This window comes from Janthinobacterium sp. ROICE36 (assembly GCF_002869965.1).
Taxonomy (GTDB): Bacteria; Pseudomonadota; Gammaproteobacteria; order Burkholderiales; family Burkholderiaceae_D; genus Janthinobacterium.
Genome location: NZ_PEBS01000013.1, coordinates 57,672 through 100,248 on the forward strand (window position 1 = coordinate 57,672; position 42,577 = coordinate 100,248).

Sequence of the window (42,577 nt, forward strand, 5' to 3'; positions counted from 1 at the left end):
TGACGCCATCCTTGAAGCCTTTGACGGCTTTGCCGATATCACCGCCGATATTGCCCAGTTTCTTGGTGCCGAAGACCAGCATTACAATGACCAGAACGATCAGCCAGTGCCAAATACTCAATGAACCCATCACATTCTCCTTGCGGGACGGTGCCCGAATAGCGTCAACCAATGCCGATAGTATACACGCGAACCCGGCGCACGGCGAAATCAGTGCTGGCCACGCCAGGGGCGGGGGCCGCCGTACACATGCATGTGCAAGTGATACACCTCTTGCCCACCGTTCGGGCCGCTGTTGATCATGGTCTTGAAGCCGCCGGCAGGCGTGCCATCGGCCTCATACGTGACGGCGCACCCGAACTCGGCAGCGAGTTTCGGCGCCAGGCGCAGCAGCTTGCCCAGCATGTCCGTATGGCTATCGTCGCAGTCGGACAGGCTGGCCACGTGGCGCTTCGGAATCAGCAGCAAATGCACGGGGGCGGCCGGGTTGATGTCCTTGAAGGCCAGCAAGTCGTCGTCTTCATACACGATGGAAGAAGGAATTTGTTTTGCAGCAATCTTGCAAAAAATACAGTTATCCACGCACGCTCCAATAAAGTCAGTGTTTGTCTGTTTCGCCGGCGTCGCGCAGCGCATCCTTGCGCGCGGCCTTTTCTTCGAGGCCGGACAAGCCTTCACGGCGCGCCAGCTCGTCGAGCACCTGCTGCGGCGTCAGGTCGAACTGCGCCAGCATCACCAGCGAGTGAAACCACAGGTCGGCGCATTCGTACAGGACCTTCGAAGCATCGTTGTCGCGCCGCGCATCCTTGGCAGCCATCACCGTTTCCGTCGCTTCTTCGCCGATTTTTTTCAAGATGGCGTCATCGCCCTTGGCAAACAGGCGCGCAACATAGGAGGTGGCGGGGTCGCCGCCGTTGGCCGGCTTGCGCGATTCGATCACGGCGGCCAGGCGCTTCAAGGTTTCACTCATTTGCTCTTGCTTTCCGCGTAAATCGTGTCAGGGTCTTTCAGGACGGGGTCGGTGATCTGCCATTCGCCCGTTTTTTCGTCGCCGTCGAATTTCTGGAAGAAACACGAATGGCGGCCCGTATGGCAGGCGATGCCGCCGGCTTGCTCGATTTTCAGCAAGACCACGTCTTCATCGCAATCGAGGCGGATTTCCAGCACCTTTTGCGTGTGGCCCGATTCTTCGCCCTTGTGCCAGAGTTTCTTGCGCGAACGGCTCCAGTACACGGCTTCACCCAGCTCCACCGTGCGCGCCAGCGCGTCGCGGTTCATCCAGGCAAACATCAGCACGTCATTGCTGCCCGCTTCCTGCGCGATCACGGGCACCAGGCCGTGCTCGTCCCATTTGACCTTTTTCAGCCACTTGGCATTGCTTGCTACGATGGTTCCGTTTTGCATGTTGTATATCCTGGGTACTATTTTGTTTACGCCAGACGCATGGGAACGCCCTGCTGCGCCATGAAGCGCTTGGCTTCCTGTACCGTGTGCTGGCCATAGTGGAAGATGCTGGCGGCCAGTACGGCATCCGCGCGACCGACCTTGATGCCGTCGACCAAATCTTGCAAGCCGCCCACGCCGCCCGAGGCGATCACGGGGATGCTGACGGCGTCCGACACGCCGCGCGTCAGGCCCAGGTCGAAGCCGACCTTGGTGCCGTCGCGGTCCATGCTGGTGAGCAAGATTTCGCCGGCGCCCAGGCTTTCCATCTTTTTGGCCCATGCGAACGCATCCAGACCCGTGGCAGTGCGTCCGCCATGGGTAAACACTTCCCACTTGCCGGGCGACACCTGCTTGGCGTCGATGGCCACGACGATGCATTGCGAGCCGTGCTTTTGCGATGCCTCAAACACCAGTTGCGGGTTCGTCACAGCCGAGGTGTTGATGCTGACCTTGTCGGCGCCCGCGTTGAGCAGCCGGCGCACGTCTTCCACCACGCGCACGCCGCCGCCCACGGTCAGCGGAATGAACACTTGCGACGCCACCGCTTCGATGATCTCGAAGATCAGGCCGCGGTTGTCGCTGGACGCGGTAATGTCGAGGAAAGTGATTTCATCGGCGCCCTGCTCGTCATAACGGCGGGCAATTTCCACCGGATCGCCCGCGTCGCGCAATTGCGTGAAGTTGACGCCTTTGACGACGCGGCCATTGGTCACGTCGAGGCAGGGGATGATACGTTTTGCAAGCATGATGTTATCCAGATTGTCGCCAGGCCCGGGCATGCACGCGCACGCCCCGGGCCTGGCTGGCTTAAACGGCGGCGTCGGTCAGCGCATCGGCGCGTTCTTGCGCCTGCGCCAGATCGATCGTGCCTTCATAGATGGAACGACCGCAGATCACGCCTTCGATGCCTTCGGCCTGCACCGCGCACAACGCTTCCACGTCGCCGATATTGTGCAGTCCGCCCGAGGCGATCACGGGAATCTTGACCGCTTGCGCCAGCTTGACGGTGGCGTCGATATTGATGCCGCCCATCATGCCGTCGCGGCCGATGTCCGTGTAGATAATCGATTCGACGCCGTAGGCTTCGAATTTTTTCGCCAGGTCGATTACTTCGTGGCCCGACATCTTGCTCCAGCCATCCGTTGCCACTTTACCATCTTTGGCATCGAGGCCGACGATGATGTGGCCAGGGAAGGCGCCGCAGGCGTCGTGCAGGAAGCCGGGGCTTTTCACGGCCGCCGTGCCGATGATGACGTAGGTGATGCCAGCGTCGAGGTAGCGCTCGATGGTGTCGAGGTCACGGATGCCGCCGCCCAGCTGCACGGGGATTTCCTCGATGTCGTTTTCCAAGGCGAAATCCTGCACCGCCTTCAGGATGGCTTTCACGGCGCCTTCGTTCTTCGGCTTGCCGGCAAAGGCGCCGTTCAGGTCGACCAGGTGCAGCCGGCGCGCGCCTTGCATCAGCCAATGGCGGGCCATGTCCGCCGGGTCTTCGGAAAATACGGTGGCAAGTTCCATATCGCCTTGTTTCAGGCGTACGCAGTGACCGTCTTTCAGGTCGATGGCGGGAATAAGCAGCATGGTCAGTGTGGTTTAAAAGTGAGTGGGAGGCGGAAAAAGCCGGAGAGCTAACGTTAAGGTTGCCAGTGAACAAAGTTCTTGTACAGCTGCAAGCCAGCTGCAGCACTTTTTTCAGGGTGAAACTGTGTCGCGAAAATATTATCACGCGCGACGGCGCAAGCGAACGGCGCGCCATAGACAGTCTCGCCCACCGTGTGCGCCGCCTCTTGAGGTTGAGCAAAATAGCTGTGCACAAAGTAAAAATACGCGTTGTCGTCTATGCCATCCCACATCGCATGGGACGCCGTTTGTCGCACTTGGTTCCAGCCCATTTGCGGCACCTTGAAGCGCGAGCCGTCTTCCTGCACCTGGCCGTCGAGCTGGAAGCGCACGACCTTGCCTGGCAGCAAGCCCAGGCCGGCCGCATCGCCCTCTTCGCTGCCGTCGAACAGCATTTGCTCGCCGATGCACACGCCCAGCACGGGCTTGCTATCGGCGGCGCGCAGCAGCGCTTCGAGCACGCCCGATATACGCAGGCTGCGCATGCAGTCGGGCATGGCGCCCTGGCCCGGCAAGACGATGCGGTCGGCGCTGTCGATGTCTTGCACCGTGCCGGAAATGCGCACGTCGGCTTCCGGCGCCACGGCACGCAGCGCTTGCGCCACCGAGCGCAGGTTGCCCATGCCGTAATCCACCACCACAATTTTATTCATGTTTGATCTCGGAATCTACAGTGGTTCGCGGGCGCTTACAGGCTGCCCTTGGTTGATGGAATGATGCCGGCCGCACGCTCGTCGAGCTCGGCAGCCATGCGCAGCGCGCGGCCAAAGGCCTTGAACACGGTTTCGCACTGGTGGTGGGCATTCGTGCCGCGTAGGTTGTCGATATGCAATGTCACGCCCGCATGGTTGACGAAGCCGCGGAAAAATTCCAGCGTCAGGTCGACGTCGAAGCCGGCGATCATGGCACGCGTAAACGGGATGTGGTATTCGATGCCAGGGCGGCCCGAGAAATCGAGCACCACGCGCGACAGCGCCTCGTCCAGCGGCACATACGCGTGGCCATAACGGCGGATGCCCTTCTTGTCGCCGATGGCCTTGGCCACGGCCATGCCCAGCGTGATGCCCACGTCTTCCACCGTATGGTGGTTGTCGATATGCACGTCGCCCGTCGCTTCGATATCCAGGTCGATCAAGCCGTGGCGGGCGATCTGGTCCAGCATATGGTCGAGGAAGGGCACGCCGGTGTTCAGCTTTTGCTGGCCGGTGCCATCCAGGTTGAGGGCGACGCGAACTTGCGTCTCATTGGTGTTGCGCGTGATTTCTGCGGTGCGGTTCATGGGAGGCTCTGGCGAAAGGCTAAACGAGGGATGCCTTGAAGGCATCGTAAAAAAGGGAATTTTCTTCCGGGGTGCTGACGCTGATGCGCAGGCAATTGACCAGCGCAGCATGCATTTTACTCATATTTTTAATTAAAACCCTGCGGGCAAGCAGTTTTGCGCAAACATCGTCGGAATCAGCCACACGAATCAGAAGAAAATTTGCCTTCGAAGGAAACACGGTCACGCCGGGCAGCGCCGCCAGGCGCAAGGCCAGCTCGTCGCGTGCGCTGTTGAGCAGATCCGCCTGCGCATTGAGCACGTCGAGGTGCGCGAGCGCGAATTCGGCTGCCGCCTGCGTCAGCACATTCACATTGTAGGGCGGGCGCACTTTCTCGAACTGCGCCAGCAGGGCCGGCGCGGCCGACATATAACCGAGGCGGATGCCGGCCAGGCCCAGTTTCGACACGGTGCGCATCACCACCAGGTTCTCGAACTCGGGCAGGCGGCCCATGAAACTGTGCTGCGCGAACGGCTCGTAGGCTTCGTCGACGACGGCGATGCCCGTGTCGCCGAGGGCGGCAAGGATGCGCTCGATGTCGGCGCTGGCAAACAGGTTGCCCGTCGGGTTGTTCGGATACGCGAGAAACACCAGCGTCGGGCGGTGCTCTTCGATGGCCGCCAGCATGGCGTCCATGTCCAGACTGAAGTCCGGATTCAAGGGCACGCCGACGAAATCCATGCCGGCAAACTGCGCCGAACGCGCATACATGACGAAGGCGGGCACGGGCGCCAGCAGCACGGCGCGCTTGCCCGCTTCCTGGTGGGCGCAAGCCATGGCCAGGATGGAAATCAGTTCATCGGAACCGTTGCCCAGCATGACGTCGTAACCGGCGGGCACGCCCAGCCTGGCGCAGATGGCTGCCTGCAGGCTGGCGTAGGGCGGCGGATAGCGGTTCAGCGCCACGCCGGCCAGGCGCGCGCCCAGCTCCTCGCGCAGATGCTGCGGCAGCGGATACGGGTTTTCCATCGCATCGAGTTTGATGTATCCGCTGGCATCGGCTACCTGGTAGCCTTTGACGGCCCGCACATCGGAGCGCACGGTGTTGCTGATTAACTGATCGAGGAAAGACATGCTGCAAACACTCCTTTTATTCTTCAAACCCCAATTTCTTCTCGACTGGTGGAAGTAATTTTGGCATTAATACTTTTAGAATTTTTAACATTAGATTTGACTACTCTTTTTAGCGATATATTTTTATTATTTCCCTCTATACTTCTTGAATCAATTTCAGAAGAAAGTCTGCCTCTAATAACTTCGCAATAATCAGGATTGAGTTCAAATCCAACATAATCTCTACCACAACGTTTAGCCGCAACTGCAGTGGTGCCACTTCCCATGAACAAATCCATTACAATACCCCCGGGAGGACAAGAGGCCTTTACCATACGTTCAATTATCTCAAGTGGTTTTTGAGTAGGATGATCCGCTCGTTCAGGATGCTCTCGATGCAACCTAGATACACTCCACAAATCTTTCGGGTTGTAACCAAGTTCAAGCCACTTGGCACCAACAAAGATTGATCGCGTTCTTAATTTTTTTGTTTCAGCATCATAAGGAATTCGAATCGAATCCAGATCAAAATAGTAATCTTTTCTTTTTACAAAAAAACCAACCGTATCGTGAACCGAAGTATAACTCCGCACACTTCCTCCCATCGAAGGAACCCGCCTATCCCAAATGATCTCATTCATCATAATCATTCTCTTTTTCAACATGACAAAAATTTCCGGAGAAAATTTCCACGTTAAAAAAATATACAAACTACCATTTGGCTTTAACTTAGGCAATGCAGCGTCAATCCACCGCTCAGTCCATATTAAATAGTCTTCAACGGTTTGCTGATCAGAATTATTTCCATAATCCTTTCCCAAATTATAAGGAGGATCACTTAGAATAAGATCAATAGACCCATCAGGAATTCGACATAAACCTTCCAATGCATCTTCATTGAAAATTTTATTTTTGTATTCCATAATACCTATCCTTTAAGTGCAATACTTGTCGATCCACGCACAAGCAGATCTAAAAAATTTCTACGCGTTCTGTACTCTGGATCATGGTGATAAAGTGCTTGCAACTTATCATTTCTTGGATTTATATAAATCGGCATAAACTGAGGGGAGAATAATTTCAAATATTCTGGATCAAATCTAATCGAATTTCCCTCAAAATGTATTCCGAAACATGCATATATTATGTTGTAATCTGGAATTTCCTTATAATTCTTGAATAATTTCTCAACTGCAGCAATATCACTTTCACTATGGCGTTTCGCCATGTCATGTATTTTTATATTAATGTAATATTTTTTATTATCAACATGAATTATGCAATTATGCAACGACGTGTCTGGCATGTGAAACTCAACGCCAGTAAGTCCTAGTTCTAGGCCATTTTTTTTCGTTTGTTGTGTAATAACCTGCTCAACAATCCAACTTACAGAGCGCGTATGAGGTCTCAAACCAAAAGGCAGTATGTCCGAATTGGCAATTTCGAAAGATGGCAATATATTCAAAAATTCAAAAAAAACATTTTTTACAAAATCGACATCATCAACAATTGCTGCAATTTTTGCTTTAGACACACTTTTCTCCTTAAAGTAATCTTAGTTCGGCGCTGCGCGCGTGGGCTTGCAAGCCTTCTCCATACGCCAGGGTGGCGGCGACACGGCCCAGGGTTTGCGCGCCCGCTTCGCTGACGTGAATGATGGACGAGCGCTTCTGGAAGTCGTACACGCCCAGCGGCGACGAAAAGCGCGCCGTGCGCGAGGTCGGCAGCACGTGATTGGGGCCGCAGCAATAGTCGCCCAGCGATTCGGACGAAAAGCGGCCCAGGAACATGGCGCCCGCGTGGCGTATCTGCTCGGCCCACTGCTGCGGGTTTTCCGCCGAGATTTCCAGGTGTTCGGCCGCGATGGCATTGGCGATTTCACACGCTTCCTGCATGCTGCGCACCTTGATCAGCGCGCCCCTGTCCTGCAGTGAGGTGCTGATGGTGGCCTGGCGCGGCATCGTTGGCAGCAGCCTGGCGATGCTCGCTTCGACTTTGGCGATGTACTCCGCATCGGGGCACAGCAGAATCGCCTGCGCCAGCTCGTCGTGCTCGGCCTGCGAAAACAGGTCCATGGCGACCCAGTCCGGGTCCGTCGTGCCATCGCACAGCACCAGGATTTCGGACGGTCCGGCGATCATGTCGATGCCGACGATGCCGAACACGCGGCGCTTGGCGGCGGCCACATAGGCGTTGCCGGGGCCGACGATTTTATCGACGGCGGCGATCGTCTGCGTGCCGTAGGCCAGCGCGCCAACCGCTTGCGCACCGCCGATGGTGATCACGCGCGTCACGCCGGCAATTGCGGCGGCGGCCAGCACCATCTGGTTTTTCACGCCATCGGGCGTCGGCACCACCATGATGATTTCGCCCACGCCCGCCACGTGCGCGGGAATGGCGTTCATCAGCACGGAAGACGGGTAAGCAGCCTTGCCGCCCGGGACGTAGATGCCGACGCGGTCCAGCGGCGTGATCTTCTGACCCAGCACCGTGCCATCGGGCTCGGTGTAGCTAAAACCGCGCAATTCTTCGCGCTGGCGTTCGTGGAAGGCGCGGATGCGCTGCGCGGCGATCTGCAGCGCTTCGCGCTGCGCCGACGGCAAGCCGTTCAGGGCTGCCTGCAGTTCGGCTTGCGAAATATCAAAGGCCGCCATTTCCGCCGCGCCGCCATGCGGGATGCGGTCGAAACGGTTGGTGTATTCCAGTACGGCGGCGTCGCCGCGCATTTTCACGTCGGCCAGGATTTTCGCCACCGACGCTTCAATCGCTGCATCGGTGCCCGCCTCGAACGCCAGCAGCGTATCGAGCGATTGTTGGAAACCATCCTGGCTTGAATCGAGCTTGCGTATCTGTATCGGCATAATCGGCTTTCTGCTACTGAGAGTGTCTAGGCTTGCGAGGCGCGTTCAAAGGCCTCGATAATCGGCTGCAAACGCTCGCGCTTGAGCTTGAGCGCAGCCTGGTTGACCACCAGGCGCGACGAGATTTCCATGATGTGCTCGACCTCGACGAGGTTGTTCGCGCGCAAAGTGCTACCCGTGCTGACCAGGTCGACGATGGCGTCGGACAGGCCCACCAACGGCGCCAGCTCCATCGAACCATACAGCTTGATCAGGTCGACGTGCACGCCCTTGGCGGCGAAATGCTCGCGCGCCGTGTGCACGAACTTGGTGGCCACGCGCAGACGCGCGCCCTGGTGCACGGCCTTTTCGTAATCAAAACCGGCTTGCACCGCCACCGACATGCGGCAAGACGCGATATTCAGGTCGATCGGCTGGTACAGGCCTTCGCCGCCGTGTTCGAGCAAGACATCCTTGCCCGCCACGCCGAAATCGGCCGCGCCGTACTGCACATAGGTCGGCACGTCGCTGGCGCGCACGATGATGACGCGCACGTTCGGATCGTTGGTGGCCAAAATCAGCTTGCGCGAGGTTTCGGGGTTTTCCAGCACCTTGATGCCGGCCGCTTCCAGCAGCGGCATGGTGTCCTCAAAAATGCGGCCTTTCGAGAGCGCCAGGATCAGCTGGGAGCTGTCACCATTGTTCGATCCGTTCATGCTCATTCCTTTTCTTGTTGTTACTTGATGCGCACGATGTTCGCGCCGACTGCCGACAATTTAACTTCCATGCGGTCGTAGCCACGGTCAAGGTGATAGATGCGGTCGATCAGGGTTTCGCCATCGGCCGCCAGGGCCGCGATCACCAGCGAGGCCGAGGCGCGCAGGTCGGTCGCCATCACGGGCGCGCCACGCAGCTGCTTGACGCCGGCGATGATGGCCGTGTTGCCCTCGATGGTGATATCGGCGCCCAGGCGGTTCATTTCCTGCACGTGCATAAAGCGGTTCTCGAAGATCGTCTCGGTGACGCGGCTGGCGCCATTGGCAAGCGTGTTCACGGCCATGAACTGCGCCTGCATGTCGGTCGGGAAGCCCGGGTATTCCGTGGTGCGGAAGCTGACGGGGTTCGGACGGGCCGACATCTCGGCGCGGATCCAGTCGGCGCCAAAAGTCATCGTCAGGCCCATGGCGCGCAGCTTGTCGAGCGCCGAATCGAGGATGTCGGTGCGCACATTGCGCAGGGTGATATCGCCGCCGGTGGCCGCCACGGCGCACAGGAAGGTGCCCGTTTCGATACGGTCGGCGATGACGGCGTGCGAAGCGCCGTGCAGCGCGTCCACGCCCTGGATGACCAGGCGGCTGGTGCCGATACCGTCGATCTTCGCGCCCATGGCCACCAGCAGGTGGGCCAAATCGGTCACTTCCGGTTCGCAGGCGGCGTTTTCCAGGATGGTCTCGCCTTCGGCCAGGGTCGCCGCCATCAAGAGATTCTCGGTGCCGGTGACGGTGATCATATCGGTGACGATGCGCGCGCCTTTCAGCTTGGCGCACTTGGCGTAGATGTAACCGGCCTCGATGCGGATCTCGGCGCCCAGCGCTTCCAGGCCCTTGATGTGCTGGTCGACAGGGCGCGATCCGATGGCGCAGCCACCCGGCAGCGAGACCTTGGCTTCGCCAAAGCGTGCCAGCAGCGGGCCCAGCACGAGGATCGAGGCACGCATGGTTTTCACCAGGTCATACGGCGCTTCGAGCGAGGTGATATCGCTGCCGTTGAGCACCACGCGGTCGCCGTCCTGCTGTACTTTCAGGCCGGTCTGGCCCAGCAGTTTCAACATGGTGGCGACATCGTGCAGGTGCGGCACGTTCGACAGTTCCAGGTCGCCCGCGGTCAGGAGACCCGCGCACAGGATGGGCAGCGCGGCGTTCTTGGCGCCGGAAATGGCGATATCGCCGTTCAGGCGGTTGCCGCCGTTGATGAGGAGCTTGTCCATGTGCTTATCCTTGGAATTCTTCAGGTGTCAGGGTTTTCATCGACAGCGCATGGATTTCCTCGCGCATGCGGTCGCCCAGCGCCGCATAGACGATCTGGTGGCGGGCGATCAAACGCTTGCCGGCAAACGCGGGCGAAACGATCACGGCCTGGAAATGCTGGCCATCGCCCTCCACTTCGAGGTGCGTGCATTCGAGGCCGGCCGACAGGTAGCCGTGGATCAGTTCTGGAGTGGTGGTCACGATAAGTCCTTGATATTGAATAATGTAGTGATGTGATGTGCCGCAATGAGTGTCGCAACTACTGACGCAAACGATAGCCGCTTTTCAGCAGGCGGATCGACGCCAGTGCCAGGATCACGAGGAAGCCGGCGACGATGGAAAGACTGAGCCAGGGGCTGACGTCGGATACGCCGAAGAAGCCGTAGCGGAAGCCGTCGATCATGTAAAAGAAGGGATTCAGGTGCGACACCGTCTGCCAGAACGGCGGCAGCGAATGGATCGAATAGAACACGCCCGACAAAAAGGTGGCCGGCATGATCAGGAAGTTCTGGAAGGCGGCCAACTGGTCGAATTTCTCGGCCCAGATGCCCGCGATCAGGCCCATGGTGCCCAGCATGGCGGCACCCAGGAAGGCGAAGATGACGATCCACAGGGGCGCGACAAACGACAGGTCGGCAAACCAGCAGGTAATGGCAAACACGCCAAAGCCCACGGCCAGGCCGCGTGCGACGGAAGCGAGTACATACGCCGAGAAGATTTCCCAGTGCGACAGGGGCGTCAAGAGCACGAACACCAGGTTGCCCGTGATCTTGGACTGGATCAGCGAGGACGAGGAATTGGCAAACGCGTTTTGCAGCACGCTCATCATCACCAGGCCGGGAATCAAAAAGGCCGTATAGCTGACGCCGGGGCTCGGCTCCACGCGGCCGTCGAGCACATGGCCGAACACCAGCAGGTACAGCATCGACGTGAGCACAGGCGCGGCCACGGTTTGCGTCGCCACTTTCCAGAAGCGCAGCGTCTCTTTGTAGACGAGGGTGCGAAATCCTGTCGAAATCATACGGTACCTTTATCCATGATCTGCAAGAAGATATCTTCCAGGTCGGCTTGTTGCAATTGCATTTCGTCGATCTCGACGCCCGCCTCACGCAGGCGCGCGAGGATTTTCTCGACTTCGCTGTATTCGTTGACGCGCAGGCTGAACTTGTTCGGCGCCTGCTGTTCTTCCGGGTGCAGCACCAGGTGCTGCAGGTCGGCAGGCAGGCTGCCATGTTTGAGGTGCACCTGCAGCTGCGAGCCGGCGATGCGGCGGATCAGGGCCGACATGGTGTCGAGCGCCACCACCTTGCCCGTCTTGAGCATGGCCACGCGCTGGCACATGGCTTGCGCTTCTTCCAGGTAGTGGGTGGTCAGGACGACCGTGTGACCACCTTCGCGGTTCAGGCGCGAGATGAACTTCCACAGGGTCTGGCGCAGTTCCACGTCGACGCCGGCCGTCGGCTCATCGAGCACAATGACGGGCGGCTTGTGCACCAGCGCCTGGGCGACGAGCACGCGGCGCTTCATGCCGCCGGACAGGGCGCGCATATTCGTGTCGGCCTTGCCGGTCAGGTCGAGGTTTTCCATGACCTCGTCGATCCACTTGTCGTTGTTCGGCAGGCCGAAATAGCCGGACTGCAGGCGCAGGGTTTCGCGCACGGTGAAAAACGGATCGAACACCAGCTCCTGCGGCACCACGCCGAGGTTGCGGCGCGCGTTGCGGAAGTCCTTGACCACATCGTGGCCGTGGATGTTGACAGAGCCCGCGTCGGGGCGTATCAGGCCGGCGATGATGGAAATGAGGGTCGTCTTGCCGGCGCCATTCGGGCCGAGCAAGCCGAAAAACTCGCCTTCCTCGATGGCCAGCGACACGCCGCCCAGCGCCTTGAGCGATTTATAGCTCTTTTCTACATTCGTGATTTGAATTGCGGTCATGTGCTTGTTTCAAGTGTAATGCGTCTGGTGTGATGCGCCAGTTGCCGGGGATATCCAGGCCGGTGCAGGGCGCCCCCGTCAGACGAGGATGGCGCAACAGTCAATTATAGTTGGAAAATTCGTGGAACACTTGGAGATCAATCCGGCGGCGCTGCTGGCCTGCCGGCTTGAAAGCTACTGCTGATGCGGGGAGTGGGACAGGATCAATGATGATGCAGGTCGGACGGGCTGCGTTCGGCGAGGCCGCCGGCGCTGCCGCAGTCGTCGGCGCTCAACGTGCTCGAGACGAGCGAGCAGACGCCATACAGCTTGGTGAGGTTTTTCAGGTTGTTCGGCAGGTTTTTCAGCTCCAGCACGGCGCCCGCATCCTGCGCGGCGCGCTGCCACGTCAGCATGACGGAAACGGCGGCCGAATCGACAGCCTTGACGTTGCGCAAGTCGAACTTGGTCTGACCCGAGCGGATGGCCTCCAGACCCTGCTCCAATGCCACAGTGGCATTGTGCACGGTCAGGGAAGTCAGGGACTGCAAAGTGTCGAGAGAGTCGGGCATGGCGTCGGGCTGCGCTGGTCTGGAGCTGGTTCAGGAGCTATATGATAGCCGATTATTTGGCTTTGACAGTGGGACGGCTGGCCAGGGCCTTGTTTTTCGCGGCCAGGGTCTTGATCAGGCCATCGATGCCGCCCTTGCTGATCTCGCTGGCAAAGCTGCTTTTATACGTTTCCACCAGCCACGCGCCCAGCACGTTGATGTCATAGATCTTCCAGCCGGACGGGGTTTTCGCCACGCGGTAGTTCAGGGGCACGGGTTCACCGCGCGCCATATTGACTTGCGAGCGCACTTCCACTTCCGTATCGCCAGGGTCGGCGCGCAGTGGCTTGAATTCCACAGTTTCATTCTTGATCTGCGACAGGGCGCCCGAATACGTGTAGATCAGCAAGGTGCGAAATTCCGCAGCCAGCTGCTTTTGCTGGTCCGGCGTGGCATCGCGCCAGAAGCGGCCGGCGGCCAGGGCCGTCATGCGCTGGAAATCCACATACGGCAAGATCTTGCTTTCCACCAATTCGGTGACGCGCTTGATATCGCCAGCCTGGATCGCCTTGTCGGCCTTGGCCGTGTCGATCACGTCCTGGCTGATGCGCTTGACCAATACATCCGGCGCTTCCGTAGCGGGGGCGGCCTGGGCGGCGGCGGCAAAGGCGATGGTCGCCATCGCCAGCAGTTGTTTCATCAATTTCATGGTTCTACCTTTCATGGTCTTGCTATGCACCGGCTGGCGCTGATCGCAGCCGTGGTGTTTCTGTACCGGAGTTTACTCCTGCGGCCTGGCCTCGGCGGCAACGGTATTGCTACCAGATGTTACGAGGTCCGCCGGCGCAACGTCGGCCGCAGCGGTGGCTGGTGGGGCTTCCACAGGGGGCGCATGGGGTTTCGCATCGTACTCCGGCGCATAATCGCTGCTGTCGTTTTTTGGCACTTTGCGGTCGCGGCGGTCCGTATCGCCATCGAAAACCTTGCTTTCGCGCGCCTGCAGGAAGCCGTCGCGGATGAATTCATAGCGGTCCAGCGCGGCCGCTTCCATCAGGTTGGTCGCGTCGAGCAACGCGGCGCGCTTGTCGACGACGCGCGTCACCGTGCCGATATTGCGCACCGAGACAGGGTCCTTGTAGCGCCATGGGTCGCCCGTGATATCGAGCGGCAGGGCCACCGTGTCGCGCACGGTCGATGGGCCCAGCAGCGGCAGCATCACGTACGGACCTGGCTGGACGCCATACCAGCCCAGGGTCTGGCCAAAGTCTTCGTTATGCTTCGGAATGCCCGCCTGCGAGGCGATGTCGATCAGGCCGAAGATGCCGAAGGTCGAGTTCATGCTGACGCGCACGACGTCTTGCAAGCCCGCCTCACCCTTGCCTTGCAGCAAGTTATTCACGGCGCTCCACACATCGGACAAGTTGCCGAAGAAGTTGCCCACGCCCGTTTGCACGAACGACGGCGTGACTTTCTTGTAGGCCGTGGCGACCGGTTTCAGGGCCGCCTGGTCGACGGTGTCGTTGAACTTGAACATGGCGCGGTTATACCCTTCGAGCGGGTCGCGCGGATTGGTGCCGGTGGCGCAAGCGCTCACGCTGGCGGCGATGGCCAGGGCCAGGCCGATACGCGCCAGGCTGCCTTGGGATTGTTTGGTCGACTCGCTCATTTGCTGTCCTTTCCTTCCGCTGCCTTGCTGTAGATGAACTGATTGATCAGGTCTTCCAGCACTGTGGCCGATTGAGTACGGGCGATCTTGTCACCCTCTGCCAGGTTCGCCAGATCCCCGCCTGCTTCCAGGCCGATATATTGCTCACCCAGCAAACCGGCCGTCAAAATCTTGGCCGAGCTGTCTTTCGGAAATTTGTAATCATCTTCGATGTCGAGTTTCACCAGCGCCTGGTAGGTCTTGTCGTCAAAGACGATTTCCGAGACCCGGCCCACCACCACGCCAGCGCCCTTGACGGGCGCCTGCGGCTTGAGACCGCCAATATTGTCGAACTTGGCGCTAATGGTATACGTCTTGCTGAAAGACAGCGAGCTCATATTGCCAGCCTTGAGCGCCAGAAACATCAATGCCGCCACACCCAGCAAGACGAACAAGCCGACCCAGACATCCATAGATTTACGTTGCATAAACAATCCTAAATTATTTTTACTTGCTGCCGCCTGCGCAACATCCTGCCCAGGCCCGCTGTTGTTCGCTGATCGGCAATTACTTGCTAAACATCAACGCCGTCATCATGAAATCGAGCCACCACACCATCAACGACGAAATCACCACCGTGCGCGTGGTCGCGCCGGAGACGTCTTCCGGCGTCGGCTCTGCCTGGTAACCCTGGAACAGCGCAATGAAGGTCACCGCAATACCGAACACCAGGCTCTTGATGGTGCCATTGCCCACTTCTTTCCAGACATCCACGCCGCCTTGCATCTGCGACCAGAACGAGCCTTCATCGACGCCGATCAGCACCACGCCGACCAGGTAGCTGCCGACGATGCCGACAGCCGTGAAGATGGCGCCCAGGATAGGCATGGCGATCACGCCGGCCCAGAAACGGGGCGCCAGCACGCGCTGGATCGGGTTCACGGCCATCATTTCCATGGCCGACAATTGCTCGCCCGCCTTCATCAGGCCGATTTCCGCCGTCAGCGAAGTGCCGGCACGGCCAGCGAACAGCAGCGCCGTGACGACCGGGCCCAGCTCGCGCGTCAGGGACAACGCTACCAGCAAGCCCAGCGACTGCTCGGCGCCATACGTGGTCAAGGTGTAATAACCTTGCAAACCCAGCACCATGCCGACAAACAGGCCCGAGACGGCGGTAATCACCAGCGAGCGGTTACCGATAAAAAACAGTTGCTCAATCACCAGACGCGGACGGCGCCACAGCCCGCCCGACGAGGCGATGATGATAAAAAACGAACGCACGGCAAAGCCCAGATCTTGTACCGACTTCCGCAACCATGCACCGATCGCCGCCAGGAAACGCGCGATCATCGGCTCGCTCCCGCGTGCAGGCCAAGGTCGTCGGCCAGCGACTTGCCCGGATAGTGGAACGGCACGGGGCCATCGGCCTCGGCATTGACAAACTGCTTGACGTACGGATGCGTTGACGCGGCCATCTCGGCCGGCGTGCCGTGCGCCACGATCTTGCCCGATGACAGAAAATAGACATAATCAGCGATGGCGAAACACTCCTTCACGTCGTGCGATACCAGGATAGACGTGGAACCCAGCGCATCGTTCAGATTGCGGATCAAATTGGCCGTCACGCCCATGGAAATCGGGTCCAGGCCGGCGAACGGCTCGTCGTACATGATCAGCTCGGGGTCAAGCGCGATGGCGCGCGCCAGCGCGACGCGCCGGCCCATGCCGCCCGAGATCTCGGCCGGCTTCAATTGCGCCGCGTTGCGCAGTCCCACGGCGTGCAGCTTCATCAGCACCAGGGTGCGGATCAGTTCTTCATTCAAGTCCGTGTGTTCGCGCAGGGGAAACGCCACGTTTTCAAACGCCGTCAAGTCCGTAAACAGGGCGCCGTGCTGGAACAGCATGCCCATCTTGCGGCGCAACTGGTATAACTCGTCGGTCTTGAGCGTATGCACGATCTGGCCGTCGATATTCACGGAACCTGAATTGGGGCGCAGCTGTCCGCCGATCAGGCGCAATACAGTCGTCTTGCCACTGCCGGAGCCACCCATGACGGCCACAACTTTTCCACGTGGGAAATCCATTTGAAGGCCCGATAAAATCGAACGTTCTCCATAGGCAAAGTGTAAATCACGGATCTCAACAAGATTTGGCACGACGAAGCTCACTATTTTAATGGCGTATTGTAGTGCAGAAACGCCAACCTCTGCTGAGACACCCCTTGGGACAGCCCCGTAAAGGGGAAGAATACAACACTAATGAATCGAAAGTCAGATATTGTAGTGGAAATTTGACCTGCGCATCGCGTCCTCATCCGATGGCGTTCACGGCTGTCAACTGGATCAGTAAAAATGAGAAAGGCCACGTCGCAATCCGCGCCGTGACCCTGTCAAAAAACGAACAATTGCTCGTTAATTAGCGTGGCAGCAGCGATACCCCCATCAGGAATTCATCGACGGCGCGCGCGCACTGGCGCCCTTCGCGGATCGCCCAGACCACCAGCGACTGGCCACGGCGCATGTCGCCAGCCGCAAACACCTTGGCCACCGAAGTCTGGTAGCAACCCTGGCCCTCCGCGCTGGCCTTGACGTTGCCGCGTGCATCCGTATCGACGCCAAACGCTTCCAGCACCTGTTGTACAGGGGAAACAAAACCCATGGCCAGGAAGACCAGGTCGGCCTTCATCTCGAATTCCGAGTTCGGCACTTCGCTCATCTTGCCGTCTTTCCATTCCACGCGGCAGGCGATCAGCTTTTCCACCTTGCCGCCCTTGCCTTCGAAACGCTTGGTAGCCACGGCCCAGTCGCGCTCGCAGCCTTCCTCGTGCGAGGACGAGGTGCGCAGCTTGGTCGGCCAGTATGGCCAGACCAGCGGCTTGTTTTCCTGTTCCGGCGGCTGCGGCATCAATTCGAACTGGGCCACCGAGGCGGCGCCATGGCGGTTCGAGGTGCCCACGCAGTCGGATCCCGTGTCGCCGCCGCCGATCACCACCACATGCTTGCCCGTCGCCTTGATCTGGTCCTTGAGCTTGTCGCCCGCGTTGACCTTGTTTTGCAGCGGCAGGAAATCCATGGCGAAGTGCACGCCTTTCAACTCGCGGCCCGGCACGGGCAAGTCGCGCGGCTGCTCGGCGCCGCCGGCCATGATGACGGCGTCAAATTCTTTTTCCAGGTCTTCCGGGAAAATGGTTTCCTTGGCCCAGTTGTTGACGTGGGCAGGGAAATCCTTGCCGACCAGCACGCTGGTACGGAAGACCACGCCTTCGGCTTCCATCTGTTTCACGCGCAAGTCGATGTGCGACTTTTCCATCTTGAAGTCGGGGATGCCATAACGCAACAAACCACCGACCCGGTCGCTCTTTTCAAATACCGTGACAGCATGGCCGGCGCGCGCCAGTTGCTGCGCCGCCGCCAGGCCGGCAGGGCCGGAACCGACGATGGCCACTTTCTTGCCCGTGCTGAAAGGGGCCGGCTGCGGCGTGACCCAGCCGTGCTCCCAGCCCATGTCGATGATTTTATGTTCGATCGACTTGATGCCGACCGGATCTTCGTGTATGCCCAGGGTGCAGGCTGATTCGCACGGCGCCGGGCAGATGCGGCCCGTAAATTCCGGGAAGTTGTTGGTCGAATGCAAGATGTCGAGCGCTTCGCGGTAAGCGCCGCGGTACACCAGGTCATTCCAGTCGGGAATGATGTTATTCACGGGACAACCCGTAGTGCAGAAGGGAATGCCGCAATCCATGCAGCGCGCGCCCTGCACGGTGGCTTGCGCGTCCGACAGGTGCAGCACGAATTCCTTGTAGTTCTTCAGGCGCGCGGCAGGCTCCAGATAGTGTTCGTCCTGGCGCTTGAATTCCATGAAGCCGGTAATTTTACCCACGATGTTTCCTTTGTATTTTTAGCTGGCGGGAGCGGCGCGGCCGCTCCCTTCACATTCATCTCGGCTGGCTCAGGCGGCGACGGCTTGTACTTCCATGGCGGCATCGGCAGCCATCTCGATCAGTGCGCGCTTGTATTCGTTCGGGAAGACTTTCACGAACTTGCCGCGCGCTGCGGCCCAGTCATCGAGCAAGACGCGGGCGCGCGTGCTGCCCGTGTGCTTGAAGTGACGCTCGATCAGGCGCTTGAGGATGACTTCGTCGGCTTCCGGCACGCCCTCGCGGTGCTGGGTATGCCAGGCATCACGGTCGAGATGCTGTTCCGCTGCGGACACGACCTTGTCCAGGCTGACCATGGCCGTGTTGCACTTGCTGGCAAAGTCGCCGGCCGGGTCATACACATAGGCGATGCCGCCCGACATGCCGGCCGCAAAGTTGCGTCCCGTATTGCCCAGCACCACCACCGTACCGCCCGTCATGTATTCGCAACCATGGTCGCCCAGGCCCTCGACCACCGTGGTGGCGCCCGAGTTGCGCACGGCAAAGCGTTCACCGGCCACGCCGTTGAAGAAGGCTTCGCCGGCAATCGCGCCGTACAGCACCGTGTTGCCGATGATGATGTTGTCCACGGCCCAGCCGCGGAATTCCGTATTTGGCCGCACGATGATGCGCCCGCCCGACAAGCCCTTGCCCACGTAATCGTTGCCCTCGCCCACCAGGTCGATGGTGATGCCGTGCGCCAGGAAGGCGCAGGCCGACTGGCCCGCCGTGCCTTGCAATTGAATGTGGATGGTGTCGTCCGGCAAGCCGGCGTGGCCATACTTCTTCGCCACTTCGCCGGACAGCATGGTGCCCACCGTGCGGTTCAGGTTGCGCACGGGCGAAATGAAGGACACGCGTTCGCCCTTTTCCAGCGCCGCGCGCGCTTGCGCGATCAGCTTGTGGTCGAGTGCTTTCTCCAGCGCATGATCCTGGAATTCCACGTGGCGGCAGGCCTGGCCATCCGGCGTTTCCGGCTTGTAGAAGATGGCCGAGAAGTCCAGGCCTTGCGCCTTCCAGTGCGAAATCGCCTTCGATTTGTCCAGCAAGTCGACGCGCCCGATCAGTTCGTCGTAGGTGCGGATGCCCAGCTGCGCCATCAATTGACGGGCTTCTTCGGCGACGAAGAAGAAGTAATTGACAACGTATTCCGGTTTGCCGGAGAACTTGGCGCGCAGCACGGGGTCTTGCGTGGCCACGCCCACGGGACAGGTGTTCAAGTGGCATTTGCGCATCATGATGCAGCCTTCGACCACCAGCGGCGCCGTGGCGAAACCGATTTCGTCGGCACCCAGCAGGGCGGCGATGACCACGTCGCGGCCCGTCTTCATCTGGCCATCGGCCTGTACGCGGATGCGGCTGCGCAAGCCATTCAAGACCAGTGTTTGTTGGGTCTCTGCCAGACCCAGCTCCCACGGCGTGCCCGCATGTTTCACGGACGACAATGGGGAAGCGCCCGTGCCGCCATCGTGGCCAGCGACGACCACGTGGTCGGCTTTCGCCTTGGTGACGCCGGCGGCCACCGTGCCGATGCCCACTTCCGACACCAGTTTCACGGAAATCGAGGCGCGCGGATTGGCGTTCTTCAAATCATGGATCAGCTGCGCCAGATCTTCGATCGAATAGATATCGTGGTGCGGCGGCGGCGAAATCAAGCCCACGCCCGGCACGGAGAAGCGCAGGCTGGCGATGTATTCGGAGACCTTATGGCCCGGCAACTGGCCGCCTTCGCCCGGTTTCGCGCCCTGCGCCATCTTGATCTGGATCTGGTCGGCGGAATTGAGGTAGGCAGCCGTCACGCCGAAACGTCCCGACGCCACCTGCTTGATGCGCGAGCGCATGGAATCGCCTTCCTGCAACGGAATATCGACGACGATCTGCTCGGCGCCCACGATGGAAGCCATGGTGTCGCCCTGGCGGATGGGGATGCCCTTCAATTCCTGCGTGTAGCGGTTCGGATCTTCGCCGCCCTCGCCCGTGTTCGACTTGCCGCCGATGCGGTTCATGGCGACGGCCAGGGTGGCGTGCGCTTCCGTGCTGATGGAACCGAGCGACATGGCGCCCGTGGCGAAGCGCTTGACGATTTCCTTGGCCGGTTCCACTTCGTCGAGCGGGATGGCCTTGGTCGGATCGAGCTTGAATTCGAACAGGCCGCGCAGGGTCAGGTGACGACGGCTCTGGTCATTGATGATTTGCGCGTACTCCTTATAGCTGGAGAAATTGTTGCTGCGCGTGGAGTGCTGCAGTTTCGCAATCGCATCCGGCGTCCACATGTGGTCTTCGCCGCGCACGCGGAATGCATATTCGCCACCCGCGTCGAGCTTATCCATCAGCACGGGATCGTTGCCGAAGGCCAGCGCATGCAGGCGCAGCGCTTCTTCCGCCACTTCAAACACGCCGATGCCTTCCACGTTCGAGGCCGTGCCCTTGAAGTATTTGTCCACCAGCGACTTGTTCAAGCCGATGGCTTCGAAGATTTGCGCGCCGCAGTAGGACATATACGTTGAAATGCCCATCTTCGACATGACTTTCATCAAGCCTTTGCCAACTGCCTTGGTGTAGTTATAAATAGCTTTGTCGGCCGACAAGTCACCGGGCAAGCCATGCGCCATCTCGGCCAGGGTTTCCATGGCCAGATACGGGTGGACGGCTTCCGCACCGTAGCCCGCGAGCAAGGCAAAGTGGTGCGTTTCGCGGGCCGAGCCCGTTTCCACCACGAGGCCGGTGGAGGCGCGCAAGCCCTTGCTCACCAGGTGCTGGTGCACGGTGGAGGTGGCCAGCAGCGCGGGGATCGCCACCTGGTCGGCGCAGATGGCGCGGTCCGAGACGATCAAAATATTGTGGCCGGACTTGACGGCATCGACCGCTTCCGCGCACAGCGAGGCCAGGCAGGCTTCCACGCCTTCTTTGCCCCAGGCCAGCGGGTAGCAGATGTCGAGTTCATACGACTTGAACTTGCCACCCGTGTGGGCGCTGATATTGCGCAGACGCGCCATGTCGTCAAAGCCCAGCACGGGCTGCGCCACTTCCAGGCGCATCGGCGGGTTGACGTTGTTGGTATCGAGCAAGTTCGGTTTCGGGCCGATGAACGACACCAGCGACATCACCATCGCTTCGCGGATCGGGTCGATCGGCGGATTCGTCACTTGCGCAAACAGCTGCTTGAAGTAGTTATACAGCGGTTTCAATTTGTTTGACATGACGGCCAGCGGCGAGTCATTGCCCATCGAACCCGTTGCCTCTTCGCCGGCCACGGCCATCGGCGCCATGAGGAATTTCAAGTCTTCCTGCGTGTAGCCGAACGCCTGCTGGCGGTCCAGCAGCGATGGCTGGGCTTTTTCGCCCTGGGCGCGGTCTTGCTTGGCCTGTCCTTCGGCCAGCTTGATCTCGTCGAGCTTGATGCGCACCGAGTTGATCCACGCTTTATACGGCTTGGCGTTGGCGTAGGTGTTTTTCAGCTCCTGGTCGTCGATGATGCGGCCCGCTTCCAGGTCGATCAGGAACATCTTGCCAGGCTGCAAGCGCCATTTCTGGATGATTTTCGATTCGGGAATCGGCAGCACGCCCGATTCCGACGCCATCACCACCAGGTCGTCGTCCGTGACGATGTAGCGCGCCGGACGCAAGCCATTGCGGTCCAGGGTGCCGCCGATGTGGCGGCCATCCGTAAATGCCATGGCGGCGGGGCCGTCCCACGGTTCCATCATGGCCGCGTGGTATTCATAGAAGGCGCGGCGGTTGTCATCCATGGTCGTGTGGTTTTCCCACGCTTCAGGAATCATCATCATCATCGCCTGGGCGATAGGGTAGCCGGCCATCAGCAGCAGTTCCAGCGCATTGTCGAAGCACGCCGTGTCGGACTGGCCTTCATAGATCAACGGAAAGAGTTTCTGCAGGTCGTCGCCCAGCACGGCCGACTTCATCACGCCTTCGCGCGCGCGCATCCAGTTGAAGTTGCCTTTCACCGTGTTGATCTCGCCGTTATGGGCGATCAAACGGTACGGGTGGGCCAGCGGCCATTCGGGGAAGGTATTCGTCGAGAAACGCTGGTGCACCAGGGCCAGGGCCGAGATGCAGCGCGCATCCTGCAAGTCCTTGTAATACACGCCCACCTGGTCGGCCAGCAGCAAGCCCTTGTACACAATGGTGCGCGCCGACATCGATGGCACGAAGAATTCCTTGCCGTGCAGCAGTTTCAAGGCCTGGATGGCGTGGCCCGACGATTTGCGGATCACATACAGTTTGCGCTCGAGCGCGTCGGTAACCATGATGTCCGGACCGCGGCCGATGAAGATTTGGCGGATGACCGGTTCCTTGGCGCGCACGGTGGGCGACATCGGCATGTCCGTATCGATGGGCACGTTGCGCCAACCCAGCACGACCTGGCCTTCGATGCGCACGGCGCGTTCGATTTCCTGCTCGCAGGCGATGCGCGATGCGTGTTCCTTCGGCAGGAAGACCATGCCCACGCCGTATTCGCCAGGCGGCGGCAATTCCACACCCTGCTTGGCCATTTCTTCGCGATAGTACTGGTCGGGAATCTGGATCAGGATGCCGGCGCCATCGCCCATCAGCGCATCGGCGCCCACGGCGCCACGGTGATCGAGGTTTTTCAGTATCAGCAAACCCTGTTCGACGATCGAATGGGTCTTGTTGCCCTTGATATGGGCGACGAAACCGACGCCGCAGGCATCGTGTTCATTGGCTGGGTCGTACAGGCCTTGCGCTTTCATGGACTTCTCCGCTGCAGTGAGTATCGAAAAACTAGAGTAGTGCAACGCAACAAAAAATTCAACCACAACAATTAGGGTCGGAGTCGAATTAAATCCGATTATTCCGCTATAAAAATTTAATAGGGACATAGTCGAAACGATGTCAATAAAGCGTCAGAAAGAAGCCATTTTTTGTTTTAAATGCGAACGCTTTTCAATTGCTATCCCTTGCGGCCACGATTTTGCGGGGACGGCCCCGCTTGGCAGGCAGCACTTGCCGCTGCATTTTCCGTTCCAGCGCCTGCTTGAACGGCTCGGAACCCAGCGGCCAACCCTTCAATACAGCCTCTTCCAGCACCTTAACCTGGCTGCTGCCCAGGCCTTGCTCGAACAGGCGCAGATAAGCCGCCTCGCGGTCGAAGGGCGTATTGCCCAGCGCCCAGTACAGCGCGTGGTCGGTGATGAGGGGATCGGGGCGCACACCCGCATGGTGGGCATAACTGGACCATGCATGGTCCAGTGCCTGGCCCACCACACCCGTTTGCACGGGCACGCACTCCAGGTAGCGGCAGCAAGTGAGCAAGAAATTGTCGGGATCGATGACGGAGGTTTTGTAGCGTCCCTGCCACAAAGCCCCTACACGGCCGTATTTATGATTGAAATACGGCACGTAATAGCGCCCCAGCCACTGCATCAGCTGTCCCAGGCCCGTGGCATCACTGGGGGTCGCCAATAAATGTAGCTGATCTGGCAATAAAACATAGGCGTGGATGGCCACCTTGAACATTTTCGCGCCCGTTTTCAACCAGGACAAGCATTGCGCGTAGTCGGACGCGTCCTGGAACACCGGCTGGCGGTTGCTGCCGCGCTGGATCACGTAATGGGGCAGTGCTGGAATGATGAGGCGAGGCAAACGGGCCATGACAGAATCGCAAAAGAAGGCTAAGGCCTTGATTTTACACAGTTGTGCGCACAAAACGCGACTCTGACCCTGTTTTATTGAAAATGTGGGGAAAAACGATGGACTCTGCCCCTTTTATGCAGCCACCCCGCTTGCGGGTGGCTGGCATCGCGTATCAGGACAGATTAAAACTGGCCGACAGGCTGTAGCCCTCGCCATACGCGCTGCGTAGCGGCAAGTCCTGGCCCAGGCCCGTCTTGGCTTTCTTGCGCAGACGGTACACGAGCATGTCGACCCTGCGGCCCGCATCGGGGTCTTCGCCGCCCATGCCGGCCACAATGACGTCGCGCGGCACGGGGCGGGTATTGATGGTCAAGAGGTGCAGGAAGTTGAATTCCTTTTCCGTCAGGGCAATGACGGCGCCCATCAGCTCAAGTTGGCGGGCGCTTACTTTCAAGGTCCACTTGCCCGGCTCGGGCACGGGATCTTGCGGCCCCACGCGGCGGTCGAGCGCCTCGATGTGGGCGGCCAGTTCGGGGAATTTGATCGGCTTGGTCAGGTAATGGTCGGCGCCCAGGCGCAAGCCCAGGATGCGGCTGTCGAAAGCGACACGGCCCGTCAGCACCAGCACGCCGATTTGCGGATACAGCTGGCGCATGCGGGGGATGACGTTGAAGCCGTCTTCGTCAGGCAAGCCCAAGTCCAGCACGACCACGCCGACATTGCCATGACTCAACGCCGTCCACATCCCGCCAGCGGAGCTGGTGATATGGACTTCATGTTCGAGCTCAACGAGAAACTCCGCCATGTCTTCGGCGTACTCCAGATTGTCTTCGACGATCAGTATTTTCGTCATTGCAACGCCATTCTTCCGTTAGTGAGCTACCGTGGGCAAACCATGCCATTCACTTCTGCACCATGATGGACGGCACAATAGGTTTACGTCAAGGAATTATCACGGTTGCCTTCAGCGGAAGCAAGGCTTTTCCTTGTCTAGACAGGAAGCGGCAGCCAAATGCGGAAAAGCGCCCCGCCTTCGGGCAGATTATGCCCTTGCAAACTCCCGCCATGCACCTCGACGACGGCGCGCGCCATGTACAGGCCCAGGCCCGCACCGGGATGCGTGGCATAGCTTCCACGGCTTCCTTTTTCAAACAATTGCGCCAGCTCTTCTTCCCGCAAGCCGGGCCCCGCATCGCGCACGCACAGGGCCACGCCCCCCTCGGGCACCAGCTTGCCCGACACGGTGATGGGACTGCCCGGCGGGCTGAACTTGACGGCGTTATCGAGCAGGATTTTCAGGCATAAGGCCATGCCGGGCACGTCGCAGCGCAGCCTGGCCGGCAAGTCCTCGTCGAGGTCCAGCTGCACCGGGTGGCTGGCGGGCACGGTGGCGGCCGCCTGCTGCAGCAAGGCCAGCGGCGCGATGCCGTCGGCGGCCCGCTCGCGGCCAAGCGCCGCCATGCGTTCAGGCGATAAATAGTCGGCGATCATGGCCAACAAACGGTCGACGGCCGTCTGGATTTTCACATAGCGCTTGCGGGTAGCCTCGTCCGCATCTTTCGATGTCGAGACGAGGCGCTGGATGGCGCCATCGATGGTCGCCAGCGGCGTGCGGAATTCATGCGACAGCATCGAGGCGAAGCGCTTTTGCTCCTTTTCCCGCTCCGCTTCCTGCGCCTGGGCGGCACTGACGTCGCGTACCGTGCCCACCAGCGTGACGCCGCGCCCCATCGCCGCCGCAGCCGGCACAATGGTCGAGCTGATTTCCAGCGCCAGCAAATGCCCGTCGGCATGCGGCAGTTCCACTTCGCGCAACAGTGTCAAGCGGCTGACGTCGCCAGCGCGCCAGCGCTGCAACCGGGCCGGCAGGTCTTGCGCCAGGCGCGCCGCGTGCGCGCGCAAGGCGGGCAAGTCGTGGCCCGTCAGGCGTTGCGCGGCGGGGCTGATGTAGAGCAATTCGAGGCTGGTGGCGTCGAACAGAAAGGCCGCATCGCGGCCGTGCTCGGCCAGCAGGCGGAACCGCGCTTCGCCCGCCCGCGCGCGCAGCAGGGCGCGGCGCAACTGGACGAAACGCAGCGCCATGAGGATGACGCCGGCAAGTAGCAAGAGGAAAAAGGGCAGCATGCTTTATACCTGGCAAGAAAGAATCGCCAAGTATAGGCCCAGCGGCCCCCTTAATCTTCCAGTGGAGCGAAAATCTGCTGCAAGTCTTCCTGCGTGAGCGCCATCTTCTGCGCTTCGCCTTCGGCCAGGATCGATTGCGCCAGCTCCGATTTTTTTTGCTGCAGCAACTGGATTTTTTCTTCCAGGGTGCCCTTGGCGATCAGCTTGTACACGAACACGGGCTTGTCCTGGCCGATGCGCCAGGCGCGGTCCGTGGCCTGGTTTTCCGCTGCCGGATTCCACCACGGGTCGTAGTGGATCACCGTGTCGGCCGCCGTCAGGTTCAAGCCCACGCCACCCGCTTTCAAGCTGATCAGGAAGATGGGCACGGCGCCTTGCTGGAAGGCCGCCACTTGCGCGCCCCGGTCCTTCGTTTCGCCCGTCAGCAAGGCGTAGGGAATGTCGCGCGATTCCAGCTCTTCCTCGATCAATTCCAGCATGCTGGTAAATTGCGAGAAGACGAGGATCTTGCGCCCTTCGTCGAGCAAGTCTTCCACCATCTGCATCAGGTCGAGCAGCTTGGCCGAACCGGCCGACTGCTTCTTCGCCGGCAAGGATTTCACCAGGCGCGGGTCGCAGCAGACCTGGCGCAGTTTCAACAGCGCTTCGAGGATGACGATCTGGCTGCGCGCCACGCCCTTCTTGTCGATTTCTTCGCGTACTTTTTGATCCATCGCAAGACGCACGGTTTCATACAGGTCGCGCTGCGGCCCCGTCAGCTCCACCTTGCGCACCATTTCCGTCTTCGGCGGCAGCTCTTTGGCCACATTGTCCTTCGTGCGGCGCAGCAGGAAGGGCTTGATGCGGCGGTTCAGCAGCATGCGGCGCAGTGGGTCGTCCTGGCGCTCGATCGGGTGGCGGAACTGCGTGTTAAACGTCTTCTCGTCGCCCAGCAAGCCCGGCAGCAGGAAGTGGAATTGCGACCACAATTCGCCCAGGTGGTTTTCCAGCGGCGTGCCGGACAAACACAGGCGGTGGCGCGCGCGCAACAGGCCCGCGCTTTGCGCCGCCTTGCTGCGCGTATTCTTGATGTAGTGCGATTCATCGAGGATGACCAGGTGGAAATCGTGCTCGCGCAGGGTTTCCTCGTCGCGCGGCAACAGGGCGTAAGTCGTCAGCACCAGGTCGCATTGATCGATCTGGTCGAATTGCTGGGCGCGGTCCTTGCCTTGCAACAGCAACACTTTCAGGCTGGGCGCAAATTTTGCCGCCTCGTCCTGCCAGTTGCCCATCAAACTGGTCGGTGCGATGACCAGCGCCGGATGCGTCAAACGGCCCGCTTCCTTTTCCACCAGGATATGCGCCAAGGTTTGCACGGTCTTGCCCAGGCCCATGTCATCGGCCAGGATGCCGGCCAGGTCGTGGTCGCGCAGGAATTGCATCCACGCCAGGCCATCGGCCTGGTAATCGCGCAGGGTGGCTTGCAAGCCGGCTGGCGCCGCCACTTTTTGCACGGAACCGAACTGGCTCAGCTTGCGGCCCATGGCGCGCAATTGCTCGCCGCCCGTCCAGCGTAGTTCCAAGCCCCGCGCCAGTTCTTCCAGGCGCGCCGCATCCAGGGTCGACATGCGCACCGCATGTTTGATCTTGTCGCTGAAGTAGAGTTCCCCCAGGGTGTTCAAGATGGGGCGCACGCGCCCCCACGGCAGGGCGACGCGCGTGCCGTCGGGCAAGGTTGCCAGCATCTGGTCATCATCGGCATGCGCCTCGATGACTTTCGGGTTGAAATCGTTGGGCGCGCTGCGGATCAGCTGCACCAGCACGGGCAGCAGCGGCACTCTTTCCTGGTTGACGACGATGCCCAGTTCCAGCTCGAACCAGGCGTTGCCGCTGTCCGGATCCTGGTCGTCGATCTCCGCATACCAGTCACCGACCTCGCTCACGTCGTAGCGGTACTTGGCCGTTTTTTCCACGATCCAGCCCTGCTCCAGCAAGGCTTCGATGCCGGACTCGGCAAAACGCAGCCAGTCCGCCTGGGAAGACAGTTGCAAGGCGCCCTTCAAGCCGCTCAAGGGAGCGGAGCCCGGCTTCTTGAATTGCAGCTCGGCCAGGGTGGCCAGGGCGCGCGCTTCATCGAGCGTATTTCTCTGGATAATTTCCGTCACCTCGCCCACTTGCCGCACCACGCGCTGCGACGGGTCGAACGCGACGCGCTCGCCATCGTAGTCGTAGGACAGCACGGCGAAATCGCTCCAGCGCTGTGCGCTGCCATCGGCCAGCATGGCGCTGTCCATCAGCAAGACCGCTTGTGCGGGCACGTCCTTGCGCAAGCGCTGCGGCAACGGTTGCGGCAGCGGCATCAAATGCTGCAAGCCTTGCGCCAGCAGCAGTTGCGACACGCGCACCTTGTCGTTCGCATTCAGCGGTGGCGCCTGCGCCACCAGCGCTTGCAGGTCGGCCAGGGAAATGTCGGAGCCGCCCTGGTTCAGTTCCAGCACGCCGCACGACAGGTTGTCGATGTACCACGGCGGATCGGTAGGCAGCATGTAATCGATCTGGTCGGCGCCATGGTGCTTCACGCCTTCCGGCGGGTCCACTTGCCAGCCCAGGCGCATGGTCTTGCCTTCGTCGCGCCAGAACAGGCGCGCGGGACGCACCGGACCTTCTTTCAAGGGATACACGAGGCCATTGCCCACATCGGCCCAGGAATTGGCCCACAACAGCTTGTCTTGCTCGGCCAGCATTTTCAGCAGGGCCGCGCCCACCTTGCCCTTCGGCTCCGTGGCGCTGCCCGTCTGCGAATTCTGTCCGCTGCGCATGGCCACGAAGAAACGCACGAGGTCTTCGTCGGCCGGCGTCAAAAAGGTGGGCGGTGCCGACAGCAGGGAAAAAATTTCGCTGATGGGAGAAGCCGCTGCCACATCGCCATTCGGCCGCAGCCGCGCCTTGTACAGGCACAAGGCCACGTGGCGGCCGCCGCTGGTGGGCGCCAGCACGTAGATCAATCGATGCTGGTTGAGTTTGGGGTCCGGTTCGGCAATGCTCAGCACAGCCTTCGGATGGGCTGCAGCCTCCACCCGCTGCAGCCAGGTGGCGACGGCATACGGCAAAGGCGCTCCCGGCGCGCTGGCCGGGGCAGCTGGGGTTTCACTGGTTTCGTCGCGGGTAAAATCCATGGGGCGCATTTTTGTGTAAAGGTCGTATCCAAATCGGCAACAGGCAATATTATCCGCCATACAGGCGTTGCTGGCTTGATTCACACACGCTCTTTGAACAGTTTTAATGCGCGATGCCTAAAAAATAAGTATTTAATACGACACTTGGGACCCGCAGACGGCAAAAAGGGCCTTCACCGGCCCTTTTTGCCGCCCGTGGACGCCTTATCAGGCCGGCACAGTTTCTTCTTCTGCCACGCTGACGGCCTCCACTACCGCTGCAGTGCTCGTATCGGCCGGCGTAAAGTTGCGCAAAAACAAGAAGAACTGGCCCATCATCTGCGTCCACAGTTGCAGATTGATATACAGGTACTCCTCGCTGACGCCACCGGCGACCAGTACATCCATTTCCAGCACGACAAAATCGCCATGCTGGGCCACGCGGGCAAAACGCTTGCTGCGGTGCCATTCGGTCAGCAAGCCGGCCGGCAAGTCGCCGCCCTGCACGCGCAGCGGGCAGCTCAGGGTCAGGTCCGCGTACTGGCCAGGCGCCGCTTCATTGCCCCACAGCACTTGAAAGCCGATGCCATGGCTGGCACTGTGCAGGCGCACGACGCCGTCGTGTTCGATGCTCGTCACGGCGCAGCCGGCCGCCTTGATGGCGTCGGCCGTTTGTTCCGCATTCAGTGTGGTCAGCAAGTTGGTGTTGGTGTGTTCCATCGTCATTCCATTTCAGCAAATAAAATTATTGGGGTGCCGGCGCGGGAGCGGCCGACGTGTCACTTGTTTGACGCGCATCAAAGCGGCCCTGGTACAACTGGTCGCCATACTGCTGGGCGATTTGCTCGAGCCTGACGCGGCTTTGCGCGGCGAACGGCTGGCGCGCTTGCATGACGTCCAGCACGCCGAGGCCTTCATACGCTTGCAAGATTTCCTGCCCGGCCGCATATAGCTGGGCATTCTTGCTTACACAGCGTGCCAGGGCGCCGCGCTGCGACGCCACTTCGCCGTCGAGGTGCGCACGCTCCGCTTCGATCTGCTTGCCCGTGGCGGCCAACTGTTCGCTGGCCTGGCGCAATTGCGCCAGGTGGGCGGCCGATTCTTGCGCGACGGCGGCGCTGCGCTGTTGCTGCTCGCCCAGTTTTTCCCGTTGCGCGCTCCTGCGCCAGCTGCGACTGGCTGCGCGCCAGCTCCTTCTTCAAGCCATCGCGGGCAGGCGCAGCGGCAGCAGCGGGCGCGCCCTTGGCTTTCAGCACTTCCAGCTCGCCGCGCGTCTGCTGCAGCTGCGCCGTGACATTGCGCAACTCGGCCCGCAGGCGCTCTTCCATGCTTTGCCCCTTCTGTCCCTGCGCCTGGGCGGCGCCACCGGCCAGCAGCATCAGCAGTAAAACCGGCAAGCGCGTTTTGTTGAATATCAACATCATGGCTCCTTAAAAACGCGCGTTCAATTCGATTTGCAGGGTGTCGATCGACAGCGCCGAACCGAACACTTCACGGCTCGACGTCCAGCGGCCGTTCAACCAGGTATTCTTGTCGAGCGCATACGCGCCGCCCAGGTAATAGCCGCGCGCATTCGTGCCGCCCAGGTGGAAGGTGGAATCGTTGTAGGCGTCAGGCAAGGCATCCGGTTCGATGCGCTTGTAGCCGAGCAGCACGTTCCAGTCGCCACGCGCCGCCGGGCTGGCCCTGCCCAGGGTCGCCTGCAACATGTAGGCATTGCCGCCGCTCCTGAAATCGGCTTGCGAGACGCCGCCCGTGCCGCCGAAGTTGTTCATGATGCCGCCCTTGGCGCGCGTCCACATTTCACTCTTGTCGTAGGCCATGTTGCGCACATAATCGCCTTCGATGCGCAAGTCCGTGCCGCCGGCCACCTTGCTATCCCAGCGCGCATTCAGATTGGCCAAACGGAACTTCGACGCCAGGCCCACGAATTGCGGCTGCGGCGTATTCGCCGGGTCCAGCGGGTTCAGCGCAATATTGCGCAACAGCATCAAGCTATTGCCCTTTTGCATGCTCGATGGACGCGACCAGTCCGTGCTGCAGCCATCGGCGCCCGCGTACAGCGCGCACGGCTGCGAATACTTGCCGCTGATGTTGCGGAAGTTGTAGTAGGCCAAGGCAGCGCGCAATTGATGGTCGCTATTGATCTTCCACGACGCGCCCACCTGCGCGCCCAGCAGCCATTTGTTTTCGCTGGACATTTTTGCCTGGCTGCGGCCAGGCGCATTGTCGGATGAATACTCAAGCGGAATCAGGCCCAGCGTGCCGAACACGGTGACGTTCTTGCTGTCGCCGACGGGCTGCTGCAGCTTGGCGGCGATGCCGTCGAAATTGAGTTCGCTGGAAAACAGTTCGTCGCCCGATACAAACGGGTTGTCGAAGCGGCCCGCCGTCAGTTTCAGCCACGAAGCGGGCTGGTAGGACAGCCAGGCCTGGTCCAGCCAGATGTTTTTCTTGCCCAGGCCACCGCCCAGGGTTTGCGTGGTGGACACCGGGCTGTCATCGTTGCCGCTGGCCAGGCGGATGCCCGCTTGCGTGCTGTCGGAAATATCGGCCAGGATGCCCAGGCGGGCGCGCGCGCGCAGCAAGTGCTTGCGGTCTTCGCGCGAGTTGAGCAGCGCCGGCAGGGCCAGGTTGGTGTTCGAATTGACGTCGTAGCCGCTGCCGCTGTTGAGGGCGCGCCAGTCGATCTCGATATTGCTGTTGGCCATGTCGTAATAGCGCGATTCATAACGCGCGCGCACATCGCCTTCGACGCGGATGCGCTTGGTCCAGGCCGGCGTTTCATTCGGCGCCGCCCAGCCGCCCGCCTTCGCGTCGGCCAGCACTTGTCCCTTGATCTCGTCGCGGATCTGCTCGCGCACGGTTTGTGAAATATACGGCACGCGCACGTCGCCAGGCTGCACCTGCGCCAGGGCCGCCGGCGCGGCGGCCGGACGGACTTGCGCTGCGGCTAGCGCTTCGTTCTGCGCCTGCGCCAGCAGCGCTACACCGGCATCCTTGTTCAGGGCGCCGCTCTGGATCAGGCCGCGGATCAGTTTGACCATGGTGCTGTCGGCCGGTGCTTGCGCCTGGGCTTGCACGGCGCCTGCCGCCATGCTCAGGGCCAAGGCGGCCAGCGCCAGCGGAAGGCGGCGCAGGCGCTGTGGAGAGGAAAATAAGGAATTCATTGTTTCTTTCGAAAAAAATTAATATGCATTGGGGCGTTATGGCCGGCGGCCCTTGATGGATACGCGGGCCGGGAAACGCAGCGAAGCCGGCGGTCGCTCATCGGCGCGGAAGTCGCGCACCATGGCCAGCACCTGCTCATCCGTCTGCGCATTGCCCGTGCCTTGCACAAGGTGGACCTTCGACGTCCGGCCTTCCGCATCGAGCCACAGGTCGACGCGGATGTCGGCGAATGCCAGCTGGCGCGTGCGCGGGTCGCGGGCGAACGCCATCTGCAAGGCATTGGCCACATAGCGGCCATACGATCCCGCGCCGAGGCCACCGCCACCGCCGCTGCCGCTCATGCCGCCGCCGCGCCCGGCCTGGATGCCGAAGGCGTCGCTGCCAGCCTGCGCTGCGCCGTCGATGGTGACGGGGTCGCCCTTGTCCGGCGACGGACTTTCCGGCGCGTCATCCATGGGCTTGTCGGCCGGCGTCGGTTCCGGCTCCGACACTTCCGGCACCAGCTTGTCGGGCGTCGGTTCCGGCAGTTTTTCCGGTTCCGGCGGCGGCGGTGGCGGCGGTGGCAGCATCAGCATCGGCGGCGCCGCCACTTCGCGCCTGGTGGCCGCCGTGTCCGACAGCAAATACCAGACCAGCGCGGCCAGCGCAGCGGCCAGCAGCGCGCCGCCGGCCACGCCGCCCCAGCGGCGCCACCACTGCGCCGCGCCCGACGGTGCCAAGGCGGCCGTCTTCATCATGTCGTCACGCTTCACCTTGCGCTCCTCATGCCGGCTTGCCGGTCACCAGACCCACCTGGTTCAGGTCTATGCGGCGCAGCAAGTCGAGCACTTCGACCACTTTCGCGTACTGCACGGCGGCATCGCCGCGCACGATCACGGGAAAGTCGGGCGTCAAGGCCTTTTCCGTGCGCAAGCGCTCTTCCAGCTCGGGCAGGGTGACGGGGTAGGCATCGAGGAAGACCTGGCCCGCGTTGTCGATGGTGATGGCCTTGGTCTTCGGTTTTTCCAGCGCCATGGCCGAACTGGCCTTGGGCAGGTCGACCTTGATGCCGGGAATGCTGGCGTTGCTGGTCAAAATGAAGATCACCAGCACCACCAGCAGCACGTCGACGAAGGGCGTGATGTTGATGCCGCCGCTACGCTTGCGGGGGGTAAACTTGGCGGAGGTGGCCATGGTTATGCGTCCCTCACGCCTGTTGCAGCACGGGACGCATCTGGCGTCCATCGCCCTGCTCTTCAGCCAGGCGCGTGGCAAATTCATCGACGAAGACAGTCATATCGGCGACGATGGCATCCGAACGCGAGGACAGCCAGTTGTAGCCGAACAGCGCGGGAATCGCCACGCCCAGGCCCGCAGCCGTACACAGCAGTGCTGCCGCCATGCCCGGCGCCACCGAGTTGATGTCCACGGCGCCCGCCATGGCGGCCACGACGAACACCAGCATGATGCCGATCACGGTGCCGAACAGGCCCACGTACGGCGCGCCTTCGATGGTGGTCGCGAGCCAGATCATGCGTTTCGACATGCGTTCGCTTTCGCGCACCATCACGCCATCCATGGCCGCGCGGATGGCGCCGATGGTCGCGTTCGAGACAGCGTTCAAGTCGTAGCCACGGTCATGCCGGCGGCGCATTTCGTCGATGGCCACGTCATACAGGCGCCACAGCGAGGAATCCGTCTGCACGGAAGCGCTCAGCTTGCCGTTGCGCGCCAGGTGATCGAGCGGCGCGCCGGCCGCTTCGTGGAAGGACTGCATGAATTGCGCATTCGCGCGCGCGATGGCGCCATAGCTGCGGCCCTTGCCGATCATGATGATCCACGACAAGACCATCATCAGGCCCAGCAAGCCCACGACGATCCAGGCGTCGAGCGGCATGGCGGCGATGATGAAGCCGAAATGGCTTTTACCGGCCTGCTGTTCATCTGGGCCAAACACGGCCAGGCGCGATTCGGCACCTTGCGAGACGGCATCGGCCAGCAGCAGCGCATCGGGACGGGCCGTGCGCGACAGGCGCAGCTCGTCGATAGCGCCCGTGAAGTTGTTCAGGGTGGCGGCGCCGGAGGCGGTCGGCGGCGCATCGGCGCCCACCGAGGCCGCCGTGGTAAAGGCCGGCAGCGCGGTGGCCAGCGACACGGCCGGACGGCCGCCCACATACAGGGCCACGTTGTTTTTATCGGCTTTCACGGCCAGATGCGACCATTGCGCGGCCTGGATCGGTTGGCCGGGTTTGCTGCGCTGGCCATTCACTTGCACGAACGGCACGCCCTGGTCGATACCGATCAGCAATTCACTGCTGCCGTCGCGGCGTGCATACAGCACTTGTCGCGCGCCCAGGCTGTCCGGGCGTACCCAGGCCGAGAAGGTAAATGGCGCAGCGGCGGCCAGCGCCAGCGAAGGCGAGGCGGGCAGCATCAATGGCGTGGTGCCCAGGCGGGCGCCCGTGCCGATGACGGAACCGTCGAGCGCCGGCACGGCCGTCTGGGCATGGTTGCCGTAGGCGGTGCTGTCGCGCGAGGGCACGCCAGGCTCGGTGAAGTGGTACACCAGGCTGTAGTCGGGATCGAAGGTGCGCTGGCCATTGCCGGAAGCGGGCGCCTTCGGATTGCCGTAATACATCCACAATTTCTGCGGCGTTCCGGCGCTCAGGGCAGGCACATCGACCCAGATCAGGGCGATGCCCAGCAGCGGGTTGAATTGCTCGATCTGGTGGTTCAGCACCGTCTTGTCGTCGCCCGCCACGAAGCGCAGGTCGGCGCCGTTCTCGCTGACGCCTTCAAAGTTGAAATTACCCGAATGCAAGCGCAGCAGCACGGGAATGCGGCCGGGATCACCGCCGACGGCACCGGCCTTCGGGCCGGCATCGACGGTGACGGGTTTGCGGTAAGCCCAGTCGGGCTGCCACCAGGCATGCGCCAGGCCGGGAACGAGCGTGCCCAGGATCGTGAGCAAGAATAAGAGACGTCGAAAACGTTGCATGACAGTGATTCTCCGAAGAAAAGTCTAAAAAAGTAGAGTGCGGGTGAGCTGGCCCGTCAGTAGCTGGCCGACAGGTTGAAATTGATGCGGCGCACGTGTTTGTGCGTGCGCGGGCCATCGCGCAGCGGGTAGGCAAAATCGATGCGGCCATTCAGGTAGCGCAGGAACTGGAAGCTGCTGCCCACGCCCACGGACGCCAGGCCGAACAGGTTTTTCTGTTCCGGCAGCGGGTCGCGCAAGCGCAGGCGCGCGCCATCGGCAAAGGCAAACAGACGCCAGTTTTCCAGGCGGCTGAAATACGTCAGCTGGGGCGTGCGCCATTCGACGGTGCCCGAGACGCCGTAGTCGCCCGTCGCTTCGGCCGACAGATAGCCGCGCACGGAATTGGCGCCGCCGGCGGCCATCTGCTCGCCCGACACCAGCGCCGCATCGGCCAGCTGGCCCGCCAGCTTGCCGTACAGCTGCGCGCCGCTGCCCAGGGTGGTCGTGGCGTTGGCGTCGCCCTTGAGCACGAGGAAGCTGGGCGAGGCCTTGTAGCGCTTGTTGTCGTAGGCGGCGCTGTCGCTGCCATAACCGAACCCGGCGCGCGTGCCGGCCACCAGCGAAAGGCCCAGGCCGTAGGTGGCCGTCTCCGTCTGCGCAAAGCCGTTGTAGGCCACGCTGAGCGGTACATACTTCAAGGGAATGCTGGAACCGGCGCCATTCAGTTGCAGCGCTTCCTGGTTATCCTTGAAATCGATGCCGGCAGAAAAGCTGTGCCACCAGATGCCGCTGTTGGGCACCGTGTAGTTGAGCTTCATGCCCAACGCATGGCCCTTGCCCAGCACGCTGGTGCCGCCCGCGCTGGCCACGTTGCTGTTCGACTGGTAGCCCATCGCTTCCACGCTCCAGCCCTGCGTGCCGATGGGCGCCACGTACGAGGCGGACCACACGCGGGTCTGGTTCAGGTCGCCCGGCGTGCCGAAAAAGCTGATCGTGGCGCTATGCCCGAGCTGCCACAGGTTGTCGTGGCCGACCGACACGCTGCTGCGCAACTTTTTCGTGTCGGCGCTGTAATCGTTGTTCAAGCCCACGCTGGCGCGCCACGGGCTGCTGTCTTCCACTTTCAAGTCCACGTCCATGGTGCCGGGCAGGCTGCCCTGCTTGACCAACGGCATCACCTGGCGCTTGGGACCGCGGTTCAGGGCCGTCAGTTCCACTTGCGCCTGCGTAAAGTCGGGCACCTTGCCCTGTGTCAATGCCGGCACTTGCTGACGCACGTCGAGCGGCGAGTTGTATTGCGCACCGACCACGCGCAAGCGTCCCACCTTGGTTTCGCTCACCTGCAGCACCACCACGCCCTGCTCCACCTGCTGCTCCGGCAAGTCCACGTAGACGGACTGGTAGCCCCGCGCTTGATATGCCGCAACGAGGGCATCGCGCGCCCCTTCCACGTCCTTCAGGGTGCGGCCCGGCCCCAGGAAGGGCGTGACCGCCTCTTCGATGGCACGCGCATCGAGCACGGTATTGCCGCGTACCAGGTATTCCTCTATCGTCACTTGCCGTTCCGGCAAGACCGGCGCGGCGACAACTGTTTCCTGAGCGCAGCTCATGCAGGGTAACGCCAGCATGGCCAGGCACAGCATCGTCAAGGCGGTCGCGGGTGCCGCCGGTGCTGCGCCCTTGCCCTGTTTTTTCATCTCACGCATCTTCCATTCACCTTAAAATCAAACGGTTGCCCTGTGTTGCGGCGCTGGGCCGGCGTTTTTTACTGCGGATGTGGTCCACCGAAGCTTGTCTACTGATGCCTAGACAGCCGCCGCCCACGGCGACTGTCGAATGTCATCAAATGTTCATAAAACTCACGGTTGCAGGCCGCGCCGCTCGTTCGGCGTGAGCGCCTGCAGCTGCGGCGCCGTCAAAGGCCCCGCGCCCAGCACCTGCACCACGCCGGCCGGCTGGTAGTTCGACGCCTGCGGCTCGCCGCCCTGGCGCTTGTCGGCACCGCTCTCGTCCGCCTGTTCGTTGCCAAAGCCCAATACTTTCACCGTGAACAGCGATGGCAGTGCCTGGCGCGTGGCGGCCCGTTCACGCTGCAGCACGTCCTGCGCCGCCGTCACGGCTTGCGTGGCGGCCGCGCTGGCATTGCTGAGCGCACCCACGTTCACTGCGGCGCTGGTCGGCATGCCCGTCGACTTGCCCTGCACCTGGATGTTTTCCGCGTTCACCACCTGCAGCGCGGCCAGGTTGACGTTGCCCGAGACGCGGATGCCCGCCTCGCCCGCATCGATGCTGCCCAGCGGGGCGATCAGGTCGATGTCGCCGGGCGGCACCTCCCGGATCGGGTTCAGGGTGGCGATACCGGCGCCCGTGCTCGGCGTGCTCGGTGACAGGCTGACCAGGCCGATGCTGTCGTAGACGCGGCGCTGCGGCGTGTACACGACGGTGGACTTGGTGCCACGGCCCGCATTGATGTCGCCCGTGGCCGACCAGGCCAGGATGTTGCCGCCGAAGGTGGTGAAGATGCGGCTCTGGCCCAGCAGGATGCTGTCTTGCGCATACATCTGGATCTCGCCCGCCCCCTGCGTCAGCACGCCCGAGCCTTCGCCCGGCGGATAGCCGCCATCGACGCCGATCAGGGCGCGGCCGCCCGGCACCGTGATGCCGATATCGCCGCCGAAATCCGTGTGGATGCCGGCATCGTTGACGATCACGTGCGGCACGTTGAGCGTCGGACTCCCCGCCTCGGCCCACTCCTGCGGGCTCAGGTAGCGCACGCCCGCCAGCGGCCGCCTGGTGTACACGCCGTCGTAGTCATTGAGCGTGTACAGCGCACTGCTGAACATCGTCAGGTCACCCTTGTAATCGATCTTCTTGCCCGTCTTGTCCTGGGAGGGGAACAGGGTGGCGATGGCCTCCCGGCCGCGCAGATAGCTGCCGCGGCGCATGCCGTCCGTATCGTTGTATTCGCGCCCGGCCGCCTTCAGCTCGGCAAAGTAGACATTGCTCAGGTACACCTGCTGCTGTTCCTTCGGCAAGGCGGCAAAGAAGCTGCGCGCATCGTTGGCCGGGTCGTAGCGGAAGCCCAGGCCGCTGTTGCCGCCAAAGCGCGTCGTCAGCCAGTTCACCAGGTGCAACTGGCTCACCAGCGCATACTCGCGCGCCAGGTCGCGCCGCACGCCGCCCGTCTGCTGGCCGGCTTTCTCCAGTTCCGCCTGTTTCGTGCCCAGGAAGGCAGGCGCGCCCGCCTCGTTGCCTTTGTAGCCGAACTGGCCGCGCAGCCAGTCGGCCAGGGTCAGCTTGCCGCCGTAGACATACACGGCGCTGCCGGCCTGGTCGGCCAGCGGCCGGCTTGGGTCGGCCAGCTTGGCCGGGTCCAGGTAGCGCGCCGCAAAGGCTGCATAGTTGGGACCGTTGCGGCCCACGCCAGCGGCCACGCTGATGCCGGCGCCGTTGCCACGTTCGCCGGGGCCGGCGCTGACGATGGCGCCGAGGCTGCGCAATTCCGCCTTGTCGGCCATGTACAGGTCGCGCCCGGCGCTGACGTTCAGCTGGCCCGGTCCCGCCACATAGAAAGTGCTGTAGCGGATATCGCGCCCGGCGCTGACGACGGAAACGTCATCGGCATGGCGGTGCACGAACAGGTTGCCGCGCGCGGACGAGCTGCCGGTGACGACCGGCTTGTCCGGGTAGTCGGGCCGGCCGACGAAGCCCTTGCTGGTCCATCCCGCCGCGCCATCCGGCACGCCCTCGACGCTGCCCAGCGGCGTGCCGGAATTGACGATGTCGCGCCCGGCGCGCACGGCCACGGCGGCGCCGCCCTCGTACCACACGCCCAGCGGACCCGTTTCGCCCTTCAGTGTCGCCCGGTACACGATGCCGCCCGTGCGCAGGCCGACGATGTCGCCGCTGTTGGCATAGAAATGCGCAGGCACCTGGCCCACCGGCACATAGTCCGACACCGTCGGCGCCGTCATGCTGAACAGCGGATAGGTCTGTGCGGCCTCGCCGGCGCCGTTGGGATTCGAACCAAAAGATAGCAGTGGCGAGGGCGCCAGCGCATTTGCACTGACGTTATGCAGCGGCAACAGGCCGAACCAGACTGGCTCCAGCGCGCCGACGAAGCCGGGGTTGAACGGGTTCGGCAACAGGCGCGGATCGGCGCCCGATGGCGTGATCGGATAGCCGGCCGCATGGATGGAACCGGCCGCCAGCAGTTCCAGCTGGCCCGTGCCCGTCCTGACAAATTGTGGCGCCAAAGGCGACGGCGCCAGGATCACGCCGTTTTGCGGCATGTCAACCTTGCTGCCCTCGCCCAGCCTGCCCAGGCTGGCATTGCCGTAGTACAAGCTGCCGCTGGCGGCCACGGCGCGCAGCACGGATGGCATGACATAACGCCCGTCCGATGGCGCGTGGTTGTCGCCCGTCACCGATTGGATCCAGGCGGACGTCGGCGTCAGATTGCCGCCGGCGCTGAACAGGTCGATGGCCGTGGCGGGCGTCCACAGCGAGAACCAGCTCCAGCCCTCGCCCTTGCGTTCCACGCCCCGATAGTTGAACGGCGAACCGTTGGCCAGCTGCTTCACGCGGCCCGCATCGGCCGTGCCGCCCAGCACCAGGTCGCCGCGCGCATCGATGCGCACGCCGCTGTCACCGGGCACCAGGACAGGCCCGCCGCTGGCAATGGCCGTGCCCGCCGTATAGGTTTCATACGGCCGCGATTGCTTCGGATCGGCGCGGTCGAAACGCAGCTCGACACCGCCCACGGCACCCGCTTCCATGCGCAGCGCACCACGCAGATTGGTGAAGGTGCTGTTGAGCGTGGGATACTGGCGCTCGAAGCGCGTATCGGCATTCGGGAAGTCGCTATTGGGGTCGAAGCTGCGCACCGCCGCGACAGGGTTGAGCCCGCCGCCGATGCGGATGTCGAGATCGCCGCCGCCCGTCAGCAGCAGCTTGCCGTCCGGCGTCACCCTGCCCGTGCTGCCCACGGCCACGTTCAGGCCCTGGCTGCGCAGCGTGTAGATGCCGCCCGGATCGGCGCGCGAGGTCAGCATGCCGGCGTCGCCGCCCGCCTGCAGCAGCACATTGCCGCCACCCAGGGTACCGATGCCCGTAAAGCCGGACACGACCGGCAAGCCGGCAAACAGGTCATAGCCTTCGGGGCGCGCGACATAGGTGCCGAAGTTGATCCACCATGCCGTCGGCACGCCCGCGCCCGTGCTGCCGCTGCCCTGGCGCCACAGCCAGGTGCCGATGTCGCTGGTGTCTTGCTGCGCGTTCAGGGTGCCGATGGCATCCCCGCGGCGGGTAAGGGCGGTGCCCACGGTGTCGCCCTTGACGTCGCCCTGGGCGCGCAGCAGCAGGTTGCCGCCGCGCTCGGGATACCAGGCGCGGTACAGGCTCTCGCTGCCGCCATCGACGAAACGCGTCAGCTTGTCGTCCAGGGCACCGAGCAACTGGCCCTTGGCGCTCAGGCCGCGCGGCAGGTTGAACAGATCCTTGGCATCGACCAGCGGCGAGGCCGACTGCGTGCCCGCCGTGTAGACGCCATACAACGAACGCATGTCGAAGTCGCCGGCAGCGAGCATGTCGAGGTCGCCAGTACCCGTGCGCAGCACGCTGAACAGGGGCTGGCGCGCCGGCTCCACGTTGGTCACATACTCGGGCGGCGTACCGTCGGCCACTTTGGTCACCAGATGCGCGCTGTACTCCAGCATGAGCTCTTCGCTGCTAAACCACATCTCGATATCGACCTCGCCTTCCGGGAAGCCCTCGCTGATGGCTTTTTCACTGAAGATATATTTGCCCGGCAAGCCCGTGTCCGGCTTGATCGACGTCCTTTCGCCCATGCCGTAATGCGTATCGGCCAGCATCAGATGGGCGTCCTTCGCATGCGGCCGCAGCGCGCGCGTATCGGCGGCGGCCGTATCGGTGCCGCCCACCAGGCGCAGCGACCACGCTTGCGAACCCTGGGCCAGCATGGGCGCCAGCGCCAGGTTGCGGCCCTGATTGCCCGTGCCATCTTCGGCGCGCAGCGCCACCATGGTCGCGTCGCCAGGCAGCTTGACCAGCGTGCCGGCGGGCAGCACGCTGCCCTTGTCCAGCGCCAGCGCCGAGGCCAGCACCACGCCGTTGACGGCATTGACGCTATCGGCCATCTCCATGGGCTTGCCTTCCGGGAAGGGCAAGGCGAGATTCGCCGGCCATAGCATGGCCGCCACGCGGGCCGCGCCAGGCAGGCGAAGGCCGGGATCGAGCTGCATGCCGCTCGATAAAGTCAGCGCCTTTTGCAAGACGGTGCCGGCCGCGTACAGCACGCTGCCATCGGCGTTGCGCACGGCGCCGCCCAGCACACTGCCGGCTGGCAAGTTCAGCTCTGCCGTCAAGGTGGCGGGCGCCGCCAGCAAGGTACCGCCGCGCAACTGCATCGGCTTCATCGGCACGGCGAAATTGACGCTCGTGCCCGACTTGAAATACGTGTCTTCCGCCAGGGTCACCAGGCCCGCTTGTGGCACGACCACCTCGCCGCCCCACGGCAAGCGGCCCTTCACCAGTTGCCAGCCCTTGTCATCCGGCGTGACGGGCAAGCTGCGGGTATCGAAGCCATCCGTGATACTGCCAAAGACGCTGAGCTTGCCACCGGCGCGCAGCACCAGCGCAGCGGCCTCGCCCGAGCCGTACACGCCGCTCAGGCGCGCCAGCGGATTGACGCCGTCGTAGCGGTGGCCGGACAGGTCGATGTCGCCATCGATGTGCAAATCGCCGCCCGGCGTGGCGCTAACGATCTCGACGCCTGGACGCAAGTGGAAGGCGTTGGCGTCGCCGCGCAAGCGGCGCAGCGTGCTGTTCATCAAGTTGGCATTCGCCAGCGCATTTACCATGAAGGCCTGGCTGTCCGCATGCTTCTCGTCCAGGTAAGCCTGCTTGATGCCCTGGTAACTGCGGCCATCCGCATCCTTGCCGGTGCCGGCGGGCGCATCCTTGTATTGCCAGAAGGCATAGACGTTAACAGGGTGTTGAATTAATCGCCGTGCCCGTCAACCATCACGGGCCGGTAAACGTTGTTTCATCAGCCCCACTTTCCCACCGCCATCATGCGCAAGACCGACGTCACCCAGCACTCTCTGTACAGTTACCGCTCGTTGGAGGAACGCATCCCGGATGCGCATCCCTTGCGCAAATTGCGAGTACTAGTCGATGCCATCCTGGCCAACATGAACGATGATTTCCAGGCGCTGTATT

37 protein-coding genes and 1 pseudogene (1 of these 38 running past the window's edge) are annotated in these 42,577 nt (G+C 61.9%); 1 reads left to right on the plus strand and 37 read right to left on the minus strand.

All coding sequences use genetic code 11. From position 1 onward, the window contains the following. The 37 genes from tatA to CSZ94_RS07985 all read right to left on the minus strand — a co-directional run. Positions 1–130 carry the 5' portion of a Sec-independent protein translocase subunit TatA gene (gene tatA / locus CSZ94_RS07805; protein WP_102120993.1) on the minus strand. 107 nt of this gene lie to the left of the window's left edge, so the window shows 130 of its 237 coding nt (coding positions 1–130); it begins with the start codon at positions 128–130; its stop codon lies off the left edge, out of view. An 80-nt stretch (positions 131–210) separates the two neighbouring features. Beyond that, positions 211–582: a histidine triad nucleotide-binding protein gene (locus tag CSZ94_RS07810; protein WP_102120994.1), complete on the minus strand. Its 372-nt coding sequence runs from the start codon at positions 580–582 to the stop codon at positions 211–213. A 16-nt stretch (positions 583–598) separates the two neighbouring features. Beyond that, entirely contained in the window at positions 599–970 is a 372-nt protein-coding gene (locus tag CSZ94_RS07815) for a phosphoribosyl-ATP diphosphatase (RefSeq protein WP_102120995.1), read from the minus strand. Continuing rightward, positions 967–1,404 carry a phosphoribosyl-AMP cyclohydrolase gene (hisI, locus tag CSZ94_RS07820; protein ID WP_102120996.1) on the minus strand — a complete coding sequence of 146 codons (438 nt, stop codon included), beginning with the start codon at positions 1,402–1,404 and terminating at the stop codon, positions 967–969. Before hisI ends, CSZ94_RS07815 begins: the two co-directional genes overlap by 4 nt. A gap of 26 nt (positions 1,405–1,430) precedes the next feature. Continuing rightward, complete coding sequence (gene hisF, locus CSZ94_RS07825; RefSeq protein ID WP_102121028.1) at positions 1,431–2,192, minus strand: imidazole glycerol phosphate synthase subunit HisF; 762 nt, start codon at positions 2,190–2,192, stop codon at positions 1,431–1,433. A 61-nt stretch (positions 2,193–2,253) separates the two neighbouring features. Continuing rightward, complete coding sequence (gene hisA / locus CSZ94_RS07830) at positions 2,254–3,027, minus strand: 1-(5-phosphoribosyl)-5-[(5-phosphoribosylamino)methylideneamino]imidazole-4-carboxamide isomerase (RefSeq protein ID WP_102120997.1); 774 nt, start codon at positions 3,025–3,027, stop codon at positions 2,254–2,256. 53 nt (positions 3,028–3,080) lie between these two features. Beyond that, positions 3,081–3,719, minus strand: coding sequence for an imidazole glycerol phosphate synthase subunit HisH (hisH, locus tag CSZ94_RS07835; RefSeq protein ID WP_102120998.1), 639 nt, complete (start codon positions 3,717–3,719; stop codon positions 3,081–3,083). A gap of 35 nt (positions 3,720–3,754) precedes the next feature. Next, positions 3,755–4,345, minus strand: coding sequence for an imidazoleglycerol-phosphate dehydratase HisB (gene hisB, locus CSZ94_RS07840; RefSeq protein ID WP_010402123.1), 591 nt, complete (start codon positions 4,343–4,345; stop codon positions 3,755–3,757). Between the two features lie 19 nt (positions 4,346–4,364). After that, on the minus strand, positions 4,365–5,459 hold the full coding sequence (hisC, locus tag CSZ94_RS07845; RefSeq protein ID WP_102120999.1) for a histidinol-phosphate transaminase: 1,095 nt from the start codon (positions 5,457–5,459) through the stop codon (positions 4,365–4,367). Between the two features lie 23 nt (positions 5,460–5,482). Further along, entirely contained in the window at positions 5,483–6,361 is an 879-nt protein-coding gene (locus CSZ94_RS07850) for a DNA-methyltransferase (protein ID WP_374703567.1), read from the minus strand. Positions 6,362–6,366: 5 nt separating this feature from the next. Then, positions 6,367–6,972, minus strand: coding sequence for a hypothetical protein (locus CSZ94_RS27570; RefSeq protein WP_146009762.1), 606 nt, complete (start codon positions 6,970–6,972; stop codon positions 6,367–6,369). A 10-nt stretch (positions 6,973–6,982) separates the two neighbouring features. Continuing rightward, the gene (gene hisD / locus CSZ94_RS07855) at positions 6,983–8,299 is read right to left on the minus strand and encodes a histidinol dehydrogenase (protein ID WP_102121001.1); all 1,317 of its coding nucleotides are present in this window, start codon (positions 8,297–8,299) and stop codon (positions 6,983–6,985) included. A 26-nt stretch (positions 8,300–8,325) separates the two neighbouring features. Then, a complete protein-coding gene (hisG, locus tag CSZ94_RS07860; RefSeq protein WP_180977395.1) occupies positions 8,326–9,000 on the minus strand; it encodes an ATP phosphoribosyltransferase in 675 nt (224 codons plus the stop codon). 14 nt (positions 9,001–9,014) lie between these two features. Then, positions 9,015–10,265, minus strand: coding sequence for a UDP-N-acetylglucosamine 1-carboxyvinyltransferase (gene murA, locus CSZ94_RS07865; RefSeq protein WP_102121002.1), 1,251 nt, complete (start codon positions 10,263–10,265; stop codon positions 9,015–9,017). Between the two features lie 4 nt (positions 10,266–10,269). Beyond that, the gene (locus tag CSZ94_RS07870; RefSeq protein ID WP_010402134.1) at positions 10,270–10,506 is read right to left on the minus strand and encodes a BolA family protein; all 237 of its coding nucleotides are present in this window, start codon (positions 10,504–10,506) and stop codon (positions 10,270–10,272) included. 58 nt (positions 10,507–10,564) lie between these two features. Then, positions 10,565–11,326, minus strand: coding sequence for an ABC transporter permease (locus tag CSZ94_RS07875; protein WP_102121003.1), 762 nt, complete (start codon positions 11,324–11,326; stop codon positions 10,565–10,567). Further along, positions 11,323–12,240, minus strand: a complete 918-nt coding sequence (locus CSZ94_RS07880) for an ABC transporter ATP-binding protein (protein WP_102121004.1) — start codon at positions 12,238–12,240, stop codon at positions 11,323–11,325. The genes CSZ94_RS07875 and CSZ94_RS07880 overlap by 4 nt, the downstream gene beginning before the upstream one ends. Before the next feature lie 203 nt (positions 12,241–12,443). Continuing rightward, the gene (locus tag CSZ94_RS07885) at positions 12,444–12,791 is read right to left on the minus strand and encodes an STAS domain-containing protein (RefSeq protein WP_102121005.1); all 348 of its coding nucleotides are present in this window, start codon (positions 12,789–12,791) and stop codon (positions 12,444–12,446) included. A gap of 52 nt (positions 12,792–12,843) precedes the next feature. Further along, complete coding sequence (locus CSZ94_RS07890; protein ID WP_102121006.1) at positions 12,844–13,479, minus strand: MlaC/ttg2D family ABC transporter substrate-binding protein; 636 nt, start codon at positions 13,477–13,479, stop codon at positions 12,844–12,846. Positions 13,480–13,551: 72 nt separating this feature from the next. Beyond that, positions 13,552–14,436 (minus strand): MlaA family lipoprotein, encoded by an 885-nt coding sequence (locus CSZ94_RS07895; RefSeq protein ID WP_102121007.1) that lies wholly within the window; start codon positions 14,434–14,436, stop codon positions 13,552–13,554. Beyond that, entirely contained in the window at positions 14,433–14,903 is a 471-nt protein-coding gene (gene mlaD / locus CSZ94_RS07900; RefSeq protein WP_102121008.1) for an outer membrane lipid asymmetry maintenance protein MlaD, read from the minus strand. The genes CSZ94_RS07895 and mlaD overlap by 4 nt, the downstream gene beginning before the upstream one ends. A 79-nt stretch (positions 14,904–14,982) precedes the next feature. Further along, positions 14,983–15,765, minus strand: coding sequence for a lipid asymmetry maintenance ABC transporter permease subunit MlaE (gene mlaE, locus CSZ94_RS07905; RefSeq protein WP_102121009.1), 783 nt, complete (start codon positions 15,763–15,765; stop codon positions 14,983–14,985). Beyond that, on the minus strand, positions 15,762–16,571 hold the full coding sequence (locus CSZ94_RS07910; protein WP_102121029.1) for an ABC transporter ATP-binding protein: 810 nt from the start codon (positions 16,569–16,571) through the stop codon (positions 15,762–15,764). Before CSZ94_RS07910 ends, mlaE begins: the two co-directional genes overlap by 4 nt. Positions 16,572–16,830: 259 nt before the next feature. Next, positions 16,831–18,294 carry a glutamate synthase subunit beta gene (locus tag CSZ94_RS07915; protein WP_102121010.1) on the minus strand — a complete coding sequence of 488 codons (1,464 nt, stop codon included), beginning with the start codon at positions 18,292–18,294 and terminating at the stop codon, positions 16,831–16,833. A 69-nt stretch (positions 18,295–18,363) separates the two neighbouring features. Next, the gene (locus CSZ94_RS07920; protein WP_102121011.1) at positions 18,364–23,064 is read right to left on the minus strand and encodes a glutamate synthase-related protein; all 4,701 of its coding nucleotides are present in this window, start codon (positions 23,062–23,064) and stop codon (positions 18,364–18,366) included. 193 nt (positions 23,065–23,257) lie between these two features. Beyond that, positions 23,258–23,965 carry a transposase gene (locus tag CSZ94_RS07925; protein WP_102121012.1) on the minus strand — a complete coding sequence of 236 codons (708 nt, stop codon included), beginning with the start codon at positions 23,963–23,965 and terminating at the stop codon, positions 23,258–23,260. Positions 23,966–24,119: 154 nt separating this feature from the next. Next, entirely contained in the window at positions 24,120–24,800 is a 681-nt protein-coding gene (locus CSZ94_RS07930) for a response regulator transcription factor (protein ID WP_099761503.1), read from the minus strand. 137 nt (positions 24,801–24,937) lie between these two features. Next, a complete protein-coding gene (locus tag CSZ94_RS07935) occupies positions 24,938–26,071 on the minus strand; it encodes a PAS domain-containing sensor histidine kinase (RefSeq protein ID WP_102121013.1) in 1,134 nt (377 codons plus the stop codon). A 50-nt stretch (positions 26,072–26,121) separates the two neighbouring features. After that, positions 26,122–29,226: a DEAD/DEAH box helicase gene (locus CSZ94_RS07940; protein ID WP_102121014.1), complete on the minus strand. Its 3,105-nt coding sequence runs from the start codon at positions 29,224–29,226 to the stop codon at positions 26,122–26,124. Between the two features lie 207 nt (positions 29,227–29,433). Further along, complete coding sequence (locus CSZ94_RS07945) at positions 29,434–29,925, minus strand: YbjN domain-containing protein (RefSeq protein WP_258000833.1); 492 nt, start codon at positions 29,923–29,925, stop codon at positions 29,434–29,436. Positions 29,926–29,950: 25 nt separating this feature from the next. Further along, complete coding sequence (locus tag CSZ94_RS07950; RefSeq protein WP_146009763.1) at positions 29,951–30,283, minus strand: hypothetical protein; 333 nt, start codon at positions 30,281–30,283, stop codon at positions 29,951–29,953. Positions 30,284–30,635: 352 nt separating this feature from the next. Next, positions 30,636–32,375, minus strand: a complete 1,740-nt coding sequence (locus CSZ94_RS07960; RefSeq protein WP_102121018.1) for a putative porin — start codon at positions 32,373–32,375, stop codon at positions 30,636–30,638. Between the two features lie 36 nt (positions 32,376–32,411). Further along, positions 32,412–33,128 (minus strand): hypothetical protein, encoded by a 717-nt coding sequence (locus tag CSZ94_RS07965; RefSeq protein ID WP_258000834.1) that lies wholly within the window; start codon positions 33,126–33,128, stop codon positions 32,412–32,414. A 10-nt stretch (positions 33,129–33,138) separates the two neighbouring features. Further along, positions 33,139–33,549, minus strand: coding sequence for an ExbD/TolR family protein (locus tag CSZ94_RS07970; protein WP_034753784.1), 411 nt, complete (start codon positions 33,547–33,549; stop codon positions 33,139–33,141). A gap of 13 nt (positions 33,550–33,562) precedes the next feature. Continuing rightward, complete coding sequence (locus tag CSZ94_RS07975; RefSeq protein WP_102121019.1) at positions 33,563–35,353, minus strand: DUF2341 domain-containing protein; 1,791 nt, start codon at positions 35,351–35,353, stop codon at positions 33,563–33,565. 56 nt (positions 35,354–35,409) lie between these two features. Continuing rightward, positions 35,410–37,041 carry a ShlB/FhaC/HecB family hemolysin secretion/activation protein gene (locus CSZ94_RS07980; RefSeq protein ID WP_102121020.1) on the minus strand — a complete coding sequence of 544 codons (1,632 nt, stop codon included), beginning with the start codon at positions 37,039–37,041 and terminating at the stop codon, positions 35,410–35,412. 153 nt (positions 37,042–37,194) lie between these two features. Next, positions 37,195–42,186: a filamentous haemagglutinin family protein gene (locus CSZ94_RS07985; protein WP_258000835.1), complete on the minus strand. Its 4,992-nt coding sequence runs from the start codon at positions 42,184–42,186 to the stop codon at positions 37,195–37,197. 243 nt (positions 42,187–42,429) lie between these two features. Here CSZ94_RS07985 and CSZ94_RS28535 point away from each other — a divergent pair. Further along, positions 42,430–42,577 (plus strand): annotated as a pseudogene (locus CSZ94_RS28535) (IS5/IS1182 family transposase); the annotation flags it as partial.

What these genes read in the sequence shown, in the direction of transcription:
- CSZ94_RS07875 (WP_102121003.1), bottom strand. Translation starts at nt 11,326, where the DNA reads ATGATTTCGACAGGATTTCGCACCCTCGTCTACAAAGAGACGCTGCGC.
- CSZ94_RS07975 (WP_102121019.1), bottom strand. Translation starts at nt 35,353, where the DNA reads ATGCAACGTTTTCGACGTCTCTTATTCTTGCTCACGATCCTGGGCACG.
- CSZ94_RS07985 (WP_258000835.1), bottom strand. Translation starts at nt 42,186, where the DNA reads ATGAACAGCACGCTGCGCCGCTTGCGCGGCGACGCCAACGCCTTCCAC.
- murA (WP_102121002.1), bottom strand. Translation starts at nt 10,265, where the DNA reads ATGGACAAGCTCCTCATCAACGGCGGCAACCGCCTGAACGGCGATATC.
- CSZ94_RS07850 (WP_374703567.1), bottom strand. Translation starts at nt 6,361, where the DNA reads ATGGAATACAAAAATAAAATTTTCAATGAAGATGCATTGGAAGGTTTA.
- CSZ94_RS07935 (WP_102121013.1), bottom strand. Translation starts at nt 26,071, where the DNA reads ATGCTGCCCTTTTTCCTCTTGCTACTTGCCGGCGTCATCCTCATGGCG.
- CSZ94_RS07940 (WP_102121014.1), bottom strand. Translation starts at nt 29,226, where the DNA reads ATGGATTTTACCCGCGACGAAACCAGTGAAACCCCAGCTGCCCCGGCC.
- CSZ94_RS07945 (WP_258000833.1), bottom strand. Translation starts at nt 29,925, where the DNA reads ATGGAACACACCAACACCAACTTGCTGACCACACTGAATGCGGAACAA.
- hisD (WP_102121001.1), bottom strand. Translation starts at nt 8,299, where the DNA reads ATGCCGATACAGATACGCAAGCTCGATTCAAGCCAGGATGGTTTCCAA.
- CSZ94_RS07890 (WP_102121006.1), bottom strand. Translation starts at nt 13,479, where the DNA reads ATGAAATTGATGAAACAACTGCTGGCGATGGCGACCATCGCCTTTGCC.
- hisG (WP_180977395.1), bottom strand. Translation starts at nt 9,000, where the DNA reads ATGAGCATGAACGGATCGAACAATGGTGACAGCTCCCAGCTGATCCTG.
- CSZ94_RS07930 (WP_099761503.1), bottom strand. Translation starts at nt 24,800, where the DNA reads ATGACGAAAATACTGATCGTCGAAGACAATCTGGAGTACGCCGAAGAC.
- CSZ94_RS07970 (WP_034753784.1), bottom strand. Translation starts at nt 33,549, where the DNA reads ATGGCCACCTCCGCCAAGTTTACCCCCCGCAAGCGTAGCGGCGGCATC.
- CSZ94_RS07895 (WP_102121007.1), bottom strand. Translation starts at nt 14,436, where the DNA reads ATGAGCGAGTCGACCAAACAATCCCAAGGCAGCCTGGCGCGTATCGGC.
- CSZ94_RS07960 (WP_102121018.1), bottom strand. Translation starts at nt 32,375, where the DNA reads ATGAATTCCTTATTTTCCTCTCCACAGCGCCTGCGCCGCCTTCCGCTG.
- hisH (WP_102120998.1), bottom strand. Translation starts at nt 3,719, where the DNA reads ATGAATAAAATTGTGGTGGTGGATTACGGCATGGGCAACCTGCGCTCG.
- CSZ94_RS07920 (WP_102121011.1), bottom strand. Translation starts at nt 23,064, where the DNA reads ATGAAAGCGCAAGGCCTGTACGACCCAGCCAATGAACACGATGCCTGC.
- hisA (WP_102120997.1), bottom strand. Translation starts at nt 3,027, where the DNA reads ATGCTGCTTATTCCCGCCATCGACCTGAAAGACGGTCACTGCGTACGC.
- hisI (WP_102120996.1), bottom strand. Translation starts at nt 1,404, where the DNA reads ATGCAAAACGGAACCATCGTAGCAAGCAATGCCAAGTGGCTGAAAAAG.
- mlaD (WP_102121008.1), bottom strand. Translation starts at nt 14,903, where the DNA reads ATGCAACGTAAATCTATGGATGTCTGGGTCGGCTTGTTCGTCTTGCTG.
- hisF (WP_102121028.1), bottom strand. Translation starts at nt 2,192, where the DNA reads ATGCTTGCAAAACGTATCATCCCCTGCCTCGACGTGACCAATGGCCGC.
- CSZ94_RS07815 (WP_102120995.1), bottom strand. Translation starts at nt 970, where the DNA reads ATGAGTGAAACCTTGAAGCGCCTGGCCGCCGTGATCGAATCGCGCAAG.
- hisB (WP_010402123.1), bottom strand. Translation starts at nt 4,345, where the DNA reads ATGAACCGCACCGCAGAAATCACGCGCAACACCAATGAGACGCAAGTT.
- mlaE (WP_102121009.1), bottom strand. Translation starts at nt 15,765, where the DNA reads ATGATCGCGCGTTTCCTGGCGGCGATCGGTGCATGGTTGCGGAAGTCG.
- CSZ94_RS07885 (WP_102121005.1), bottom strand. Translation starts at nt 12,791, where the DNA reads ATGCCCGACTCTCTCGACACTTTGCAGTCCCTGACTTCCCTGACCGTG.
- CSZ94_RS07925 (WP_102121012.1), bottom strand. Translation starts at nt 23,965, where the DNA reads ATGGCCCGTTTGCCTCGCCTCATCATTCCAGCACTGCCCCATTACGTG.
- hisC (WP_102120999.1), bottom strand. Translation starts at nt 5,459, where the DNA reads ATGTCTTTCCTCGATCAGTTAATCAGCAACACCGTGCGCTCCGATGTG.
- CSZ94_RS07980 (WP_102121020.1), bottom strand. Translation starts at nt 37,041, where the DNA reads ATGCGTGAGATGAAAAAACAGGGCAAGGGCGCAGCACCGGCGGCACCC.
- CSZ94_RS07880 (WP_102121004.1), bottom strand. Translation starts at nt 12,240, where the DNA reads ATGACCGCAATTCAAATCACGAATGTAGAAAAGAGCTATAAATCGCTC.